Consider the following 55,507-nt stretch of genomic DNA (forward strand, 5'->3'; position numbering starts at 1 on the left):
GCGTTCGTACTCGGCCAGTTCGCGGATGAAGCGCAGCACCAGCGGCGCCTCGTCCGGGCGGGCGGGACGGATCTGAAGGGCGGAAGCGGTCATTCGGCGTCCTGGAACGGGGGATAGAGGCGAAAGCCCTCGAAGCGGCGATGGCGCAGGGCGAGGTAGAAGTCCGGCGCGCTGTCGGTGACGAGGTCGATGCGAACGCCGCCCGCCAGGCGCAGGCCGAGGTCCAGCAGGCCCCGCGCCACGCCCTGGCGGCGGAAGTCGGGATCGACCGCGATCAGGCTGAGGTGCGCCTGGATCTCGCCGTCGCTGAGCAGCTGGGCGAAGCCGGCGACGCGGCCGTCCGGCGCCGCGGCGACCACCGTGGTGACCCCCGGCGCGGTCAGGGCGCGCAGGGCGCGGCCCGGGTCCTCGGGGAACGACGGCCAGCCCTCCGCTGCGCACAGGGCGATCACGCCCGGCAGGTCGGCCGGTGCGAAGCGCCGGAACGCCAGGCTCATGCGCCGACGGTGGCCTGCGACAGGGTCCACAGGCGATCGGCGGCCTCGGGATCGAGGGCGTGGGCCATCACCCCCTCGAACGGGACCTCCGGATTGAACGGCAGCGCCTGGGCGCAGTTCTCCAGGTAGAGCCCGCCGACGCCGTCCAGCTCGGGGCCGAGCGCCGCCCAGACGCTGGTCGCCGCGCCCTGTTCGGTGGTCTTGAAGCGGTCGTTGATATTGCCCGCCTCGTCCATCCAGCCGAAGGCGATCATCTCCTCGCGCGGCAGGTGGCGCTGCAGCGGGGTCATGATGCCGCCGGGCATCACCGCGTTGGCGATGATCCCCTGGTCCTTGAAGCGCCGGTGATAGCCGACCGCGAACAGGGCGTTGGCGCTCTTGGCCTGGCCGTAGGCCTCCCACTTGTCGTAGGCGCGCGTGCGGTAGTGCGGATCGTCGAAATTGACCCCGCTGCGGCGGTGGCCGATCGACGACAGCGAGACCAGCCGGGAGGCCTGGCCCGAGGCCTGCGCCCCCGCCTGCAGCGCCGGAGCCAGCAGGGCGCCCAGCAGGTAGTGGCCGAAGTGGTTGGTGCCGATCTGCATCTCCAGGCCGTCGTCGGTGTAGCTCTGCGGGCAGGCCATCACCGCGGCGTTGTTGATCAGGATGTTCAGCGGCTGCGCGCCCCAGGCCTCGGCGAAGGCGCGCACGCTGGCCTGGTTGGCGAGGTCGATGTGGCCGACCCGCGCTCGCCCTTCGCCGGCCGTGGAATTGATGTCGGCGGCGGCCGCGGCGCCCAGGTCCGGCTTGCGCACGGCGATGGTCACCTGCGCCCCGCGCTCGGCCAGCGCCCGGGCGGTCTCGATGCCGATGCCGGTGGCCGCGCCGGTGACGATGGCGCGCCGGCCGGTCAGGTCGTGGCCGGCCGCCACCTCGCGGGCGGTGGAGCGATAGCCGAAGGGCGATGTGATGCGATCGGACACGGAGGCCTCCCTTGTTCTTGTCGTTGTCGTTGTCGTCCAGCGGGCGCGCCTGAGTTCAAGCGGCGCGGTACCAGTCCACCCCGGTGGGGTCGGTCTCGCGCACCGCGGCGCCGCGGTGCATCAGGCAGTTCAGGTGGGCCAGGCTCTCGCCGGTGGCCATCGACAGCACGTCGTTGTTGATCGTCCGCTTGAACAGCACGCCGAACACGTCGATCGCCCGCTTCGGCTCGGCGATCAGCCTTTCCAACCGCCCGAGCGCCCGCTCGTGGCCGCCGACCAGCTGGTCGATGCGCGCGTGCAGGCCGTGGAACGGCTCGTTGTGCGCGGGCAGCACCAGCACGTCGTCCGGCACCCGCGGCTTGATCGCCGACAGCGTGGTCATCCAGTCGCGCAGGGGATCGCCGTCCGGCTCGGTGGGAAACACCGAGACGTTGGAGGTGATGCGCGGCAGCACCTGGTCGCCGGAAATGATCAGCTTCAGCTCGGCGCAGTAGAGGCAGGCGTGCTCCGGCGTGTGCCCGGAGCCCACCACCACCTCCCACTCGTGCTTGCCGATGCGGATCTTCTCGCCGTCGACGATGCGGCGGAAGCTGTCGGGCAGGGCGTGCATCGCCTTGCCGAAGCCGCCGAAGCGGGTGGCGTAGGTGTCCAGCGCTTCCTGGCTCCAGCCGGCGCGCTGGTAGAAGCGCAGGCCGTCCTCCGGCGCCTCGCGGCCGGTGTCGGCGGCGAGCATGCGGCACATCATGTACTCGACGCGGGTGATCCACAGGCGGCAGTCGAACTTGCGGGTGATCCACCCGGCCATGCCGATGTGGTCGGGATGCATGTGGGTGACCAGCACCCGGGTCACCGGCGCGCCGCCAAGCACGTTCTGAAAGGCGTCGCGCCAGGCGGCGGCGGTGGCCGGGTTGCCCATGCCGGTGTCGACGATCGCCCAGCCGTCGCCGTCCTTCAGCGCCCAGCAGTTGATGAACGCCAGCGACCCGCCCAGCGGCATGCGCACCCACTTCACGCCCGGCGCGATGTCGACGGCGCCGCCGGCCTTGGGACCTTCCGCGAACGGATAGCTCAGCCGCCCGCGAACCGTCTCGGTCTCCTCGAAGCCATCCCTCACGCCGCGCACTCCCCTGTCTGCCCGACCTTGTCGCGCCCCCGGCGCCCGGCGCCAAGGCCGTTCATCGCCGAGCGACGTGTCGCGGGGCGGTGAACTTGACCCCGGGGCGCGTCGCGCGCATGGGACTTCGACGAGGAACACTTCCAGGAGTCATTGACTATGAGGCCAATCGGCATCGGTCTTGCGATCGCTCTGATCGCCGCCGTGCTGGCGCCCGCGAGCAGCTTCGCGGCAAGCGCCCCTTCAATCCCGAAAGAATCGCTCGACAAGGGCAAGAAGGACGCTCCGGGTCTGGTGACCTCCGGCGGCTTCGACTGCCAGGTGGCGAACGCCCGCTTCATCGGCGACAGCGCCGACCCGAAGACCAAGCAGAAGCAGTCGTTCTATGAACTGGCCTGCACCGGCAACGAAGGCCTGATCGTCGCCAAGACGGCGGCGGCCACCACGGCCTACACCTGCCTGGAAACCGCCGAGGGTCCGGACGGCAAGCCCACCAACCTCGCCTGCCAGCTGCCCGAGAACAAGGACCCCAAGGCGGGCCTCGCCGGCTACGTCAGCAAGGGCGGCGCCCCCACCTGCACGATCGACAAGGCCCGCGCGCTCGGCCACTCGGACACCAACACCTTCTTCGAAGTCGCCTGCCACGACGGCTCCGGCTACATCGTCAAGACCTCGGCCCCGCCGCGGCTCGACAAGGAGGTCGAGGCCAACCCGTGCGTGATGTACGACCCGGGCGGCAACGTGAACTGCAAGCTGACCGACCGCGCCGCCCAGCTGGCGGTGGCCGACAAGCTGGCTGCCGGCACGCCCACCCCCTGCACCGTCAAGGACCGCCGCTACGTCGGCATCTCGCAGTCGCATGAAGTGCTGTGGGAAGTGTCCTGCCAGCAGGGCAAGGGCTACGTGCTGGTGCAGGCGACCACCGGCGCGCTGGACAAGGCCGTCGACTGCGTCAACTCGGACCTCTGCCAGCTGACCGACGCGCGCGAGGCCAAGACCGAACAGGCCGGCCTCTATTCCAAGCTGGCCAAGAAGGCCGGCTTCGACTGCGACGTGAAGTCGTATGAGCCGTTCCCGGCCTCGGCCGGCCTCGATGTGGTGGAAATGACCTGCAACAACCGCCCCGACGGCGCGGTGGGCGTGTTCACCGCGACCGGCGGCTTCGTCTACGACTGCGCGCACTCGGAACTGGAAGGCTACCGCTGCAGCATGAGCAAGCCGGACGCCGCCATCGCCAGCCTGACCGCCGACCTGAAGAAGCTGAACAAGACCACCTGCACGGTGTCGAGCTCGCGCGCGGTCGGGGTCACCTCGGACCGCAAGGGCTACATCGAGGTGGAATGCTCCGACGGCCTTCCGGGCTTCATGATCGAGTACAACGCGCCGCTGAAGGACGCCCTGACGCCGATCAACGTGCTGCCCTGCAGCCTGGCCTCCGGCATCGCCGGCGGCTGCAAGCTGCCGCAGAACGTCAAGAAGAGCTGATCGCGCGCTTCAACGCCGAAGATTGGCCCCGCCGGTTCGCCGGCGGGGCTTTTTCTTTGGGGGGTGAGCGGCGCCCCCCCTCACCCAACCCTCTCCCCTCTTTCACTGTCATCCCGGAATCCGCGCAGCGGATGTCCGGGACCGCGGCAGGCGCCGGCGCCCATGGCCGCCAACGGACATCGGCGTTTCCGGCGGTCCCGGATAAGCCGCTCGCGCGGCTTTCCGGGATGACAGAGGAAAGGGGCTCGCGCCCCCTAGATCGCCGCCTCGATGAAGTGCGGGCCGGGTTCGGCCATGGCGCGGGCGAAGGCGGCGTCGAAGTCTTCGGCGGTCTCGCAGCGCACCGAGGGCAGGCCCAGGCCCTTGGCCAGGCTCACCCAGTCCACCGCCGGCTCGCCGAGGCTGAGCAGCTTGGAGGAGGCCGGCCCGGGGGCGCCGGCGCCCGTGCGGCCCAGCTCGATGCCGAGGATGCGGTAGCTGTGATTGGCGAACACCACCACGGTCACGTCCAGCGCCTCGCGGGCGATGGTCCACAGGCCCTGCACCGTATAGAGGGCCGAGCCGTCGCCGTTCAGCGACAGCACCTTGCGGTCCGGGCAGGCCACCGCCGCCCCGATCGCCACCGGGATGCCCTGGCCGATGGCCCCGCCGGTCAGGCCCAGCCAGTCGTGCGGCCGGGCCGTGCGGGTGACGTTGAGGATCGGCTGGCCGGAGGTGACGCTGTCGTCCGAGACGATGGCGTGGTCGGGCATGTGCCGGCCGATCGCCGCGCCGACCCCGGCCGGGGTCAGCTTGCCGGCGGCCGGATCGGGCAGCTTCAGCGGTTGCACGGCCGCCTGCGCCGGGGCGCCCAGGGCGTCGGCGAGCCGGGCCAGGGCGTCGGCGCCGTCCTGCGAGCGGTCGGCCAGGGTTACCGGCTGGCAGCCCTCGGGGACCAGTACGCTCGGCCGGTCGGGATAGGCGAAGAAGGCCGCCGGGGTGACCGTCTCGACGTAGACCATAAGGTCGACGCCCTCGAGGTCGGCCAGGGCCGCCTCGCCGTAGTACATCATCCGGTCGGGGGCGAAGCGCCCGGCGCCGCGCGGCGTGCGGGTGATGAAGGTGTCGGTCAGCACCCGGACGCCGGCGCCGGCCAGACGCCCGGCGGCGGCGAAGGCGGCGTCGTTGCAGGCGCCCGAGCCCAGCAGCAGCACCGGCTTCTTGGCCTCGCGCAGCGCCTTGGCGACGTCGGCGACGGTTCCGTCGGCGACTATGGCCTTGCCCGGCGGGTTGATGCGCGGGCCGCGGCGGTCGGTCTCCAGCCAGGCGGAGTCGGCCGGCAGGATCAGGGTCACCGGCCCGCCGGGCGCCCCGTAGCTGGCGGCCACCGCCTCGGCGGCCAGGTCGCCGACCTGGTCGGCGCTCTCGGCCGAGCGCACCCACAGCGAGTTGGGGGCGACGATGGCGGCGATGTCCGAGTTCAGCGGCGCGTCGTACTGGCGATGATAGGTGGCGTGGTCGCCCACCACGTTGACGATCGGGGTGTAGGCGCGCCGGGCGTTGTGCAGGTTGGCCAGGCCGTTGCCGTAGCCGGGGCCCAGGTGCAGCAGGGTGCAGGCGGGCTTGCCGGCCATGCGGCCGTAGCCGTCGGCCGCGCCGGTGACCACGCCCTCGAACAGGCAGAGCACCGGCCGCATCGACGGCTGGCGGTCCAGGGCGGAGACGAACTGCATCTCCGAGGTGCCGGGATTGGCGAAACAGGCGTCGACGTCGTTGTCGATCAGCGTCTCGATGAGGGCGTCGGCGCCGTTCATTCAGCTCTCCCCAAATACCAGGATATCGTTGTCCGGCGTCGGCGCGAACAGCCGCGCGACGTCCGCCGCACGACGGGTCCGGGCCAGCGCCTGGTTGATGTAGCCCTTGTCGGTGATCTCGCCGGACGCCGCATGCGGCTCGTCGGCCAGGATCAGCGCCCGCGCCACCCGCCCGCCGCCGCCCTTGGCGCCGGCGTTGTAGCGGACCAGCCCCTCGCGCACCGCGGCGATCACCGCCGGGTCGTGCGCCGGATCGTCCGAGGTCGTCAGCGTGCGGCAGAACGGCTTGCTGAGGAAGATCAGCAGGCCGACGCCCGCCTGGCCCTCGCCGCAGACCACGGCGTCGGACGCCGCCCCGCCGATCGCCGAGACCGCCGCCACGCGCAGCGCCCCGGCGATCACGAAGGTGCCGCTGGAGAGCTTGAAGTTCTCCGACAGGCGGCCGTCGAACACCAGGCCCTCGCGGATGTCGTCCGGGTCGGCGAAGCGGGCGGCGTCGCCCAGGCGATAGAAGCCTTCCTCGTCGAAGGCGGCGGCGGTGGCCTCGGGCGCGTTGAAGTAGCCCGGCGAGACCTGCGGACCCTTGACCCGGAACTCCAGCTTGCCGGTGGCGTCCGGAACCAGCTTCACCGAGGTCCCCGGCAGCGGCAGGCCCATCAGCCCCATGCGCAGGTTGGGCCAGTGCACGTTGGTGGCGGTGGGGCCGGTCTCGGTGGCGCCGTAGCCGGAGGCGAAGCTGATCGCCTCGCCGCAGGCGCGCCGGGCCACCGCCTGGATGCGGTCGCAGGTGCTCTGGCCCAGGGCCGCGCCGCCGTACTGCAGCACCCGCACGCGGCTGAAGAAGGTCCGCGCCAGGGCCTCGTCGGCCTCCAGCTCGCCGACCAGCAGGTCCCAGCCGGCCGGCACCATGTTGTGGTAGGTCGGCGCGATCTCACGCAGGTTGCGGACCGTCTCGGCGGTGCGCCCGGCCACCGGCTGGCCAGCGTCGATGTAGTGGGTCCCGCCGCGCTGCAGCACCATCTGCAGGATGGCGTTGGCCCCCAGGCTGTGGCTCCAGGGCGCCTGGTTGACCACCACCGGCGGCTCGGGGTCGTCGTAGCAGCTGGCCACCTGGGCGGCGGTGATGGCGACGTTGCGGTGCAGGCAGATCACCGCCTTGGGCCGGCCCGTGGAGCCGGAGGTCAGCAGCAGCTTGGCGATGTCGTCCGGGTGGGCGATCGAGGCCTGCGGCGCGGCCTTCAGCAGGTCGGCGAAGGCGACGTCGCCCGGCCGGGCGTTGCGCAGCGCCACCACCGGCAGGCCGGCCAGGAAGTCCGCGGCCAGGGCGCCGGCGAAGGCGGCCGCGTCGTCGGTGAACACCGAGCCCGGCTGGATCACCGCCACAGCATGCGCCAGGCGGGTGAGGTCGGCCCCGGCCAGGCCGTACTGCGGCGACACCGCGGCGACGGGAACGCCCAGGCTCATGGCGGCGAAGGCGATCAGCGCATGGTCGACGCCGTTGCGCGCCAGCACCAGCATCGGCTTGGGCCGGCCGACCCCGAGGCCCGCCAGGCCGCCCGCCAGCGCCTCGACCTGCCCCAGCGCCTCGCCGAAGGTGACGCCGCGCCAGCCGTCGCCAGAGCGCTCGGCCAGCCACATCTGCCCGGGCCTGACCGCGGCCCAGTGCTGCAGGGCGTCGAGGGCCGTGGCGCGGGGATCGCGGATCGGCGTCGGGTTGAACAGGATCAGGCCGCCGTCGTCCCGCCGCTCGACGGTCAAGTTGCGCGGCGCATAGCGCGGGTCGCGGATCGAAAGGCGGGGATCGGAACCGTCCATGCGGCCTTATCGGGCGCCGGCCGGTCGGGGGCAATCGGCTTGGCAGGCGTCGGCGTCCCGACGCCCATGCCATTGCCTGATGCCCTGATGAGCCGTGGACCGTCGGGCGTCGCGCTTGCGTGACGGTGACGGACGGTCGCCCCTCAGGCCATCCGCACGTAGCCGCCGCGGACTTCCTGGAACGACAGGCTGCACTCGAAGTCGTTGAAGATGTCCATCAGCTCCTCGACGCCGACCACCGGCAGGCGGCCCTGCGGGAAGCGGAAGTTCCAGAAGCTGACGATGTGGTTCACCGCGCCCAGCCGCTCGCCGAGGTCGGTGAACATCGCCGGGGCGCTGAGCAGGAAGTCGCGGAACGCCTGCGGCTGGCCGTCGATCAGGCTGTCGAAGGCGCGGTCGTAGAACGCCAGCGAGCGCTGCGCGGTCTCGCAGATCATGCGGATCGACCGGCGCAGGGAGTCGCGCGACTTTTCCAGGTACAGCTTGGCCTCGGCGTCCATCGGCCCGCGCGGCCGGGCCAGGGCGATGGAGTTCAGCACCCGCTCGATGTTGGGCAGGGTCTCGTTGAGGGTCCACTTGTAGTAGAGGAACCCCTTCCAGCAGAACACGCCTTCCTGGTAGTCGCGCTTGTCGAGGCGCAGGGTCAGGCGCAGCGGCTCGGTGTCCTCGTCGACGGTGATCGAGAGGATCTTCTTGACCAGACGCGATCCCGAGCCCTCGCGGCGGGTGTCGCCGCCGCTGAAGGCCAGGTCGATCAGCTTCTGGATCTCGCTCTCGACGAAGCGGATCATCCGCGCCACGTCGGCGTCGGAGACGTCGAAATAGCACCGCGCCGGGAAGCGGCCGTGCCGCTTGAGGTGCTCGCGCAGCAGGAACGGATCGAGCGAGGGCAGCTGGTCCAGCAGTTCGAGCATCAGCTGGTCGTCGGTTTCGGCAAGCCAGGTGTCGCCGAACATGGCTTCCATCTGCGCTTCGTAGCCGGTCTGGTCGACGAACACGGCGCGGCCGCCGAGCTTCAGGTCGCCGCCGTCGATCGGGATGATCACCTTGGTCGCGGTCTGCCGCCCGTCGGTGAACAGCTCCAGCTCGTCGCGGCGCAGCCGGTGCTTGAGGATGATCGCCTTGTTCAGCACCACGTTGCGGAAGAACGGATGCGCCAGATAGTCCGGCTCGTCCGAGCGCTTCTTGGCGATGCGCAGCAGGTTCAGCACGCGGGCGGTGGACGCCGAGTTCTGCAGGTGCGCGAGGTTGCGGACGCTCTTGTCGCTCACGGTGGTAACTCGCGTCCATACAGCCATGCGTTAGGCTAACGACGTTCACCCAGAACGGTTAACGAGGGGCTACTTCGGCAGTATCCGCGCCAAAACCGATATACCCAACTTGAGTGGCGTAACTCAGGTTCTACGGTAGCGCTCACCCCGCGCGAGCAGGACGCCGGCGTGCATGGCCACGCCGAGCTCCAGGCTCTCGGCGATGCGCCGGGCCTTGGCGATGAACACGGCTGCGGCCGGCGGCGGGCACAGGCGGTTGGCCGTCTCCTCGAACAGCGAAAGCCAGCGGTCGAAGTGGGCGGCGTCGATCGGCAGCGGCGTATGTTTCGGCATTGGCTGGCCGTGATAGCGGCCGGTCATCAGCATCACCGAGGACCAGAAGTCCACCATCCGCGCCAGGTGCGGTCCCCAGTCCTCGATGCGCTCGGCGAAGATCGGCCCCAGCACCGGGTCCGCGCGCACGCCGTCGTAGAAGCCATGCACAAGGCGCGCGATCATCGCCTCGTCGACACCGACGTCGGCCTGCATATGCTGGGTGAAGGCCGCGCGGCGGGCCAGTGCTTCGGGGGAGGCCATGGCGGCGATGTCGTCGCTTCGGCCCACAAGGGCAAGGCCGGCCATCAGCCCTGAGGCGATTTGCCCACCGCGCACGGCGGCGGCGCGATTCTGCGCTAACCTCGGCCGGTCGTCAGCGGCGAAACCAGGCGGGGGAAAGGCCATGCAGGTCAGGATCAACGGCAAGCCTCAGGACGGTCTGACGCCCCGGGTCGCGCGGCGCCTGATTCCCCGGCGCGGCCCGCCGGCCGTGGAGGGCGTGGTGATGGACGGCGACGCGGTGATGGCGGCGACCCGCCGCGGATCCCTGGTGCTGCTCGGCGTGATCGGCGCCCTGGCGGCGGCGATCAACATCGCGGTGCTGGTTGGCGTGGCGACGCATGAGCCGCGCACCCTGACCTTTGTCGCGCCTGTTGTGGTCGCGGTGCTGGTGGGCCTGGCGGTCCTGCTCCCGATCGCCTTCCGGCGCCGCCTGGCGCGCATGGAGCAGCGGCTGGCGACCCTGCTGCCGCAGATTCCGCCCGCGGGCGCGACCGTGCTCGCCAGCGACCAGGGCCTGAGCGTCAACGGCCGTCTGACCGCCTGGGACCAGCTGACGGTGGACGCCGTCGACATCGTCCGGGTGTCCTCCGGCGAGGGGGACACCAGCTGGTACATCGACACCCTGTGGCTGGCCGAGGCCGGCGCCCCGGCCCGCAGCCGCGGCATCGTCCTGGACGCCGCCGCGATCGCGGGCGGACGCAAGCTGGTGGACTACGTCTGGCGGCGCCTGGCGCCGGCGGCCTGACCGCGCGGTCCTAGAGCATGTTAGGCGAAAGTGTACGCGGTTTCGCCGCTCGAACATGCTCTAAACTTTTGAAGATAGAGCCTTTTCATACGGGTCAGATGGTTCCATCTGACCCTAAAAGGCTCTAGGCGACCTCGACCTCGGAAGACGCCGCGCCGGCGAAGCGCTGTACGGTCCAGTCGATGAACAGGCGCACGCGCGGCGACAGCTGGCGGCTGCGCGGATAGATCACAGACACCGGGGCCGTCGGCACGGGCCAGTCGGCCAGCACCTGGACCAGCCGGCCCTCGGCCAGGGCCTGTTGCACGTGGAACACCGGCATCTGCGCCAGGCCGAGGCCCAGCAGCACCCCGTCCCGGAAGCTCTCGACGCCGGTGACCGACAGGCGGGCCGGCAGGTCGAGGCTAATGACGCCGTCCGCCGTCACGAAGTCGAAGGCCGGCAGGGCCCCCGTCGTGATCGAGCGCAGGCCGACGGCGTGGTGGCCGGCCAGGTCCCGGGGGGTGCGTGGGGCGCCGTGGCGCTGCAGATAGGCCGGCGCGGCGCAGGTGACCCGCCGCAGGCTGGCGAGCCTGCGCGCCACGAGATCGCTGTCGGGCAGGGCGCCATAGCGCAGCACGCAGTCGACCCCCTCGCGCACCACGTCCACCCAGCGGTCGCTCTCGCTCATCGCCAGGTCGATGTCCGGATAACGCTCCAGGAACGCGGGCAGACCGGGCAGCAGGAAGTGTCGCGCCAGGGCCCCCTGCACCTCGACCCGCAGCATCCCCTTCGGCGTCGCGCCGCGGAACGCCCCCTCGGCGTCCTCCACATCGTCGAGGATCGCCAGGCAGCGTCGGTAGTAGGCCTCGCCGTCCAGGGTCGGGCGCACGGCGCGGGTGGTGCGCAGCAGCAGCCGCACGCCCAGCCGCGCCTCCAGCTGCTGGATCACCTGGGTCGCCGTGGAGCGTGGCAGGTCGAGGTCGTGCGCCGCCTGGGTGAAGCTGCGGCGGTCGACCACCCGGGTGAACAGGCGCATGGCGTCCAGTCGATCCATGCCGCAGCATTGTTCGATTTTTGCAAATAGTCTTGCCAATTTCGCGGCGATTATCGGCTCGCAAGCAACGGGCATCTCTGTCCCACCGCCCACGACGGGCGGCGGAAATGCGAACGGAGACTCCCATGACCCAGGCTCAGGACCACAAGGTCGCCATCGTCACCGGCGCCTCGCGCGGCATCGGCGCGGCGATCGCCGAGCGGCTGGCCGCCGACGGCTTCACGGTGGTGGTCAACTATGCCGGCCGCGCCGCCGAGGCCGAGGCCCTGGCGGCGAAGATCGAGGCCGCCGGCGGCCGCGCCATCACCGCCCAGGCCGACGTGTCCGACCCCGCCGCGGTGGCGCACATGTTCGACTCCGCCCAGGCCGCGTTCGGCGGCGTCGACGTGCTGGTCAACAACGCCGGCGTGATGCGCCTGGCGACGCTGGCCGACAGCGACGACGGCCTGTTCGACGACCTGATGGCCGTGAATCTGAAGGGCGTCTTCAACACCCTGCGCGAGGCGGCCCGGCGAATGCGCGAGGGCGGCCGGATCATCAACCTGTCTTCCAGCGTGGTTGGCCTCTATCCGCCCACCTATGGCGTCTATGCCGCCACCAAGGCCGCCATCGAGGCCATGACCCATGTGATGGCCGGCGAGCTGCGCGGCCGCTCGATCACCGTCAACGCCGTGGCGCCCGGCCCGACCGCCACGGCCCTTTTCCTGGACGGCAAGCCGCAGGCCGTGGTCGACCATCTGGCCCACCTGGCCCCGCTGGAACGGCTCGGCCGGCCGCAGGACATCGCCGGGGCGGTCGCCTTCCTGGCCGGCCCCGACGGCGGCTGGATCAACGGCCAGGTGCTGCGCGCCAACGGCGGCGTCGTCTGACGGGCTCAGCTGCCGCCCCGCGCCCGCCCCCGCGCGGCTCCCCCGAAAGTTGTGCCGCCTCGCCTTCCAGAAGTCGTCGTCCGCCCCGGCTTAACGCCTCCTTACAGGAACTTACTGGGCGCGCCGCCGACCCGGCGCGATGACTGCGGGGCCCAACGCCGCAAGGAGTAGCTCATGGTTCCCGGCGCACCCCTCAGGACGATCCCGGCCCAGACCGCGGATGGCCGGCTGATCCTGCGGCTTCTCAACGAGGCGTTGTCGCGCCTGGAGACCGACCGCTCGGGGGCGCGGGCGTGCATGGAGCAGGTGCGCGCCCTGGCCGCCGGCGAGGGGCCCGGTCCGGCGGCCCGCGGCGGCCTGGCGCCGTGGCAGGTGCGGCGGGTCTCGGCGCGGATCGAGCGCGACCTGGCCCTGCCGCTGCGGCTCAGCGACGTCGCCGCGGAAGCGCGGCTCAGCCCGAGCTATTTCTCGCGGGCGTTCCGCATCAGCTTCGGCTCGCCGTTCTCGGACTATCTGATCGCCCGGCGGATCGAACAGGCCCAGGTGCTGCTGCTGACCAGCGACGAGCCGATCTCGCGCATCGCCCTGGCCTGCGGCCTGGCCGACCAGTCGCACCTGACCCGCCTGTTCTCGCGGCGCATCGGCGCGCCGCCCAGCGTCTGGCGCCGCCAGCACCGGCAAGGACTGCAGGGCAGCCCGGCGACGCCTCAGCCCAGCCTCTGAACGCACGCTCGCGCGCGCCTCAATCCGGCGGCTCCGCCTGGATCGCGGCCAGCGCCAGCGCCCCAACGATGGCCCCCGTGGCCGCCACCACCAGCAGGTCGTGCACCGGGCCCAGGGTGGGCAGGCTCCAGATCGGCGTGCCAGCGACCGCGGCGGCGGCGGTGACCGCGCCCAGCAGGACCGCGCCCAGCCAGGTCAGCCGGCGCGAGACCAGCAGCAGGGCGCCGGTGGCCTGGGCCAGGATCGCCACCCCGACGGCCAGAGGCGCGGCCGGCACGCCTGCGGCCGAGGCCTCCGCCACCGCGCCGCGCCAGTCGTCGAGCCGTGCGCAGGCGCCGACGAAGAAGGGGGCGGCCAGCAAGAGGCGGGCGAGCAGCGGGCTGAAGCGCCAGCGCAGCAGCGCCACGAAGCCGTCCGGCGGCGAGAGGCGCATGGCTTCCCTCAGCGCCCGGGAACCTTCGTCGCGCTGGCGGCGGTCGTCGGCATGGATGGTCCTCCCTGCGGCAAGGGTGGAGGCCTAGATCGGCCGATCCGCCGCCGGTGTCCTTGCTGGGGGAGCCGCGTTTTGGCGCTGGGCGCCGTCGCGGAACCCGCGGCCGCCCGGTTCGCCTCAGGCCGGCTTGGCCAGGCCTCGGCCGGCCTTGCGCGGCCGGCGGGGCGTCGGGGCGTAGGCGATGCGCGCCGGCAGGCTGAGGGTGATCTTGGCGCCGGCGCCCGGCGCGGTCTCGAACGCCAGCGAGCCGTCGAGGCGGCGCGCGCGCTCGCGCATCCCCACCAGGCCGAAGTGTCCCTTGCGCCCCGCCGCCTGGGCGGCCCGGGCGTCCGCGCCCACCCCGTCGTCCTCGAACGACACCACCAGCTTCTGGACCCCATAGATGATGCTGATCTTGACCTCGTCCGCCTGCGCGTGAAGCGCGGCGTTGAACAGGGCTTCGCCGGAGATGCGCACCACCTCGTCGAGCACGTGCGGCTCCAGCGGGCGAGGCTCGCCCTGGCTGACGACGCTGAGCCGCGTGTCGGGCGGGAAGTCCTGATCCATCGCCAGTTCACGCAGGACCGACTCCAGGTCGCGGGCGTCGGCGCGGCGCAGGTCGTGCAGCCGGTCACGGCCTTCCATCAGCATCAGCTCGGCGCGGTCGAGCGCCCGGTCCATGGCCTGCCGGGCCGGATCCTCCTCCGGCAGGCGGTTGGCCACCGCCTGGAAGCGCATGATCAGCCCCTGCACCCCCTGCAGCAGGGTGTCGTGCAGTTCGCGGGCGATGCGCTGCCGCTCGCCCAGGCGTGTCTCCCACTGGTCGCGCAGCCGGGCGGTCGCCTGGCGCAGGCGGATCGACAGCGCCGCCCAGAAGGCCAGGATCACGGCCATGGCGCACAGCGCCCGGAACAGCCAGGTCTGGTAGAAGGTCGGCGGGATCACGAAGCTCACGGTGGCGCCGGCCGGGTTCCAGACCCCGTCGTTGTTGGCCGCGACCACGTGAAACCGGTACTCGCCAGGGCCCAGGTCGCTGTAGACCGCGGCGCGTCGGTCGCCGGCCTCGACCCAGTCCTTGTCGACGCCATCCAGCCGGTAGCGGAACCTCACCCGGTTGGGCACCGAAAGGCTCAGCGCGGTGTAGCCGATGACCAGGCTGCTGGAGCCGGCGCGCAGGGTGACGTTGGCCGGGTCGGCGTAGCTTTCGGCGCCGGCCGTCAGGGTGCGGATCAGCACCGGTGGCGGCAGCATGTTGGTGGCCAGCTGCGACGGATCGATGCGCACCACGTTGCGGCGGGTCAGGAACCAGACGCGGCCGTCCCCCGTCACCGCGGCCTGGGGGCCCGGCGCCTTCTGCGGGAAGCTGTTCAGCCCGTCGCGGAAGTCGAACAGGCGATAAGGCAGGGCCTGGCCGGGATCGTCGAACGCGTGGGCCAGGGCGTCCGACGAGACCCGCACGATGCCGGCGTCGCCAATGGTCCAGGTGTCCCCCGCCGGGGTCTGCACCAGGCCGTTGATCGAGGCGAGCCAGGGGCGCGTGTCGGCCGGCAGCACCTGCGCCGCCCCGCCGCGCAGGCGGGCCAAGCCGTCGCGGCCGGCGACGAACAGGGCGTCGCGGCCGGCGAAGATCCCCTCGATGCCGCCGATCGGCAGCGCGCCGTTGAACAGCGGCGTGAAAGGAGCGTCAGCCAGCGCCGGCGGCCGGGTGCGGAACAGGATCGCCGCCCGGCCATCCGGACCGGTCACCGCATTGGCCGGCAGGCCGACGGTGGGCGTGAGCCCGGGCCAGCGGCGCCAGCGACCGTCCTGCAGCCAGAACAGCCCTTTCTCCAGCGCCGGCGCCCACAGCCGGCCCTGGCGGTCCTCGGCGCAGCCATAGGCCATGAACGGCTCCGGCTTGTCGAAGCGCTGCACGGCGGCGCCCCGGATGCGCAGCATGCGGTCCTCAAGCGCCAGCCAGACGCCGCCGCCGGTCGCCGGGCAAAGCGATTCCGCCGCCGAGGGCAGGCGCATCACCGCCCGCAGCGGCCGCCCCGGGACCGCGGCGTAGAGGGCGCTGGCGTCGGCCACATAGACCACGCCCTCGCTGGCGCTGGCCATCCGGTAGCTGGACGGCGGGTTCGGGGCGATGCGCGGCTCGATGGCCATCGCCGCCGGCCGGAACATGTCCAGGCCCAGCTCCGTGCCGATCCAGAGATTGCCCTCGCGGTCCTGGAACAGGGCGTGCGTCTGGTCGGAGGTGAGGCCGTCGGCGGAGTCGAACGCCGAGACCGCCGGATCGGCGTCGCCGGCCGCGCCCGCCGGCTCGCCCGGCCGCGGGATGACGAACACGCCCTCGTTCCAGGTGGTGCCCCACAGCCGGCCGGCGCGGTCGAACAGCATGCGGATGCCGCCGACCTTGCGTGGATGGGGATAGGCCCTGGCCGCGGCGTTGGCCGGCGCGCCGGCGGACAGGCGCACGATGCGGGTGCCGACGGCGTCGGAGATCCACAGCCGCCCCGCGGCGTCCTCGGCGAGGCCCGCGCGGGGGGTGACGTGCTCGCCGGTGGCCTCGAACCGCCGGGCCCCGGGACGGCGCACCACCAGGGCGTCCGACAGCACCACCCACAGCGACCCGTCGCGCGTGAACCGGATCTGCCAGACCGGCCCCTCCGGCAGGTTCCACGACGGCCCGATCTCCTCCCAGCGACCCTGGTGGTAGCGGGCCAGGGCGCCCGTGCTGCGCCCGCCGCGGGCGACCCAGATGTCGCCGTCAGGGCCTTGCGCCAGGTCGTTCACCTCGCGCGAGGGATTGGGCATGCCGGCGTCGACCAGTCGGCCGTTGCGATACACCGCCACCCCGTCGCCACGGGCCAGCCCCGCCCACACCTCGCCCGAGCGCGCCGCCAGCACCTGCGAGACTACCGGCCGCTGCAGGCGCGGATCGCTGGCCGCGATGCGCTCGAAGCTGACCCCGTCGAAGCGGAACAGGCCGTCGACGCTGGCGATCCACAGATAGCCGTCCGCGGACTGGGTGATGGCGTTGACCCGGCTGGGGGCGCCGGCCTCCATCGACCAGGCCACGTGCTTGAAGCCGGGCAGCGGCCGCGAGGCGGCCAGGAGCGCGGCAGGGGCGGCCACGGCCAGCCAGAGCATCGCCAGCAGCAGCGCCAGGGCGCCCGGGCGCGCGCCTGCGGCTCTACAGGTCAATGATGCCCCGCTTGGCCGCCTTGGTGACGGCGTGGGTGCGATCGTTGACGTAGAGCTTGGCGAAGATGCTCTTGATGTGCGCCTTCACCGTGTCCTCGGAGACGTCCAGCTTGCGGGCGATCTGCTTGTTGGCGTTGCCGGTGGCGATCAGCTGCAGCACGTCGATCTCGCGCCCGGTCAGGGCGTCGTCGATGGCGTGCAGGGCGATGTCCGTGGCCACTTCGGGCTGCAGATGCCGCTGGCCGGCGTGCACGCTGCGGATGGCGTCCAGCAGGTCGCGGCGCAGGCTGCTCTTCAGCAGATAGCCCGCCGCCCCCGCCTTCAGCGCCTGCAGCGCCTGGGCGTCGCCCGAATAGGTGGTCAGCACGATGATCCGCGCGGCGGGATGCTCGCCGCGGATGGCCTTGATCGCCGTGACGCCCGAGCCGCCCGGCATGCGCAGGTCCATCAGGGTGATGTCGGGCGTCAGCTCGCGATAGGCGCGCACCGCCTCGGCCGCATCGCCCGCCTCGCCGACGATGGCCATGTCGTCCTGCATCTCGATCACCGCGGCCACGCCTTCGCGCAGCATCGGATGGTCGTCGACGATCAGAATCCGGATGGGCGCATCGGGCCGGTCCGTCACAGCTGCCCTCCTGGTGGTCCGCCCCCATGCTACGACCCGGCAAACCGCAGGAGAAGGCATCGCCCACGTCGGGGCGCCGGGGCCAGCCCCATCTGGGTGAGCCGGGCTTCGCCACGCCGGGTGATACGTTCAAATCAGGGCGCGCGCATTCTGTCGGCACAATGGAGCCCGACCCATGCCCAGCCGCCTCGCGCAGACCGATATGCAAAGCCCCGAAACGTCTGATCCAGATCCGTCTGGCGAGGCGGTGTTCCAGTTCGGCGGCTTCGAGCTGGACGTCGGCCGTCGCACCCTGACCTTCGAGGGCGAGGCGCAGACCATCGGCTCGCGCGCCTTCGACGTGCTCGTGGCCCTGGCCCGGCGCGGCGGCGACTTCGTCTCCAACCGCGAGCTGGTGACCACCGTGTGGGACCGCACGGCCCTGGCCGAGGCCGCCGTGCGCGTGCAGATCCGCGCTACCCGCCAGGCGCTGCGGGCCGACCCCGACGTGCGCATCATCAACGCCACCTCGCGCGGCTATCGCCTCTGGCCGACCCCGCAGCCCAAGGGCGCGGCGGCGCCGCCGCCCGCCGCCGAACCGGCCAGCTTCCAGGCCGCGGGCCTGGGAGAGCTGCTGGTGCTGCGCGACGCCTCCGGCGCGGAGATCCAGTTCCAGCCCCTCTACGCCGGCGCTCCCAGCCACGAGATTCTGGGCCTGCGCGCGGGCGAGTGGCCGGAACACCTCTCCCCCGCCGCCGTCCCGTTCGGCGCCCGTCTGATGCTGGTGCTGGGCATCGCCCGCGACGCCGACCCCCGGGGCGCCAGCGCCAGGGCCGAGCCCCCGGGCGGCTTCGAGGCGGCGTCCGCGGCCTAGGGTTCGCTCACGGCGGGGCGTCGCGGTGCGTGGGTCAGCGCCGACACCGGGTGGCGGAGACGCTTCGTTGCGCTATGTCGGGGCCTGCGACTGACAGGATGGATCGTCCGGGGTGACCAGCGATTTCGGGATGTCCGCGGCGCGCACCGACGTGCTGTCCCAGGTGCTCACCCTGATCAGGCTGCGCGGCGAGCTCGTCTACACGACGCAGTTGCGCCAGCCGTGGGGCCTGCGGTTCCCGCCCGGCCCCTCGCACTTCCACTTCGCCGAGGCCGGCGGCGCCTGGGTGACGCCCTCCGGCCAGGCCCGCCAATGGATCGCGGCCGGGGACCTGGTGCTCCTGCCACTCGGCCAGGGGCACGTGATCGCCGACGCGACCGACTCGCCGATCAAGGACGTCGACGCCATCGCCCCCGACAACTTCGACCGCGACAGGCTGGTGCTCCGTCATGGCGGCGAGGGCCCGGCGACCCAGCTGGTCAGCGGCTTCTTCAGCTTCGAGGGCAGCCCGCTTCCGGCGGTGATGTCGGCGCTGCCGGCCCTGATCCACATTCCCAGAGGCGACGCGGGCGCGCCCGCCTGGCTCGCCGCGATCTCGCACTTCCTGGTCGACGAAGCGCAGCAGCCCGATCCGGGATCGTCGCTGATGATCTCCCGGCTGATCGACCTGCTGGTGATCCGCACGCTGCGCAGCTGGGCGGCCAGCGAAGCGCATCGCATGGGCTGGCTGGGGGGCCTGGCGGAAGAACGGATCGGCCGCGTCCTGGCGGCGATGCACGCCGATCCCTTCCGGCGCTGGACGGTCGAGGCGCTCGCGGCGGTGGGCTCGATGTCGCGCTCGATCTTCGCCGAGCGATTCACCGCCGCCGTCGGCGAGCCCCCGCTGCGCTATCTGTCGCGCTGGCGCCTGACGATCGCGGCGGACATGCTGCGCAGCGGCGGGCTGAAGGTCACGGAAGCTGCGTACAAGACCGGCTACGCCTCGGACGCCGCCTTCAGTCGCGCCTTCAAGGCCCACTTCGGCTATGCGCCCAGCGAGGCGAAGACGATCTGAGGACGGCCGCCCTGCCCGCCCGGCGCCGGAAAACGGCGCAGGCGGGGCGATTGTCATCGCCCCGCCGTCACCGACATCGATCATCGACGAAGCCTTTAGCGGGACGCCGCCGCTTCGATGTCCGCGGCCAATCCGTCCGGGTCGGTGAGGAACGGCGTGTGGCCGGTGGCCAGGGTGAACTCGCGACGGACCGGCGTGCTGGCGACCATCCGGGCCTGGAAGGCCGGGCTGATCACTTGGTCGGCGGCGGTGTGGATGTACACCTTGTCGACCCGGCCGAAGCCGCCGGCGGTGACGTGCACGGGCGTGGCCAGCGGGGCCAGCGGCTCGTCCAGGATCAGGTCCGGGATCGCCTTGCGCAGGCCTTCGGAGCCGCCGTTGGCGAACAGGTCGGCGCGGGCGGCGTAGTCGATGGAGGCCAGCCCCTGTTCCTTGTTGATCTGCAGGTGCGGGCCGACCTTGGCGTCGGGATCGCGGTTGGCCAGAGACACCAGCGAGTCGCCGTCGTGCGGCAGGTAGGCGGCGGTAAACACCAGGGTCCTCACCTTGGCGGGCGCCTTTTCCGCCGCATCGGCGATGACGATGCCGCCGAAGCTGTGCCCGACCACCACGGCGGGGCGGTCGAGTTTCGCCAGGGCGGCGACCACCGTGTCGCCGTACAGGCTCAGGCTGACCTTGTCGGGCGCGGCGGGATTGCCCGGCCGCCCCGGCAGATCCACGGCGACCACCGTGTAGCCGTCCGCCTCGAGCCTGGCGGTCACATGACCCCAGACCGAGGCATTCTCGAAGGCGCCATGCACCAGGACGATCGGCGGCTTTTCTGCAGCCATGGCGTTGGAGCCAAAAGCGACGGCGGACGCGGCGAAAACACCAGCAATCGATTTCATTTTCGGAATTCCCTCTAGGTCTTGAAGCATCAAGAGCGATGCGATGCCGAGAGAATTACGGATTGGGCGAAAATGCGGATATGCCGCGGCCTCCGGATTGCATGATGGATCGTCCGGGTTTTCACGTCGTCGATCGCCAGCGCCCTCGCCGCGTTCTCAGCGGGCGCGACCTTCGGGGGCGGCGGCCAGGGAGGGCGCAGCCGCCCTGATGTGAGCGGCGGCCTCACGCCCGGCGATCCAGACGCCTCGGCGGCCTGAAACGCGCCGGACTGCTAGCGCCGGACCGTCAGCCTTCCCGGACATGCACCACGGCGAACCGGTCCGCGTAGAGCCGCCGCCAACCCGGCGCCCGGTCCATCTCCGCGGCCAGCGGCGTGCCCGGCTGCAACAGGCTCCAGCGGATCCTGCGATCGGCGAGCGCCGCCGCCAGCTGGGTCGGGTCCCCGGCGGCGAGGCGGCCGTAGGCCTGCAGAAAGTCGCCGCCATAGACCTCGGCCCGGCTGTCCACATACGGCGCGCCGCCGGCCAGGATCAGGTAGCCGCCGAAGGCGTAGTCGTTCAGCACCGGCTGGCGGCGCAGCGCTGGCGGGACGTGCCGCAGCGCGGCGAACGGCGCCGTCGGGCTTTCGGCGATACGCACCGGGACCGCCAGCCGGGGCGCGGCGACGATGATCGCCAGCGCCCCCGCGCCGAGACCCCGAGCCCAGAGGGGCCGGCGCCGGGGCGGCGCCACCGCCGGCCGCGCCAGCGCCTCACCGAGCGGCTGCGCGATCAGCAGCGGCGCGACGACACCGAACAGCAGCACATGCCGCGCCTGGCCGAGCGCCATCCAGACCAGCAGCAGCAGCAGGCCGAGCGACAGCAGGGTAAACCTGGCCCGGACCCGGATCAGCACGAAGGCGCCGGCCAGCAGGGCGGCCTCGAATGCCGGCTGGGCCGCCGGCGTCATCGCCCGCCATTCGTCGATGTGGGGCAGCGCCGCCAGGCTCATGATCCGCAACGGGAACAGCAGGGTGTCCAGGCCGTGCGGCCCGAGGCAAGCGGCCAGGGCCGAGACGCCGGCAAGGCCGGTCCAGCGCAGCAGGGTCCTCGCGTCGCCACGCTCGCGGATCACGGCGTCGAAGCCGCACGCCCCCAGCAGGGCCAGGCCGAACAGGAAGCTGGCGTGAACATTGGCCCAGAGAAGCATGAGCAGCGCGAGCCGGCGAACGTCCGGCATTCGGCCCTCCACCCGCGCGACCACCAGCTCGGCGCACCACATCTCCAGCAGCGGCAGAGCCAGCATGTGCGGCCGGGCCAGCAGCGACGGCGCGAGGCTGGCCAGACCCACCACCACCGTGGCGGCCAGGGGCGGCCCGGCCAGCCAGCGCCCTGCGTGCCGGATCAGCAGTCCGGCCGTGGCGCCGAACGCCGTGGCCGTCAGCAGCGCCACGGCGCTCCAGCCACCCAGCCGGAAGGCGAGCGCCATCAGCACCTCCGACAGCCATTCATGCGTCTGCCACGGGCGGCCGCCGAAGGTGAAGGAGAAGGGGTCTGTGGTCAGGACGGCGCGGGCCGCCAGCATGCGCTCGCCGGCGGCGACGTGCATGAAGGTGTCGCCGTCGTTGAAGATCTGCGGCGCCCACGCCGCCGCCAGCGCGGCCAGCCCCGCCATCACCAGGACGAGCCATCCCGGCGCTCTGGCGGTCGGCGCCGGGGCGGGAGTCGGGGCCGGAGTGGACGCGGCGGGCTCGCCGTACAGTTCAGGCGAGGCGGCGGCGTCCGAAGGTCCAAGCCGGGAACGCGGAAGGCGCGCGACGGTCGTAGTACTCACGACGAGCGCTCCTCACTGCCTGCGCCAACCGATCGCCCGTTACAACCTGGACTCGATAAACAACTCCCTAAGCTGCAACAGAAAAGGCCGCTCAACTCCGGCGCGGGCGCCTTGCCAACGCGCCGGCAAGATTTTCGCGAGAGGGAGGAAGGGGGGGGTGCCGCCTAGGTGACTCGAACACCTGACCTACGCATTACGAATCGACCCAGGGCCCTTTTCCGGCAGTATCCGATCGCCGCCAAAGGCACGCCTTAAGCTCTGAATAACTTGACCTTTTTGCCGCCGAGAGCACGCTAGGCCGAACCAGGAATTTTCCCCTGTTCTGCTTACCCCGTGCTTACCGCGACCGCTCGCGATTTGCGGTAAGCAATACCAAAGTAATAGGAATTGGGCGGCCCAATGCCAAAGCTCACCAAAACGTGCACCTGGACAAGGCGCTTGTGGTAGCCGCCGATGATGTGAGCAGTCACATCCTCGGCCTGCTGCTGAAGGTTCCCAAGCACGCCTCGCTGGCTGCGTAGGGGCTGCGCCGTTTGAATCGCTTCGGGCGCGCCTCCGATGAACTACGCCACGGCGTCCGACGCCACGACACGACAAGCGTAGGTAAGGCGGCGGCCCCATGACCGGCATTGAAGCTTTCCTAGCGCTCGAAAGATCCGCTCGCGGGTGAGCACACCGAGAAGGCGAGTTCCGTGCTCGCGGCGGGGTCGCGGTTCTCGCTATCCGGGGAAGCTATCGCCGAACATTGGCAAGCCGCTCGCGGACTCTGCCTGCGTCGCTTCGTCCTGGAGCACGTCCCAATGTTCGGCGAGCTTGCCGTTCTCAAGTCGGATGATATCGGCCGCGATCCAAGCAACGCGTCGGCCGTTGCCGCTGAAACGCCCGTGCGCGATCACGTGGTCGCCCTCGGCCATGATGAGCTGGTTCTCGTAACGTAGCCCCGGAGGTGCAGCGCAGACCAGGTCGAACAGCCCCTCGCGCCCCGGCGCGATATGGGCGCTGTGCTGGATGTAGCGGTCGGACCAGAAGCGCTCCGCGGCGACGTAATCTCGCTTGTTGAACAACGTGTCGAAGGCTTCGAGGACAATGGCCTTGTTCTTTTCGGGCGTAGTGTTGGGCATGCCAGGTTCTCCAGGGTTGTCGAAGAGACACTGCGGCGTAAGATCGCGCGGTCCGGCGTCGCCGGGGACCCCCTGCCGCAATGATCGCTTCGGGCTTTCAGCTGACTCCGTGACAACCAGGTTGAGCTCCTTGCGCACGGATCGCGGGAATTTGGGCGCTCGCTTTGAAAGACGCGGAGCCGACCCTAAGGCCGGCTCCCGTCGCCTTATTCTGCGGCCTTCTCGATCAGGCCTGCGACCTCGGCCGGGTGGGAGATGTAGACCGCATGGCTGGCGGGCAATTCGATCGTCTGGGCGTGGGAGCGTCGGTACATGAAACGCTCCAGATCCGGGTTGATCGAGCGATCCTCGGTGGCGACCACGGCATAGACCGGCTTGGTCTTCCAGGGCGCCACGGTTGCGGGCGCGGTAGCGGCTTTGATCGAGAGGCCGACCTGGGAGCGCGCCATGAGGTCCGCCTGCGCTGCCGGGAGGTCGGCGCAGAAGGCGTCATGAAAGGCGGCCCGCTCGATATAGAGGAAGCCATCGGGGGACGGCTTCACCGCAGCGGCGCCCGCCGCTGGCATCTTCGCGCCGAGGGACCCCAGGCTTTCGCCGACGTCTGGCTGGAACGCCGCCACGTAAACGAGCGCTTTGACATGAGGATTTACCCCGGCGCCGGTGATGATCGCGCCGCCGTAGCTATGGCCGACCAGGATCGCGGCGCCGTCTTGCGTGTCCAGCACGCGGTTGACCGACGCCACATCGTCTTCCAGCGAGGTTTCGGGGGGCTGGGCGATACTGACATTGAAGCCATCGCGCTCAAGGATGGCGGCCACCGCATTCCAGCCCGATCCGTCGGCGAACGCGCCGTGGACGAGGACGACGTTCTTGACGGTGGCGGCGGGCGCCGACGCAGCGGGATGCGCGGCGACCAACAGCGCCGACAGGGCAAGGCCGGCGCATAGTCGAGAGGGAGTGAACATCTGAGTTTCCTTCTGAGTGGCGTGGAGAGGGAGTCTGGTCTCAGCCCAGCGGGGCGCCGCCGAGCACAAGGTCGTTAAATTGAGCCACCCAGGCATGCTCATCGGGCCCGGGGTTGGATCGCATCTGCCGCGCTTCGCCGACCAGGATTTCGTCCGTGTCTGTGGCCAATTGGGCCATGACGTCGGCGATGAAGTCGGTCAGGGGCATGGCGCGCTCTTCCTCGGTGCTATTCAGAAGCTCGGTGCGCACCCAGGGTGGGGCCAGTTCGATGACCTTCACTCCGGCAGCGCGCAGGCTGTAGCGCTGCGACAGCGTGTAGGAGTGCAGGGCCGCCTTGGTGGCCGAATAGGCGGCCGTTGCCGACAGCGGCACGAAGCCGAGCACGGACGTCACATTGATGATGACGGCGTCCGGACGGGTCTTCAGGTGGTCGATCAGGGCGCCGCTCATTCGGACCGCGCCGCCGATATTCGTCGTGACCGTCGTGACGAGAAGCGCCTCGTCGACCGGCCCAGCCACGTTGTCCAGGAGCATGACGCCGGCATTGTTGATCAGGACGTTCAGGTCCGGATGCTCGGCGATCAGCCGCCGGCCGACCCGCAAGATCGCCTCGGGCTGGGTGACGTCCAGTTCGATCGCCAGCATGCCGGGATTGGCGTCGATCGTCGCCTGTAACCGCGCCATCCGCCGACTGGCGATGATCACCTGGTTTCCGCGCTGGTGAAACGCCTCGGCCAAAGCGCGCCCGATCCCGGATCCGCCGCCGGTAATGAGGATTGTGTTGCCGCTCATGCGCATGATGGTCTGCCTGCAAAGGTTGTGAGCTGAATTTCCGCGCCGGCAGCCGGCGCCGGCAGAGCCGGTCGAATGCGGCGCTTCAACTCGACGGAGAAGCTGAAGACCGGCCCGCTGAGATCGTGTTTCAGTCCAATCCGCTCGATCAGGCCTTGATCGTCGAAGCGGAAGGTTGTCACGCCGCTCAACGGGAGCCCTTGAAACTGGCCTTGCCATGCCAGACAGTTGCGTTGCGGAGAGCCAGTTTCCGCGGTGAACGCGATGCGTTCGTACATGCCGCGCGTGGCCTGAAAGACATCGCGGATGGGGCCGGGTCCGCACACCGGCGCCCCCAGGATCCAGGCGTCGAGCCGGGGGGCTGCGGTAAAAGCCATCGCGAAGGCTTTAAGCGTGGGTCGGGACAAGATTTCGACCCAGGTCCGGCCAGGCGCATGTCCGGTCGGGTCCACCTCAAGCCTCCGCGGCGACGAGGAATGGATAGTCGGTGTAGCCGTGAGCGCCGCCGCCGTAGGCCGTGGAGCGATCGAAGGCGTTCAGGTTTGCCCCCCGTAGGAGGCGTTCAGGCAGGTCGGGATTGGCCGCGAACAGCCGCCCGAAGGCGACCGCGTCCGCCAGTCCGGCTTGCACGGCTTCGGAGCCCATGGCGGGCGTGTAGCCGCCGGCCGTGATCACCGGTCCCGCGAAGAGGCGGCGGAAGAGCTGGGCATTGTTGGCGCTGTCGACGCTCGCATCGTCGCCGATGCCGGCAGAGGAGGCCCGCGGCTCGATGAGGTGCATATAGGCCAGGCCGCGCAGGCTCAACTGGGCGATGACGTAGCTGAAGTCGCTGACGGGGTCGGTATCGGTCAGACCGCCGAGGTTGCCGTGGGGCGACAGTCGCACGCCGAGCCGCTGGCGGCCGATCTCGGCGATGGCAGTATCGACCACCTCGAACAGCAGGCGAGCGCGATTGGCGATCGAGCCCCCATAGGCGTCCGTCCGCCGATTACTCCCGTCCTGCAGGAATTGATCGAGCAGGAAGCCGTTGGCGCCGTGGATCTCCACGGCGTCGAAGCCGGCGTCCATGGCGTTGCGCGCCGCCACCTGGAACGCGGATACAATCTCAGGAAGTTCGGCAGCCTCAAGCGCGCGCGGGGTCTCGAAGGGAACCTGAGTAAAGGTCGGCGTATAGATCATGCCCGGCGCGCCGATGGCGGAAGGCGCGACGGGAAGGCCGCCCTCAGGGTTGTAGAGCGAGTGAGACCAGCGGCCGTGATGGACCAACTGGATCGCGATGCGGCCGCCCCGCGCATGCACGGCTTTAACGACCCTTCGCCAGCCCTCGACCTGCTTTGAAGAGTGGATGCCGGGCATTTGGGGATAGCCGCGCGCCGGAAAGCTGATCGCCGTGGCTTCGGCGACGATGAGCCCCGCCGACGCGCGCTGGGCATAGTATTGCGCGGTGATCGGGCCTGGCGTTCCTTCGCTATCGGCCCTCATCCGCGTCAAGGGTGGCATCACGATGCGATTGGGAATCGTCAACGCGCCAAGCGCCAAGGGCTCGAACAGGTTCTGGAAGGGCATGGCGGTCACGCGAACCGGAATTCGGAAAAATCGAGCGACACCAGGAGGGGGTCGGGGACCATCCGCCCGGCTTCGTCATAGGCGTGGATGCGCCGGCGGGCGGGCATCATCAGGCCCTGGACCTCGACGTAGTCGCTTGGGTAGTTGGCGCCGGTGGCGCCGCCCAAAATGTCGACCGTGTAGTCGTGGCGCCGCATCAATCCGTCGGGGCCGAAATAGGTGATCTGGGTGCGCGTGTGGCTGAGAATAGCCTTCGGAAACGTGACCTTAAGCCGACGCCAGGTCTCGCCGGCCTCCTGCCAAGGCGCGATTTCCTCCGTTTCGAACCCTGGGCCGGCATAGAGGAACGGCGAGTTCAGGTAGGTCCACAGGGCCTCGCTGGCGAAGTAGGCCACGTGAAGCCGATCCCAGGGCGTCTCACGCTGCTGGCCCGCGAAGCTCGCTTCCGGATCTTCCCGGCCTTCGACCATGCCGCCGTCCGTGTCGCGGATCGACAGCTTGCCATCGATCAGGACGCTCCGCCGGCCTTCGCCGCCAAATGGCGCGATCGCCAGGCACTGGGTCCGGAGGTTGAGGACAACCGCTTTGTCGGTCAGCAGCCCGGGCTGCTGCTTCACGTCCCAGATGGCGCCAGCGATCGAAGCCTGGACGCTGAGCTGGTTGAAGCCTTGCCAGCGGTCCAGCCCGCCATGAGCATCGAGCGCCAGTTTGAGGAGGTCGTTCATGTTGCGGCTCCGAAGACGCAGCCCTGGATGGACGCGGCGGCTGGATAGAGAAGGCCGACGCCGCTGGGCAGCTCGATTTGCACCAGCATCCTGACGCGTCCGGAAATCGAAGCCGTGGATTGTCCTTCTCAAAATTGTACAGAATGGCCCAACTCAAAAAAGATGCTGTGTTTAAACCGAGATCGATACTCCAGAGTCTGGCAAGAGTGTTCCAAAAAGTCAGCCTGAGCCGGCGTTCTAGGCCTGAAGGTGGCTTTCAGTTGCGCGAAAGCCGGACCGATTGCGGTGTAAAGACTTGTAAATCGGGCAGACATTTACTCGCGCTGGAGACCGGGCGGCGGGAGGTTGCGTCAACACCACGCAGCTTCAGGAGCAAGACGATGCCATCCTCCACGGAAATGACGACGCGGGCGCCGAAGATGCCGGTTTGGACCTCGACCGGCCCCTCGCTGTACGAAGCCAGGCTCATCGCGCGCCGCCGGCTTGAGCCGGTGGCGTACGAACCGGAATTCCAGATCGTTAGCCAGGAGTCCCGCAGTTGGACCTGCGCCAAGGCGAGCCAACGGAACCTGCGGTGCACAGGCTCCTTCGATGAGCGCGTGCGCTCAAATCATCCCCGCCTGCGCGTGCTCTTGGAGCAGGTTGGTGGCGATGTTTCTGTAGAGTCCGAGGACGCCAGCCCATCGGCGGTCGATGCGCGGGGCGCCCATGCCAGCCTCATCCCAGCAGACCTGGTGACGCGTCAACGGTCGGAGAATGTCCGGTTCCTCCGTGACTTGACGGTTGATTTCGAGCCGTCCCGCATCGAGGCGGCGGCGGGCCGGCCGGTGGACATATCGGCGGCTTTCGAGCCCAGGCTTATGTTTCGCGACGACGACGTCCTGCATCTCAGCCGGTTGATGGCGGCGGAGTGCCATGCCGGCCATCCCGCTGAGCAGCTTTACGGCGACAGCCTCTCCCTGGCCTTAGTTCTTCGGCTTACCCAGCTGAACCGATCCACGCCCACTGCGTCCGCCCGCGGCGGGCTCGCCCCTTGGCAGTTGCGTAAGGTGATCGATTGCCTGCAATCGCATCTGAGCGACGGGGTCGATATCCAAACGCTGGCCAATATGGCGCGGCTTTCACAATCCTATTTCGTCCGCGCGTTTAAGGCGTCCATCGGCCAGACGCCTTCGGCTTGGCTGCGAGGAGCGCGGATCAAGCGCGCACAGGAGCTGCTGGTGGATAGGCGCTGGCCTTTGGCGCAAATCGCCGTGGAAACCGGCTTTGCGGACCAGGCTCATTTGAGCCGCGTCTTCCGTGTCGCGACTGGCGAAAGCCCCGGCGCATGGCGTCGCGCTCGGCTCGGCATGCCAGCCTAGCCGGGATCCGCCCCAGTTCTGGTCGGCCTCCGCCAGCGCCATCCGGCGTCGCGCCCGGCGCGGGAGGCAGCAAGACGGCCCCGAGAGACGGAGAACGATACGCAATGGCGCGTTACCCGCCTCAGCGCACAGGTGTGCTGCTGATCAACCCGCACAACGAGTTCCTCAGCGAGGGGGGTGTCTACTGGGACGCTCTGGCGCCCGTCGCGCACGACGTCGGCCTTTTGATCAACCTCGCGGCCTTGCTGCAAGGCGCGCGAAGGGCGGGGGTGCAGATCTTTCATTGTCCGCATCACCGCTTTCACGAGGGGGACTTCGACACATGGCTGCACCCAACGCCGGCGCAGCTCCGGATTCAGCGAACCGGGGCTCTGACGGCTGGATCGTGGGGCGGTGAATGGCGTGCGGAATTCGCGCCCGTGACGGGTGACACAGTGTGCGCCGATCACTGGGGTCACAGCAGTTTCGCGAACACCGACCTGGACTTTCAGCTGAAACAGAGGGCCGTCGATCGTGTGATCGTCGTTGGGGTCGACGCCAATTCGGCTATCGAGACAACCGGCCGATACGCTGTCGAACTGGGCTACCATGTGACGCTGGTGACCGACGCCACGGCGGCGGAAACCTGGGCCGCCATGACCGCGGCCCACCAGATCAACGGTCCGACCTATGCCCACGCCATCCTGGACACGGACGCGGTCCTTAAGGCGATGGCGGCAGGCTAGAGCGTGACAGCGAACCCACAAGCGCTCGGGCCTCGCGCAAATCCTTCGTGTCGAAGCCCTCGGTGAAACGCCCCAGAACCTCGCCCAGCAACAGCGCGCCGCGACTTGGTTTTTCGCGCGACGCCATCAGCCTGGCCAAGCTTGTGGCGGCCCGCAGTTCCCATGACAAGGCGCCTTGGGACCGCGCCGTCTCCAGGGCGCTGAAAAAAGCCGCCTCAGCCATGTGTTCGGAATCAACGCCGCCCATCCGCAGATGGAGTTCGCCCTGAACGCGCTGCAGTTCGGCAAGGCACCACTTCTCTCCGGTGCTCTCCGCCAGCGCGAGGCCCTGGGTGATCCGCGCCAGCCCCTGGCCGGCGTTGCCGGCCTGGCCGAAACAGTCCCCCATCGCGGCGACAAACCCCAGATAGCGATTGAACTGGACGCCGTGGAACTGGTCGAAGGTGTCCCGGAACCGTCGCAGGCCCTCGCTGATCGCTCCTTGACCGACCGAGGCGATGCCCTTGTAGCAGCGTCCGTAAGCCTCGAATAATATGATCCGCTGGCGCGCCGCCCGCTCGATCAGCATGTCGGCGTGGCCCTCCGCCTTCGCGAACTCGCCGCAATAGAGCGCGATCGGACAAGAGGCGAACGCCAGGGCGCTCCGGATCGATGGTTCGTGTCGCGACGCCATCGCGGTCTCCAGACAGCGTATGGCGCTGGCCGTGGCCTGATCCGGATAGCCCAGCAGCCATTGCGCATGGGCCAGAACCGTCCGGCCCAGGACTTCCTGGTCGAAATCGGGCCGGACGACAAAGGATGGAAAAGCAGGGGCCACGTAGTGGTCGAGCATATGCTCGATGTGTCGCCTGGCGCCGTGCTGGTCGCCCAGATGCTGGAGGGAAAATCCGATCATGCGGTCGCCGATGAGCTGGTAGTGCTCATTGCCGACAGCCACGGCCAGCGCATGGAAACGCTGCGCCAGTCCGAAAGCAGCGCGATGGCCGCCGCGGCTGGATTCGGCCAGCCAATCCACCCACATCGCGGCCAACTCACCATCGTCGTGGCTTAGTCCCTCGGCCAGAACCGTGGCGCGGGACGCCGCCGCGCAAGCTTCGGCCGCCGTGCCGCGGTTGGTGAGCAGAATGCTCCAGCCCAGCGCAATGAGGAGCTTCATTTCATCCGCCGGCTGATCAGCGAGCGCGGCTCCATGGTTCTCCAGAGCTTGAAGCACCCGCACGCGGCATTCCTCATAGTGTGAAAGCCGCATCCAAAGCGACGTCGCGGGCGCGGCGATGCCTATCCCGAGCGCGGCATCGCCGCCGGGCGAGAAGGCCCAGTCAAGGGCGATCCGCACGTTGTCTATGTCGCCGCCATAGGCGGACAGCCAGTCGGACGCCGTGCGGGAGCTCCATTCCACCTCTGCCCGCTGGAACACGGCGCGGTAGTGAACCGCATGCCGGTGGGCGAACTCAACAACTTCCGACGTGGCGTTCAGTTTCTCCTTCGCATAGGCGCGCGTGGTGTCGAGCAGGCGGTAGCGCACGGCTTCGTCGCTGGCGTCCGCGCTGAGCAGCGACTTCGAAAACAGATTCGCGACGTGGCCGGTGACTTCCGGCTTGCCCAATTCGGAGGAAGAGACGACGGCGCAGGCGTCGTCCAGTTCAAACCCGCCCGCGAAGACAGACAGGCGCCGGAGTATGACCCGTTCGGCGTCCGACAGGGCGTCGTAGCTCCAGTCCAGCGTCGCGCTCAACGTCTGATGCCGGGGCAAGGCTGTCCGGCGTCCCCGCATCAGGAGACGGAACCGATCCTCCAGAACGTCGGCGATCGCACGAGGATTGAACGCTTCCAACTGTCCAGCCGCGAGTTCGATCGCCAGCGGAATGCCGTCCAGCTTGCGACAAATATCCGCGACGATGGGGGCGTTCGCGTCCGTCAGCGCGAAGGATTCGACACTCTGACTTGCTCGCTCCACGAAGAGCTGCACGGCCGGATAGGTCAGCGCCTCCACGGCGGATAGCGGGGGCGAAGCCATTGGGACGTCGAGCGGCAGAAGACGCGCAACGCGCTCCCCCGCGGTCCTCAGCGGTTCGCGGCTAGTCGCCAGCAGAGAGACCTCGGGCGCGCGTTCCAGGATCGCTTCGACCAGGGTCGCCGCGGCGTCGATGACGTGCTCGCAATTATCCAGAACCAACAGCATCTGCTTCGACGCCAGGCCGAGGACGACGCCAGTCAGGGCGTCGGCGGAAGCGATTGGCATGCGCAGGACCCGCGCCAACGCGCTGGTCACGAGGTCGGGGTCCACCAACGGAGCCAGATCGATCAGCCAGATGCCGTCACGATAGTTCCGGAGCTGAGCCTCCGCGACATTCAACGCCATCGCGGTCTTACCGATGCCGCCCGGCCCGACAATGGTAACGAAGCGCCTCTCGCTCAGCTGACGTTCGATCGTCGCCGCGAAGGCGCCGCGGCCAACAAGGCGCGGCAATGCACGGGGCAGGTTGTGCAGGAGCTCTGATGGCGCGTCGCCGAGCGCAGCTATTGTGACGTTGCCCCCCGTGGCGACGGGCGCGACGAACTTGTAGCCCTGGCCTGCCACGTTGACGATGTAGCGAGCGCCCTCGGCGTCGATGCTGAGCACCTTACGAAGATTGGAAATGTGAACGCGGAGATTGGCGTCCTCGACATACAGCTTGCCCCAGACTTCCGCGATGAGCTCATGCTGCGGGACAAGCTCGCCGGCTCGTCCCACGAGCGCCACGAGAATATCGAAGGCTCGGTCGCCCAATCGGACCGGACGCTCACCCTCCAACAGGCGGCGCTGGCTGGGTATCAGGGTGAATCCGCCAAATTGATACGATGGCTGAACGTCGCGGGTTGAATCGGGCATCGCGGTTCTTGGCACCAAGGCGGCAAACAGCTGACGCGCCTCAAGATCATCGCAGCCCGACGCCGCCGGCGGCAATAGAAGATCGTCCATGTCGAACGATGCTCGACGGGGGCGATGCGGGGCGGGGCGCCAGGGCTCGCCGAAGGTCAAGGCCTTCATCGATTTCATGGCGAAGTATCTGTTTCCCGACCAGGATTAGCCGCTTCCGGGCCAAAAGGTTCAAAGCGCGGCGAAACACAGCCAGCCTCCCAAGCGCTCCGAGCCGACGTTCGGGTTCGACCGCGCGAAGTGTCGCCCGCGAGCTTGCTGCCCAAGAGGAGCGTGACGTCATCCGCCGGCCCGATCGATTGCGGACCTGGCGGTCCGGACTGTTGTGATCGGCCATCGGATTATCTCACCGCGCTCCTCGCCCCACCTCTGAGTCCGACGCCTGCGCGATCAGGCCCGAAAGGCCACGGGTCGCTCGGACGCCGAGCGACAGACAACTGATCCTATGGAGCCCATGATGCCAAACCTGTTTTCTCCTATCGAAGTCGCCGGAGTACGCCTGTCGCACCGCGTGGTGATGGCGCCGTTGACCCGCTCCCGTTCTCAGCAGCCAGGCGATGTTCCCGGCCCGCTTATGCGCGAATACTATGCTCAGCGCGCCTCGCCGGGCGGACTGATCATCTCCGAAGCCACCACGATATCGCCGTCGGCCCGGGGATGGTTCGGCGCGCCCGGCCTCTATTCCGACGCCCAGGTCGAGGGATGGAAGGCGATCACCGCTGCGGTGCACGCCAAAGGCGGGTATATCTTCTCCCAGCTCTGGCACACTGGACGTTCATCGCACATCGACGTGACGGGCGGTCCGGTTCCGGTGTCCGCCTCGGTCAATCCTTCCTACTGGAACGACCCTGCGCGTCTGACCTCCACGCCCAGCGGGTGGGTGCAGCCCTCGCCGCACAGGGCGCTCGAGATCCCGGAAATCGCCGCCATCGTCGACGACTATCGCAGGGCGGCCGAACGGGCGAAGGCAGCGGGCTTCGACGGCGTCGAACTGCACGGCGCCAACGGCTATCTGATGGATCAATTCCTGCAGGATGGCAGCAACCACCGCACCGACGCCTATGGCGGATCGATCGAAAATCGCGCCAGATTCATGATCGAAGTTGTCGACGCTCTGGTTTCCGTCTGGGGCCCCGACCGCGTAGGGGTCCGCATCGGCCCGGACGGTCGATGGAACGACATGTCCGACAGCGAACCCAACGCCCTGTTCAGCTACGTCGCCGAGCAACTGAACCGGTTTGACCTGGCCTATCTCCACATCGTCGAGCCGCGGGTGGAGGGCAATGTCGTCGTCACCGAAGGCCAGGCCCCGATCGCGGCCGAGCAGTTGCGGAAGATTTTCAAGGGCAGGATCATCTCCGCTGGGGGCTTCGAGCCGGAGACCGCCGAGGCGGTCGTGGCCAAGGGCGACGCCGATCTGGTCGCCTTTGGACGTCACTTCATCTCAAATCCCGACCTGCCGGCGCGAATCAAAGGCGGCCGCCCGCTCACCGCCTATGATCGCAACACCTTCTATACTTTCGACGCCAAGGGCTATGTCGACTATCCGGCCTATGAAGACGCCGAGGCGGTCGCTTGATGCGTCCCGGCGCGCGCGACCGACGCGCGCCGGGCCCCCAGGCGGATGGCCGCAGCGCCAGCATCACATCACCCCTTAGGCCTAGGAAGAACTTGGTGGATCGAAGCGGAGTGCGCTCAGCGCGCGTCTGAGGGCGATTGGAAGACGCGTGATTGCTTGTGCGACCCCGCAATCCTGAAGTGGAAATGTGCGCTCGCCACCTAAGCGGGACTGAGCACGTACGAGTGCATAGACCACCAAGATCGACTTTTCGCGTTGTGGCGCGCATTGTCGTGGTCTCTACTGTTGAAAGTCATCAACGCGCAGGAGACTAGGTATAGAAACCGGCTCCCGAGCTCGATCGGCCGCCTACGCCAAATCCCTACTCACACGGCAGCGGGACAGGGTGCGACAATCTGTCCAAAAGCCTGCTTACCGCGTGCTTACCGGACACTTTTTGGAGGCGCGGTAAGCACCGAAAAACCAGCTAAGTCATTGAAATGGTGGTGCCGCCTAGGTGACTCGAACACCTGACCTACGCATTACGAATGCGCCGCTCTACCGGCTGAGCTAAGGCGGCCCGTGGGCTGGCCGTCGGATTCGGGCCTGCCGCAAGGTTGCGCCTCTTTAGCGGGCCTTGGCCCTGGCGCCAAGGGCGGGCGGCGCGGCATCGCCGCGCGCCGTTGTTTTCAGGGCTTGGCGGGCGCCGCGGCGGGAACGGGGGCGGGCGGCGGAGGCGCGCCGTGGCCGGTGAGCCAGGGGCCCAGCAGCACCACCATCACCCCGCCGACCACGCAGAGGAAACAGAACCCCAGCATGATCCAGAAGGCCGGCGATATCAGCGGTCGGGGCGGCTCGTCGTCGGGGGGCGGGAGCTGGGTCATGCGGTGGGAGTGGCGCAAGGTGGGGGGCGTGGCAATGGGCAAGGGGCGTGCGGCGGCGCGGGCCCCCTCACCCAACCCTCTCCCCCAAAGGGGGCGAGGGCTCGCGGGGGCGGGGCTCGTGCGAAATGGCCCTCGCCCCGTCTACGGGGAGAGGGCTGGGTGAGGGGTCAGGCGGCGTCGGACGCCGCCAGGCGGCGCTGCAGCAGGGCCAGCAGGGCCGGCTCGTTCGGCTCGGGCGCGGCGGCGCGTTCGGCCAGTTCGGTGCGCTGCAGCGGGCGGATCACCGCCTTGGAGAGGCCGAACACCTTCAGCGACGGGGTGGGGTGGGCCTTGAGCAGGTCCTTCAGCACGCGCGCCGCCTTGGGCGAATGCAACAGCGCCGCGGCAAAGCCCGGCAAGGCCTCCACGAAGCCCTCCGGCAGCGGCGCCTCGACGGTCTCGTAGAGCGCGACGGCGCGGACGGCCAGGCCCTGCGCCTCCAGCTCGCCGGCCAGGTCGCCGGCCGGCTCGGCCGCGCCCGGGTGCAGGATCACGCCGGTCAGCTCGCGCCGGCGCGAGGCCAGGGCGCGGGCCAGGGCGGCGACGTCGCCGTCGGTGGAGAGCACGGTGGAGAAGCGCGCCTTGCGGGCCGCCTCGGCGGTGGCGGCGCCCACGGCGAACACCTTGAAGCCGCGCTCCGGCGCGCGCTCGGCAAAGGCGCGCACGCCGTTGGCGCTGGTGAAGGCGATGGCGCAGACGTCGGTGAGGTCGAGCCGGGCGTCCGCGATCGGCCGCACCTGCAGCAGCGGCGCGACCACCGGCTGCAGGCCGAGGGCGGTCAGCCGCGCGGCGGTCGCCTCGGCGCCCGGCGACGCCCGCGTGACCCAGATGCGTTTGCGCGCGTCAGCCATGGCGTTCCCCGTACCCGCCGGCCTTGTCGCGGAAAACGGTTAAGGTCCCCTATTCGGGGGCCAGCAGGGCGTCGCCGCCCTCGGCCTGGACCGCTTCGCCCAGCCGCAGGCCGAGCGCGCGGGCCAGAGCGTCGCCGTCCGCACCGGCCACCGAGGTCTCGCCCTGGCGGCGGAAGCGGCGGGCGCCGTCGGGGGTCAGGGCCTCGACGATCAGGCTCAGGGTGTCGCCGTCGATGCGGGCGTAGGCGCCGATCGCCGTGCGGCACGAGCCCTCCAGCGCCGCCATCGCGCCGCGCTCGGCGGCCACGGCCAGGGTGGTGGGGGCGTGGCGCAGGGCCGCCAGCCAGGGCTGGTCGAGATCCTCAATGCGGGTCTCGATGGCCAGGGCGCCCTGGCCCGGCGCGGGCGGGCACTCGACCGGGTCGAGCAGCATCTTCGGCAGGTGGCCGAGGCCGAGGCGTTTGAGGCCGGACATCGCCAGCAGGATGGCGTCGGCTTCGCCGGCTTCCAGCTTGGCCAGGCGGGTGTCGACATTGCCGCGCAGCATGCTGACCTTGAGGTCCGGGCGGCGGTGCAGCGCCTGGGCCTGGCGGCGCAGGCTGGCGGTGCCCAGGGTGGCGCCCTGGGGCAGGGCGTCGAAGCCGGCGACCGAGACGCTGAGGAAGGCGTCGCGCACGTCCTCGCGCTCGGGGTTGGCGGCGATCGCCAGGCCCGGCGGCAGGACGGCCGGCATGTCCTTCAGCGAGTGGATGGCGCAGTCGATGCGCCCGTCCAGCATCGCCTCCTCGATCTCCTTGGTGAACAGGCCCTTGCCGCCCACCTCCATCAGCCGGCGGTCCTGGATGCGGTCGCCGGAGGTGGTGATGCGCACAAGGGGGGCGACCTCGTCGACGGCCGCCTGGGGCGAGCCTTCGGGAACGCCCAGGGCGGCGGCGATGCGCCGCTGCATCATCCCGGACTGGGCCAGCGCGAGCTTGGACGCGCGCGTGCCGATGCGGACCTGTTGCCTCGTCACGGGAGAACGACTACCTCGCGCAGTGGATAGGCCGCCTTCGAGCGGCCTTGAGATGTAGCCCAGCTACCCCAGCGGGCCCGCCCCGGCAACCGAATGACCCGCGCCTCTCCCGCCGACCCGAGACCGCTGACCGTCCTGGGCATCGAAACCAGCTGCGACGAGACCGCCGCTGCGGTGGTGCGCCTGCCCGCTGAGGGCGCGGCGCAGGTGCTGTCGTCGGAGGTGGCCAGCCAGATCGCCGACCACGCCCCGTTCGGCGGGGTGGTGCCGGAGATCGCCGCGCGGGCGCACGTCGAGGTGATCGAGGCCATCGTCCGCCGCGCCCTGGCCAGCGCCGGCGTCGGCCTGGACGGGATCGACGGGATCGCCGCCACGGCCGGGCCGGGCCTGGTGGGCGGGGTGATGGTGGGGCTGTCGTTCGGCAAGGCCATCGCGCTGGCCCGCGACCTGCCGCTGGTGGCGGTCAATCACCTGGAAGGCCACGCCGTCTCGGCCCGGCTGGGCGCGGAGATCCCCTATCCGTTCCTGCTGCTGCTGGTCAGCGGCGGGCACTGCCAGCTGCTGGAGGTGGCCGGGGTCGGCGCCTGCCGCCGGCTGGGCTCGACCATCGACGACGCCGCCGGGGAGGCCTTCGACAAGATCGCCAAGAGCCTGGGCCTGCCCTATCCCGGCGGGCCGGCGCTGGAGAGACTGGCGGCGGGGGGCGATCCCGCCCGCTTTGCCCTGCCCCGCGCCCTGCTGGGCCGCGACGGCTTCGACTTCTCGTTCTCCGGGCTGAAGACCGCCGCCGCGCGGCTGGCCGAAGGGCTGACGGCGGAGGAAGACCGCCGCGACCTGGCCGCCGCGGTGCAGGGCGCCATCGCCCGGCAGCTCTCCGAACGCACCGCCCGGGCCATGCGCGCCTACGCCGGCGAGCATCGGGGCGAGGCCCTGCGCTTCGTGGTGGCCGGCGGGGTGGCCGCCAACGGCGCCGTGCGCGCGGCGCTGCAGGCGGTGTGCGCGGCCGAGGGGTTTGCCTTCGCCGCCCCGCCGCTGGCCTATTGCACCGACAATGCGGCGATGATCGCCCTGGCCGGGGCCGAGCGGCTGGCCGCGGGCCTGACCGACGACCTGGACGCGGTGGCGCGCCCGCGCTGGCCGCTGGACGAGGCGGCGGCCCTGGCCAACCCCGTGCACCTGCCGGGCCGCAAGGGAGCGAAGGCGTGAGCGAAACCTTCCAGACCGTGGGCGTGATCGGCGGCGGGGCGTGGGGCACCGCCCTGGCCCAGGTCTGCGCCCGCGCCGGCATGGGCGTGACCTTGTGGGCGCGCGAGGCGGAGGTGGCCGAGAGCATCCGCCAGGACCAGGAGAACCGGCTGTTCCTGCCCGGCGTGGCGCTGGACGCCTCGATCGCCGCGACCACCGAACTGGCGGACCTGGCCACCCGCGACCTGATCCTGGCCGTGGCGCCGGCGCAGCACATGCGCGCCACCCTGGCCGAGTTCGCGCCCGCCGCGCCGTCCGGCCTGCCGGTGGTGCTGTGCGCCAAGGGGGTGGAGCAGGGCACGCTGAAGCTGATGAACGAGGTGCTGGCCGAGACCCTGCCCACCGCCCGCGCGGCGGTGCTGTCCGGCCCCAGCTTCGCCGCCGAGGTGGCCCGCGGCCTGCCCACCGCCGTCACCCTGGCGGCCGAGGACCTGGAGCTGGCCCAGGACATCGCCGCCGCCCTGGCGACCCCGGCGTTTCGCCCCTATGCGGCGGCCGACATGATCGGCGCCGAGGCCGGCGGGGCGGTGAAGAACGTGCTGGCCATCGCCACCGGCGTGGTCGAGGGGCGTGGCCTGGGCTCCAGCGCCCACGCCGCCCTGATCACCCGCGGCTTTGCCGAGCTCACCCGGCTGGCCGTGGCGCTGGGGGGCAGGGCCGAGACGGTGGCGGGCCTGTGCGGCCTGGGCGACCTGGTGCTGACCTGTTCCTCCAGCCAGTCGCGCAACAACAGCGTCGGCCTGGCGCTGGGCCGCGGCGAGAGCCTGCAGACGGCGCTGGCCGGCAAGTTGTCGGTGGCCGAGGGCGTCGCCTCCGCCCCCGCCGTGGTCGCCCTGGCCCGCAGCCTGGACGTGGAGACCCCCATCTGCGATGCGGTGGACGCCATCCTGGCGGGCCGCCTGGACGTGGACGCCGCCATCACGGGCCTGCTGGCCCGGCCGCTGAAGACCGAGACCTGAAGCGCTTTTCCGGAGCCGAGATGCCCACCTTCCTGCTGATGAACGTCGACAAGCCGGACAGCCTGGCCCTGCGCATGGCCAACCGCGAGGCGCACCTGGACTATTGCCGCGCCAACGCCGGGATCATCCGCCTGGGCGGACCGCTGCTGAGCGACGGCGGCGACATGGCCGGCTCGATGCTGGTGCTGGAGACCGCCGACGCGGCCCAGGCGCAGGCGTTCAGCGACAACGACCCCTATACCCTGGCGGGCCTGTTCGAGCGGCGCGAGGTGCGGCCGTTCAAGGTCACCCTCGGCGCCCTGGGCTGAGCCTCGGGGCTTGCGCGACAACCCCGCCCAGCCGGCCGCCGGGCACCGGCTCTGCGCCCTGGCCGAGATCGCCGACCCGGGCGCCAAGGGCTTTTCCTTCCGCGAGGGCGACAAGCTGTTCATGGGCTTCCTGGTGCGCCAGGGGGACCAGGTGTTCGGCTACATCGACCGCTGCCCGCACGCCGGCCTGCCCCTGGCCACCTTCGGCGAACGCTTCCTGACCCGGGAGGGCGACCTGATCCTGTGCTCCTCGCACGGCGCCCTCTTCCGCCCCCGAGACGGCCTCTGCATCGGCGGCCCCTGCGCCGGCAAGGCGCTGTGGCCCTGGCGGGTGCGGGTGGAGGATGGGGCGGTGGTGGCGGGGTAGGGGTTCTCTTGAACCACGAACACACGAACACTCCCACAATCTGCTCATCCCGGCGAAGGCCGGGACCCAGGCAAAAGCCTCAGCCCACTGGATCTGAACCGAGCCTGGACGGGGCAAACCTCCTGCCGGAGGCGAGTCTTTCCTGGGTCCCGGCCTTCGCCGGGATGATGTGTGGGGGGGGTGAGCAGATGTTGGGAGTGAACCGTTCGTGTGGTTCGTGTGGTTCGTGGTTCCGAAGGGCAGCGATCTACTCCGCCGCGAGCGGCGCAGCCTCCGCGCCGAAGTCGCGGACTTCTTCGAGCAGGCCCTGCACCGCCAGCTTGACCAGTTCGCCGCCCTTTTCCGGGGTGGCCTGGGCGGGGTTGGAGCCCATGCGGCCGTCGGCGAAGCGGGCGCGGAAGTCGGAGGCTTCGCGGATCGGGCCGGTGGGGGCGATCTGCGGGGCGTAGTTGGCGGTCTTGATGGCGTCCGGATAGGCCCACTGGGTGACGGCGATCTCGGACGGGGTGGCGTGGCTGCCGTGGCCGGTGGGGAACTGCTGGTAGGCCAGCTTCTGCACCCCCTTGAGGTCCCACCAGTTCTTCAGCTTCAGGGCGAAGCCGGCCTTGCCGCCCCGGTAGCTGGCGTCGGCGTAGAGCTCCGAGAACGCCGCCTCGATGGTGGCGACGTTGCCGCCGTGGCCGTTGAGGAAATAGATCTTCGTGAAGCCGTGGTGCGCCAGCGAGCGCACCCAGTCGCCGATCGCCAGCATGAAGGTCGAGGGCCGCAGCGCGATGGTGCCGGGAAAGTCCAGATGGTGCTGGGCCATGCCGACGTTGAAGGTGGGCGCCACCAGGATGTCGCCGGCCTTGTGCGCCTCGTGGGCGATGATCTCCGGGCACAGCCAGTCGGTGCCCAGCAGGCCCGTGGGGCCGTGCTGCTCGTTGGAGCCGATCGGCACCACCACGGTCCTCGACCGCTGCAGATAGGCCTCGATCTCCGCCCAGGTGGAAAGGTGCAGCAGCATGATCGGCCTCCGAAAGGTTGATCCTGCCGGTTTAGCACCCCGGCGCGGGAGGCAGATAGGTCGGTTCTCCGCTGGAGCCCCCATCCCGGCCTTCAGCCGGACTTCTCCCAGAGGGGGAAGAGAACGGAAGCTGCAGCGCAATCTCTCTTCCCCCTCAGGGGGAAGTACCGGCGAAGCCGGGGATGGGGGCTCCAGCCGGACAGAGGTTTGCGCCACGTCACGCTTTCCAACCGGCGGCTTTGGGCGTTTCATCCGGCAAAACATGCGGGAGACGCGGCGGATGCGCACCAATGGCATCAACCACCTGGCCCTGGTCTGCCGGGACATGGAAGAGACGGTGAAGTTCTACACCGAGGTGCTGGACATGCCCCTGGTGAAGACGGTGGCCCTGCCGGACGGCGGGCAGCACTTCTTCTTCGACTGCGGCGGCGGCAACCTGCTGGCCTTCTTCTGGTGGGAGAACGCGCCGGAGGCGGCGCCCGGGATCGCCTCGGTGGCGCACTTCCCGTCCAAGCCGATGACCGCGCACGGCTCGATGAACCACGTCGCCTTCACCGTCGACGAGGACGAGCTGGAGGCCAACATGCAGCGGCTGAAGGCGCTGGGCGTGCCGCTGCTGCCGGTGGTGGTGAACCACGACGACAGCCCGCAGGGGGTGGCGGAAAAGATGCATCCCGGGGTTTTCGTGCGCTCGGTCTATTTCACCGATCCCAACGGCATCATGCTGGAGTTCGCCGCCTTCACCCGCGAGCTCGGCCCCGACGACGTGCGCCATGCGCCGGCCAAAGCCAAGGTGAAAGCCCGGGCGAAGGTGAAGGAGGGCGTCTGAGCCCATGCCCCGCCTGCGCGAAGTTCCGCGCGCGGAGGTGACCGACAAGGTCATCGAGCGCACCTACAACCTGCTGTTCGGCGACCGCGACCCGGTGGCCGAGCCGGGCACCGACACCGGCACCCGCGGCGACTGGTGGACGGTGTTCGCCCTGGTGCCGGACGTGTTCGACCACGCCGTGCGCGGCTTCGGCCTCTACCGCAACCCGGCGCGCAAGCTGGACCCGGTGCTGCGCGAGCTGGGCCAGACCCGGGTGGGCTGGTGCAAGGCCAGCCAGTTCGTGTTCTCGCAGCACTGCAAGTCGCTGCGCGGCCTGGGGGTCTCCGAGGAAAAGATCGCCGGCGTGCCGGCCTGGCAGGTGGCCGGCTGCTACGACGCGAAGGAGCGGGCGGTGCTGGCCTACGCCGACTGCCTGGCGCTGCAGGGCGGGCGCACGCCGCAGCCGGTGATCGACGCGCTCAAGAGCTTCCTCTCCGACGAGGAGATCCTGGAATTCACCTACATCACCGCCCTCTACGACATGCATGCGGTGATGGTGAAGGCGCTGCGCCTGGAGTTCGACGACCGCGACGACCCGATCGTCGAGGTGGCCGCGCCGGAAGGCTTCTCGGCGCGGGACTTCCTGGACACAGGGCGCCGATAGGGCGGCGCTCCGCTGGAGCCCCCTACCCGGCCTTCGGCCGGACTTCCCCCAGAGGGGGAAGAGAACGGACGCTGCAGCGCAATCGCTCTTCCCCCTCTGGGGGAAGCACCCGCGAAGCGGGGGAAGGGGGCTTCAGCGGAGAACCCTTCCTTGCGCTCATCCCTGACCTTTGCTTAGTCCCCTGCAAGCAAGGTCTGGGCAGACCAGGGAGAAGCGGCGTGAGCGACGGCCAGGTGTTTCCGGTTCCGCAGGCGTGGGCGAAGCGCGCCCACATGGACGCCGCCGGCTATGACGCCGCGGTGGCGCGGGTTGAGGCCGATCCGGAAGGCTATTGGCGGGGCGTCGCCAGCCGGCTGGACTGGATCAAGCCGTTCAGCGTGGTCAAGGACGTGTCGTACAACCGCGACGACTTCCGCATCCGCTGGTTCGCCGACGGGGTGCTGAACGTCTCGGCCAACTGCCTGGACCGCCACCTGCCGCACCGGGCGAACGACGTGGCGATCATCTGGGAAGGCGACGACCCGAAGGACAGCCGCAAGATCACTTATGCCGAGGCGCACGCCGAGGTCTGCCGCATGGCCAACGTGCTGAAGGCCAACGGCGTGGCCAAGGGCGACCGGGTGACGATCTATCTGCCGATGATCCCGGAGGCGGCCTTCGCCATGCTGGCCTGCAGCCGGATCGGCGCGATCCACTCGGTGATCTTCGGCGGCTTCTCGCCCGACTCGATCGCCGGGCGCATCCAGGACTGCGACAGCCGCATCGTCATCACCGCCGACGAGGGCCTGCGCGGCGGGCGGATCGTGCCGCTGAAGAAGAACGTCGACGAGGCGCTGGAACACTGCCCGGACGTGCACTCGGTGATCGTCGTCACCCGCACCGGCGCGGCGGTCAACATGCAGTCCGGCCGCGACGTGCGCTACGAGACCGCGCGCGAAAAGGTCTCCGCCGACTGCCCGCCCGAGCCGATGGGGGCCGAGGACCCGCTGTTCATCCTCTACACCTCCGGCTCGACCGGAAAGCCCAAGGGGGTGCTGCACACCACCGGCGGCTACCTGACCTGGGCGGCGCACACCCACGAGCTGGTGTTCGACTATCGCCCCGGCGAGATCTTCTGGTGCACCGCCGACGTGGGCTGGGTCACCGGCCACAGCTACATCGTCTACGGCCCGCTGGCGAACGGGGCCACCACCCTGATCTTCGAGGGCGTGCCCAACTATCCCACCGTCTCGCGGTTCTGGGAGGTGATCGACAAGCACCAGGTGGAGATCTTCTACACCGCCCCCACCGCCCTGCGCGCGCTGATGCGCGACGGCGAGGAGCCGGTGAAGAAGACCTCGCGCAAGTCGCTGCGCCTGCTGGGCAGCGTCGGCGAACCGATCAATCCGGAGGCCTGGCTCTGGTACCACCGGGTGGTGGGCGAGGAGCGCTGCCCGATCGTCGACACCTGGTGGCAGACCGAGACCGGCGCCTGCCTGGTGTCCCCCCTGCCCGGCGCCACGGCGCTGAAGCCCGGCTCGGCCACCAAGCCCCTGCCCGGGGTGAAGCTGCAGATCGTCGACGCCGACGGCAAGGTGCTGGACGGCGCGGTCAGCGGCAACCTGTGCATCACCGACTCATGGCCGGGGCAGATGCGCACCGTCTATGGCGACCACGAGCGCTTCATCACCACCTATTTCACCACCTATCCCGGCAAGTACTTCACCGGCGACGGCTGCCGCCGCGACGAGGACGGCTACTACTGGATCACCGGGCGGGTGGACGACGTGATCAACGTCTCCGGCCACCGGCTGGGCACCGCCGAGATCGAGAGCGCCCTGGTGGCGCACCAGGACGTGGCCGAGGCGGCGGTGGTCGGCTATCCGCACGATATCAAGGGCCAGGGCATCTACGCCTACGTGACGCTGAACGCCGACGTTCAGCCCACGGAGGACCTGCGCAAGGGTCTGGTGCAGTGGGTGCGCCACGAGATCGGCCCGTTCGCCGCGCCCGACGTGATCCAGTGGGCCCCCGGCCTGCCCAAGACCCGCTCGGGCAAGATCATGCGCCGCATCCTGCGCAAGGTGGCCGAGAACGACGTCTCCAACCTGGGCGACACCACCACCCTGGCCGACCCCTCGGTGGTCGACGACCTGGTGAAGAACCGCGCGGGGGCGTGAGGTTTGAGCTGGCCGCCCCCCGTCGATGCGGCGGCCAGCCTCCGGGGGATCGTCGAGGCCTTCCAGCCGCTGCTCGGGCGGCGCCTGAAGGCGATGACCTGGCTGGCCACCTCGGCGGACACGCCGGACTTGGTGTCCGATAGCTTGCCGGACGCCGTATCGTTCTCCGGCGGCGTGCAGCTCGTGTTTGAGGGCAACGAGCCTCTGTTCCTCACCTGGACGAGACGCTACCCCTATCTGCTGCGACCAGGGCGGGAGGCCGACGACTGGAGCCCGCACGTGCTCGATCGGGTGCAGGCGTTGACCCGTTCGCCATGGGGCGGCCTGGAAGACTGCCGTCTCGTGGCTGCAGATATCTTCTCGGGCTCGCCCCTGTCCGACGCCGGCCGCGGCGTGGTTGGCGTGCGCTGCGCTCTCGTCGCCGACGACGGCGCGCCAGCACGGTTGTGGATCGGCGTGGGCGGCGACGACGGGTTGCGCGAAGGCGACGACCTGTGGGTCGGCCTGGTCGATCCGCCGAACGTCGCCGAGTTGGAACACCTGACGCGCCTGGACGACGGATGAAAAGCCCGCGGAAACATCCCCTCGTCACCCCGGCCGGAGCGCAGCGAAGAGCCGGGGCCAGCCGTACAGACGCTCAGAGAGCGGAGATTGACCGCCGGCGGGCAGCACCCATTGAAGTTCGTCTCGGTTGCGGGACGGCTGGCCCCGGGTCGACGCGCTTCGCGCTTGCCCGGGGTGACGAGGTTTTAGAGAGTGGCGAGTCGGGAAATTGACTCCCTACTGCGCCGCCCCCGTCTCCACGTACGCCTTGAGGCGGCCGATGTTCTCGCCCATCACGCCGTCGACCGGGGCGGAGAGCTGGCCGATGCCGCCCTTGACGTAGCCGCCGGCCTCGAAGGTCCAGGTGACCGTGGTGTGGCCGTCCTTTTCCGTCAGTTTCCAGTCGAGGGTGTTGACCGCGCCGGTGAACTGGAACGGCCCCTGCTGGCCGAACAGGCGGAGCTCGTGGTTCGGGACGATGTAGGTCACCGTCAGGTGCAGCGCGCCGCCGCCGCCCGGCAGGGTCTCGCACCAGCAGCCGCCGGCGCGGGGCTCGAAGGTGAAGTTGTCCGCCTTGCCCGACCAGCTGTGCTCGCTGCTCCACCAGCGGGCGGGCGTGATCATGGCCGCCCAGACCTTGGCGGCCGGCGCGGCGATCTCGACGCTGCGACGCACCTCGAAGCCAGCCGGCGAGGTGTCCGTCACCTCCGCCCGCGCCGCGCCGGCCAGCAGCGCCGCGGCCAGCACGCCCAATCCGATGCGCTTCATCTTCGCCCCCTGTATGCAAACAAGAGTGAACGCCGCCGGGCGGCCATGGGCAAGCGCGCGTTGCGGACAGCGCCTGAGCCCCTCACCTTCCCATGGCTGCGCCATGGGCCCCTCCCTCTCCCTATGGGAGAGGTGAATTGTTGTGTGATATCCGCAAATTAGTCATCCCGTGACGGCTGTCCTTCCCCTCTCCCATAGGGAGAGGGAGGGGCCCGCGGGGCTTGCGTAGCAAGGCGCGTGGGAAGGTGAGGGGTTCCGCCCTCGCCCCTAGGCCGTGGTGTGCGTCCGGCAGCCGCCGCCGGCGTGGTCGTCCGGGGTGTCGCAGTTGACCGCGGCGCAGCCAGAGAGCAGCAGGGCGGTCAGGGCGAGGATGGCGAAGCGCGGCAGCATGGGGCGACCTCCGGAGCGGGCGAGGCGAGCCTCGCCTCAGGCCGCCTCGAAGTCCAGCGGACCGCCCCAGAAGGTCGAGACCAGGCCATTCTGCCGCCCGGGGGTTCCGGTGGTCAGGAAGCGGCGCAGACCCGACTGGCCGGCGCGGTACTCCGGGTGCCGCTCCAGGTAGCGCTCGATGGCGTCGGCGGTGGCGTCCGGCTGGTGGATCAGCGGCGTGCCCGGCGGCAGGGCCGCCCGGAACAGCTCGGCGGTGATCTCGTAATGGGTGCAGCCCAGGATCGCGCGGTCGGGCGGGCGGCCGATGCGGGTGGCCAGCGCCCGGGCGTGGCCGGCGATCTCGGCCTTCAGGGCGGCCTCGTCGGCGCCGGTCTCGATCATCCGCGCGAGGTTCGGGCAGGGCTCGGAGAACACCGCCACGTCCTGGCGGCGCTTGTCGATCTCGATCTCGTAGACGCGCGAGGCGGTGGTGGCCGGGGTGGAGAACACGCCGAGGACCTCCAGGTGCTCGACCTTTTCGCCGCGCCGCTCGGCCTCATGCTCCCAGGGCAGGCCCGTGGCCGCCTCGATGGTGGGCACGATGATCCCCAGCACGTTGACCGGCCGGCCGAGCGCCTTGCGGTAGCCCGGCAGCCAGGTCTGCTGCAGCCGCCGCAGGGCCACCGAGGCCGCCGTGTTGCACGCCAGCACCACCAGGTCGCAGCCGGCGTCGAACAGGCGCTCGCAGCCGGCGCGGGTCAGATCGACGATCTCCTCGCCCGGGCGACCGCCGTAGGGGGTGTTGGCCTGGTCGGCCAGGTAGACGAAGTCGGCGGCGGGCAGCCGGTCCACCAGCGCCTTGTGCACGGAGAGCCCGCCGATCCCGGAATCGAAGACGCCTATGGCCATGTCCGCCCTTTAGAGCATGTCCGCCTGGCTTGGCAGCCCCTGCGGACCGCGCCGGCGAATCGCCGAACATTAACTCCCTGTCACATGACGGCCGCATTGTGACGCCCTAGGGTCCGCGGCAAGTTTTGCTTCAACGGACCCCTTCCTTGCAACGACGCACCTTTCTGACGGCCTCGGCCGCCACAGCCGCCCTCGCCTCCCTCGGGTCCAACGCCAAGGCCGCCCCCGACATGCCCATGCTCGCGCCCTGGACGGGCCCGCACGGCGGCGCGCCCGCCTTCGACAAGGTGCGGGTGGCCGACTTCAAGGCGGCGCTGCAGGCCGGGATCGACGACCAGCGCGCCCGGGTCGGGACGATCGTCGCCAGCCAGGCGCCGCCCAGCTTCGAGAACACCATCGCCGCGCTGGAGGAATGCAGCCGGCCGCTGGACCGGGTGATGGCCTACTACGGCGTCTGGACCTCGACGCTGAACGATCCGGCGATGCAGGCCGTGGAGTCCGAGATGGCCCCGGTGCTGGCGGCCTCCGCCGACGAGGTGATCCAGAACGGGCCGCTGTTCGCCCGGGTGCAGGCGGTCTACGAGGCGCGCGAGCACGCCGGCCTGACGCCGGAACAGCAGCGGCTGACCTGGGTCTACTACCGCCGCTTCGCCCGGCAGGGGGCGGCGCTGGACACCGCCGGCAAGAAGCGCATGGGCGAGATCAACCAGCGCCTGGCCAGCCTGTACACCGCCTTCAGCCAGAACGAGCTGAAGGACGAGGAGGCGTGGACCCTGCCGCTGACCAGCCAGGCCGACCTCGCCGGCCTGCCCGACAGCGTGGTCACCGCCGCCGCCCAGGCGGCCGAGGCCAAGGGTCTGAAGGGCCAGTGGCTGATCACCAACACCCGCTCGTCGATGGAGCCGTTCCTGACCTATTCCTCGCGCCGCGACCTGCGCGAGAAGGGCTTCCGCATGTGGACGATGCGGGGCGACAACGGCGACGCCAACGACAACAACGCCAACATCACCGAGATCCTGAAGCTGCGCGCCGAGCGGGCGAAGCTGCTGGGCTTTGCCACCCACGCCCACTGGATCACCGACGACCAGATGGCCAAGACGCCGGATGCGGCGATGGACCTGATGCTGAAGGTCTGGGCGCCGGCGGTGGCGCGGGTGCGCGAGGAAGTCGCCGACATGCAGCAGATCGCCGACGCGGAGGCGGCGGCGGGCGGGGCGAAGATCACCATCGCCCCCTGGGACTACCGCTACTACGCCGAGAAGGTGCGCAAGGCGAAGTACGACCTCGACGAGGCCGAGATCAAACCCTACCTGCAGCTGGAGAAGCTGCGCGAGGGCATGTTCTGGGCCGCCGGCCAGCTGTACGGCTTCGAGTTCGCGCAGGTCACCGACCTGCCGGTGGCGCGGCCGGACATCCGCACCTTCGAGGTCCGCAAGAACGGCCAGCGCGTCGGCCTGTGGTACTTCGACCCCTACGCCCGGGCCGGCAAGAACTCCGGCGCCTGGATGAACGAGTACCGCAGCCAGGAGCGGTTCCGCGGCGAGGTGACGCCGATCGTCTCCAACAACGCCAACTTCGTGAAGGCCGCGCCGGGCGAGCCGATCCTGGTGTCGTGGGACGACGCCACCACCATGTTCCACGAATTCGGCCACGCCCTGCACGGGCTGAATTCGAACGTCACCTATCCGTCGCTGGCAGGCACCTCGGTGGTGCGCGACTTCGTGGAGTTCCCCAGCCAGCTGAACGAGCACTGGCTGCCGACGCACGAGGTGCTGACCCGCTTCGCCACCCACTACAAGACCGGCGCGCCGATGCCCGACGCCCTGGCGGCGAAGATCCGCAAGGCGCACACCTTCAACCAGGGCTTCTCGACCGTGGAGTACCTGGCCAGCGCCATCGTCGACATGAAGGCGCACCTGGCCGGCTCCACGCCGATCGAGCCGCGGGCCTTCGAGAAGGCGACCCTGGCGGAGATCGGCATGCCCAAGGAGATCGTCATGCGCCACCGCATGCCGCACTTCGGGCACATCTTCTCCGGCGACGGCTATTCGGCCGGCTACTACGACTACATCTGGGCCGACACCCTGACCGCCGACGCGGCCGAGGCGTTCCAGGAGGCGCCGGGCGGCTTCTACGACAAGGCCACGGCCCAGCGGCTGCACGACTGCATCATGAGCGTCGGCAACACCATCGACGCCGGCGAGGCGTTCCGCCGCTTCCGCGGCCGCGACGTGACCATCGACGCCCTGATGCGCGACCGCGGCTTCCCGGCGCCGGCGAAGACCTGAGGCAGGCGGCGCTCGCGGGCCTCTTCCCCCGCTCGCGGCTAGGCGATTCACACATCTCGATGCCGGGTTCTGAAAGCCTTCTCCCCTTGCGGGAGAAGGTGTCTTGCGTAGCAAGACGGATGAGGGGTCGCCAGGGCTCTCCGGTTAGCGCAGCGCCGCAGCCGAGATAGTCACGACGGCTCCATCAACCCCTCATCCGACCCGCTGGCGCGGGCCACCTTCTCCCGCAAGGGGAGAAGGAAGGGAAACCGAGCCGCTTTACCAATGTGTGCACCCCCTAGCCGCTCGCGGGGGAAGAGGGGGGGGAACGAGGTTGGCCCGGCCGCCGTGGCCGGGGGCGGCGCGATGCGCTAGTCTTGGGCCTTCAGTCGGCGGAGTGAGCGATGGCGGAGGATCCGGGCCCCTGGGGGCGGGCGCAGGCGGAGGCGCGGGCGCGGGCCGAAAGCCAGCCGCAGCCGGCGCAGGCCGAGCCGCAGGGCCTGCCGATCGGCCTGTTCATCTGGCTGGGCCTGCTGGCCGCGGCCGGGCTGGGTTTCTTCGCCATGGCCTACCTGATGCCGAACCGGCTGGGGAGCAGCGGCTGGGGCGACGCCCTGGCCGACTTCGGCATGCTGGCCCTGGTGTCGGCCGGCCTGGTGCGGCTGCGCGGCATCGACGCCGGGCGGGTCGCCCGGAACGCCACCATCTGGGTGGCGATCGTCGGCGTGCTGGCCCTGGGCTACGCCTATCGCGGCGAGCTGCAGGACGTCGGCCAGCGGCTGCAGACCGAGGTGTTCCCTGACACGGCGGCGGCCGCGGCCCCCCGCGCCCTGGTGATCATGGCCGACGCCGACGGCCAGTTCGCGGTCAATGGCGTGGTCAACGGCCACAGGGTGCGCTTCGTGGTCGACACCGGCTCCAGCGACATCGTGCTGAGCCCTCAGGACGCCCAGGCGGTGGGGGTCGACATCTCGTCGCTGAACTTCCACCGCATGTTCGCCACCGCCAACGGCGGCGGAGCCGGCGCGGACTACGTGGCCCCGACCCTGGAGATCGGCGCGATCCGGCTGAGCAACGTACACGCCTCGATCAACCGGGCGCCGATGGGGGAATCCCTGCTGGGCATGAGCTTTCTGCGGCGCATGGACTCCGTCGAGATCAAGGGCGACCGGATGACCCTGCGCTGGAAGGGCTGAGCGCCCTCCCGCCTATTGCCAGGTCGCCTCCGGGCGCGGCTGGACGTCGACCACGAACCGCGCCGGCTCGTCGACGGTGCGGCGCAGGAAGCCAGACACCAGGGTCATCAGCATCGGCCGCAGCTCCGGCTGGTTCATGAAGCCGTGCGGCAGGCCGGCGAAGATGTGGCTGTCGACGCGCAGCCCCCGCGCGCGCAGCGCCTCCTGGAAGCGCAGCGAGGCGCTGACCGGCACCACCTTGTCGGCGTCGCCGTGCAGCAGCATCACCGGCGGGAAGTCCGCCCCCACGTGGTTGATCGGGCTGGCCAGGGCGGCCGCCTCGTCGGACACGTCGGCCCCCTTCAGCGCCGCGGCCTGGTTGCCGCCCGAGGGGCGCGTCGCCCCGCGATACAGCAGCACCGGCGGATAGACCGCGATCACCGCCGCAGCGTGCGCCGGGATCGACGGGTCGGCGTCCGCCGGATCGAACCGGGGGTCGTCGGCCGTGCCGGCCGCCAGCAGCACCAGGTGCGCGCCGGCCGAATGCCCCTCCAGGGCGATGCGGTCGGGATCGAAGCCGTAGTCGCCGGCCTTCGAGCGCACCCAGCGGATCGCCCGCTTCACGTCGTGGATCTGCGCCGGCCACACCGCCTCGCCGGTCAGGCGGTATTCGGGGGCGAACACGGTGAAGCCGTCGTCGGCCAGCTGGCGGGCGTGCGCGTCCAGCATCGCCTTCGAGCCGCCGACCCAGCCGCCGCCATGCACCATGATCAGCGCCGTCGACCGTCGCCGGTCCGGGTCCGGCTGGTAGAGGTCCAGCTTCAGCGGACGCCCGCCGGCGTCGCCATAGACCACGTCCCTGCTGACCGTGACCTTGTCCATCGCCGAGACACTCATCGGCGGCCTCCCGCTGTCGTTGTTCCTTTTCGGCCATGGGCCTACGATCGATGCGGCATTGCAAGCGGGCCCGTTAGAGCCCGCGCGCCAGATCCTGATTTCAAGCCATTCAGAGGGAGCGATTTCGCATGGACTATCGTCGATTGGGGACGAGCGGCCTGAAGGTCAGCCAGGTGGGGCTGGGCTGCAACAACTTCGGCATGCGGCTGGACCAGGAAGGGACCAACGCGGTGGTGAACGCCTGCCTGGAGCATGGCGTGACCTTCTTCGACACCGCCGACGTCTACGGCGGCTCCAAGTCCGAGACCATGCTGGGCGAGGCGCTGAAGGGCCATCGCCACGAGGTGGTGCTGGCCACCAAGTTCGCCAGCCCGATGGGCCAGGGCCCCGACCAGCGCGGCGGCTCGCGGCGCTATGTGATGGCCGCGGTGGAGGCCAGCCTGAAGCGGCTGAACACCGACTACATCGACCTCTACCAGATGCACCGCCCCGATCCCGACACGCCGATCGAGGAGACCCTGAGCGCCCTCGACGACCTGGTGACCCAGGGCAAGGTCCGCTACATCGGCAACTCCAACTTCACCGGCTGGCAGGTGGCCGACGCCGACTGGATCGCCCGCACCGAGCACCTCAGCCGCTTCGTCTCGGCGCAGAACAACTATTCGATCCTGGAGCGGAAGGTGGAGTTCGAGGTGATCCCCGCCTGCGACCGCTTTGGCCTGGGCATGCTGCCGTTCTTCCCGCTGGCCTCGGGCATGCTGACCGGCAAGTACAAGCGCGGCGAGGCCCCGCCGGAAGGCACCCGCCTGGCCGCCTGGGGCCCGCGCGGCGCCGCGGCGCTGAACGACAAGGCCTTCGACAAGGTCGAGAAGCTGGAAGCCTGGGCCGCCGAGCGCGGCCACACCATCCTGGAGCTGGCCTTCGCCTGGCTGCTCGGCAACCCGGTGGTCTCCTCGGTGATCGCCGGCGCCACCAGACCCGAACAGGTCAAGGCCAACGCCGAGGCGGGCGGCTGGGTGCTGACGCCGGCCGAGGTCGAGGAGGTTTCCAAGCTGGCGGCGTAGGGGGGCGGCGCCTCTGCCCCTTCGACTGTCATCCCGGAAAGCCGCGCCAGCGGTTTATCCGGACCGCCGGAAGCCCTGTTGTCGGCAAACCGTAGCGGGCGCCGGCGCTTGCCGCGGTCCCGGATATTCGCTGCGCGAATTCCGGGATGACAGAGTTGGGGTGGCTTCGCGCCCCCTCACCCCTCCAGCAGAAACGCCACCATCGCCGGGATCGCGGCGCGGTCCTGGATCATGAACATGTGGCCGCCGTCGAACATCGCCAGCCGGGCGCCGGGGATGCGGGCGGCCAGGCGTTCCTGGGTCTGCGGCAGGGCGATGCCGTCGAAGCGGCCGCCGGCCACCAGCACCGGACAGGCGATCTGCGGCAGGCGGTCCCAGGTGTCGTGGTGGCGGCGGGCCTCCAGCTGGCGGCGCGCGCCCATGGCGTGGCCCGGCTCGTCGGCGAACGGGTCGGCGACGCCCATCTGCACCAGCTGGTCGTAGAAATCCCTGTGCCCCGCGGCCCAGGCGGCGTCGCGTCGGGTGTCGGAGATCGGGATCAGGTGCTTCGCCCGCTCGGTGCGTTCCATGTGCTCGATCTCGTGGAACGGGAACGAGGCGCCGCCCGCGCCGCCCGGCGAGGTGCAGGCCAGCACCAGGCGCTTCACCCGCGACGGATGACGCAGCACAAGCTCCTGGGCGACCATGCCGCCGAACGAGACGCCGACCACCAGCGCCTGGTCCCAGCCGACATGATCCAGCAGCCGCGCCGCATCGTCGGCGTAGTCGGCCATCGTATAGGCGACGTCCGGCTTGGAGGTCTGGCCGAGGCCCCGCTGGTCGTAGGCCAGCAGGTCGAAGGTCTTGGCCAGCGGTCCGTCGAACACGTTCGGCTTGACCCGCAGGTCGCCGCCGGTGCCGGAGATGAACAGCAGCGGCGGGCCCTCGCCCTGCCGCTCGAACCAGATCTCGATGTCGCCGGCCTGAGCCTTCGGCATGCCGCCCTCCGCCAATGCTTGCCCGTCTCAACTGTCGGATCGGGCCGCGCGCGGCAAGCGAAAGCTGGGCGCCGTCAGTTGCCGGACTTGCAGCTGTCGCCGCCCGGGTGGCGGGCGCAGTCGACCACCTTCATGAAGGCCGGCAGCACCGCGTCCCAGGTGTCGATGTTGTTGTCCACCGCTTCTGTGGTGAAGCCGTGCTCCACGTCGAGGTCCATCTCGACGTACGGGTCCTTCTCGTCGTCCAGATAGGCCCGGCCGAAGCGGCTGGAGCGGTTCCAGGCGTTGATCCGCTCGAAGGTCATGCCCCCGTCCACGTGGAAGGCGGTGGAGAACTGGATGCTCGAGCAGCGGGGACCCTTGTGGCAGCCGTAGAAGTAGATCTCGTAGCTGACCCCGTCGGTGCTCGACTGGATCTTCGGGTCGCCCTCGCGGTCCTTGTCGATCTTGGCCTGGTAGCCCTTGGCCTGCAGCACCTCGGCCACCTCCTGGGCGGTGACGCCGCCATCGGCCAGCGGCCGGGCGATCGCCGGCGGCCCGGCCAGCAGCAGGCTCGCCCCGAACAGGGCCGGAAGGACGGAAGCGGGCAGGACGCGCGACATGGCGGCTCCGGTGCAAACGGGTCGCGACCCTAGCCCGCCCCTGCCGCGACCGCATACTGACAAAGCCTGTAAGACTTCGCGGGCGACCCGCCGACCCCCGGGGGCGGCAGGCTCAGCGCGGCCGCGCCTTGGCGGCGTTGCCAAGGCTGGGCAGGGCGCGCGGCAGGCTGAACACCATCGGGAAGGCCCCCTTGGCGGCGCCGTGATTGGACACCGTCAGCGCGTAGCGGCCCGTCTCGGTGATGTGCAGCATGCAGGCCTCCAGCGCGGCCTGGCAGACCACGACGGCGCCCGGGCCGGTGACCGTCATGTGCCCTTCGCCGTCGCCGTAGCGGTCCGGCTCCAGGTGCACGATCAGCTCGCCGGCGGCGATCACCACCATCTGGGTCTGGGAGGACTTCGGGCCGACCTCGAAGTCGAGGGTTGTGGGCGCCTGCAGCTGCTTGGCGGTCTCGGTCCGGCGGCCGACGACCTCAGGAGCGGTGGGGGCGCTGCGCGGCAGGCGCGCCGGCAGCGGCTGGGCGACCGGCCGGCCGGCCGAGCCGCTGACCTTGTCGCCGCCGGTCCTGGCCGGCGTCGCCGCGGCGGCCGGCCAGGCGGCGGCCAGGGCGGCGACGGCCGCCGTCAGGACCCGAGCTGCGTTTTCGGCCGTCAACCGCCTGACCTCCGCGCCGATCGCCGACGCCGTTCCGGGGAGCCGCTTGCCAATCCCCCGCACCGCTGCAATCTAGGCCACGCCCGGCCTGCGTCCAGGCCGTCCGTGGCGCGGCGAACACCTTTCGGGAGCCCGGTTTGCGCATCCTGCTGCTGGAGGACGACCCCGACGCCGCCGAGCGGGTGCTGAGCGCCCTCGCCGCCCTGCCGGAGGCCGAGCCGCACCATGTCACCCGCGGCGACGAGGCGCTGCGGCGCGCCTCCAGCGAGGCGTTCGACGTGCTGATCCTGGACCGCATGGTCGAGGGCATGGACGGGCTGCAGGCGCTGGAGCGGCTGCGGGCGCTGGACGTGCGCACCCCGGCGCTAGTGCTGTCGAACCTGGGGGCCACGCGCAACCGCATCGAAGGCCTCGACGCCGGGGCCGACGACTACCTGGCCAAGCCGTTCGACGCCGAGGAGCTGGTGGCGCGCCTGCGGGCGCTGGTGCGGCGGGCCAGCGCCGAGGCCAACCCCGACGCCCTGATCCTGGGCCAGCTGGACCTGCGGCTGCGCGCACGCACGGTGCACTGGAGCGGGCGGCACGTGGACGTCTCGCCCAAGGAGTTCGAGATCCTGAAGTTCCTGGCCGAGAACCACGACGTGGTGGTCTCGCGCGAGATGATCTGGAACGCCGCCTGGCCGGAGTACCGCATCCCGCCGCAGGTCAACGTCATCGACGTGAACCTGTCGCGGCTGCGCGGCAAGCTGGAGGCGGTGGCCGGCCGCCAGCTGGTGGAGACGGTGAGGAAGCAGGGCTTTGTCCTCCGCTCCAACCTCTTTGGCTGATCTGGCCCCCCGCGCCGGCGCCGTCCGGCCCGCCGGTTCGGCGGTGTGGCGCCTGACGCTGGCCTTCGCCGCGCCCCTGATCCTGGGGGCCGTGGTGCTGGTGCTGGGCGCCTATGCGGTGATGGTGCAGGCCGACGTGGCGGCGCTGCGCCCGGCGATCCTCAGCGACGCGGCGGTGCTGCGCAGCCGCATCCTGGACTCCGAGAAGGCGCTGGCCGCCCCGACCGTGGGCGCCAGCTTCGACGCCCCGGCCAGCATCACCCAGGCCATGCTCAGCGGCCGGCTCGCCCGGCAGCAGACCGACCGGCAGGCCGGCCTGCCGGTGACCAGCTTCTACCTCTACGCCTACCAGGGCCAGGTTGTGGACGGGGACAAGGGCTTCGGCGAGCCGCGGCCGCTGGCCTGCGGACTCGCGCCGGGCGACTGGGTGCAGTGCCTGGAGGCGGCGGGCCTCGGCGGCGCGGGCGGCTGGTACCGGGTGACGGACGCCGACGGCGACGCCTGGGGCCTGGCCCGGCGGATCGACGTCAGCCCCGGGCAGGACGGCGCGCACGGCCATCTCTACGTCGGCCGGCAGTTCGCCATGGCCGAGGTGGAGCGGCGGCTGCTCAACGT

At 70.2% G+C, this 55,507-nt stretch carries 54 protein-coding genes and 1 tRNA gene (2 of these 55 running past the window's edge); 22 read left to right on the plus strand and 33 right to left on the minus strand.

The window, feature by feature from the left end:
* The 4 genes in view from ACO2Q3_RS22235 to ACO2Q3_RS22250 are tightly spaced (at most 55 nt apart) and all read right to left on the minus strand, a layout consistent with a single transcriptional unit that may run on beyond the window.
* Positions 1-93, minus strand: the beginning of a protein-coding gene (locus tag ACO2Q3_RS22235; RefSeq protein WP_423310628.1) for a GNAT family N-acetyltransferase. It extends 399 nt beyond the left edge of the window; the window shows 93 of its 492 coding nt (coding positions 1-93); it begins with the start codon at positions 91-93; its stop codon lies off the left edge, out of view.
* Positions 90-497, minus strand: coding sequence for a GNAT family N-acetyltransferase (locus tag ACO2Q3_RS22240; RefSeq protein WP_423310630.1), 408 nt, complete (start codon positions 495-497; stop codon positions 90-92). Before ACO2Q3_RS22240 ends, ACO2Q3_RS22235 begins: the two co-directional genes overlap by 4 nt.
* Positions 494-1,459, minus strand: a complete 966-nt coding sequence (locus ACO2Q3_RS22245; RefSeq protein ID WP_423310631.1) for an oxidoreductase — start codon at positions 1,457-1,459, stop codon at positions 494-496. Before ACO2Q3_RS22245 ends, ACO2Q3_RS22240 begins: the two co-directional genes overlap by 4 nt.
* Positions 1,460-1,514: 55 nt before the next feature.
* Positions 1,515-2,573: an MBL fold metallo-hydrolase gene (locus ACO2Q3_RS22250; protein WP_423310633.1), complete on the minus strand. Its 1,059-nt coding sequence runs from the start codon at positions 2,571-2,573 to the stop codon at positions 1,515-1,517.
* Positions 2,574-2,732: 159 nt separating this feature from the next.
* Here ACO2Q3_RS22250 and ACO2Q3_RS22255 point away from each other — a divergent pair, with 159 nt between their 5' ends.
* Positions 2,733-4,058, plus strand: a complete 1,326-nt coding sequence (locus ACO2Q3_RS22255; protein ID WP_423310635.1) for a hypothetical protein — start codon at positions 2,733-2,735, stop codon at positions 4,056-4,058.
* A gap of 254 nt (positions 4,059-4,312) precedes the next feature.
* On the opposite strand, the gene ACO2Q3_RS22260 is transcribed toward ACO2Q3_RS22255, so the two are convergent.
* From ACO2Q3_RS22260 to ACO2Q3_RS22275, 4 genes are all read right to left on the minus strand, one after another.
* Entirely contained in the window at positions 4,313-5,851 is a 1,539-nt protein-coding gene (locus ACO2Q3_RS22260) for an acetolactate synthase large subunit (RefSeq protein ID WP_423310637.1), read from the minus strand.
* A complete protein-coding gene (locus ACO2Q3_RS22265; RefSeq protein ID WP_423310639.1) occupies positions 5,852-7,666 on the minus strand; it encodes a feruloyl-CoA synthase in 1,815 nt (604 codons plus the stop codon).
* A gap of 143 nt (positions 7,667-7,809) precedes the next feature.
* Positions 7,810-8,937, minus strand: coding sequence for a hypothetical protein (locus tag ACO2Q3_RS22270; protein WP_423310641.1), 1,128 nt, complete (start codon positions 8,935-8,937; stop codon positions 7,810-7,812).
* A gap of 123 nt (positions 8,938-9,060) precedes the next feature.
* Positions 9,061-9,588, minus strand: coding sequence for a group III truncated hemoglobin (locus tag ACO2Q3_RS22275; RefSeq protein WP_423310643.1), 528 nt, complete (start codon positions 9,586-9,588; stop codon positions 9,061-9,063).
* A 67-nt stretch (positions 9,589-9,655) separates the two neighbouring features.
* Here ACO2Q3_RS22275 and ACO2Q3_RS22280 point away from each other — a divergent pair, with 67 nt between their 5' ends.
* Positions 9,656-10,279, plus strand: coding sequence for a hypothetical protein (locus ACO2Q3_RS22280; protein WP_423310645.1), 624 nt, complete (start codon positions 9,656-9,658; stop codon positions 10,277-10,279).
* Positions 10,280-10,403: 124 nt separating this feature from the next.
* Here the strand turns inward: ACO2Q3_RS22280 and ACO2Q3_RS22285 are convergent, their stop codons facing one another.
* Entirely contained in the window at positions 10,404-11,315 is a 912-nt protein-coding gene (locus tag ACO2Q3_RS22285) for a LysR family transcriptional regulator (RefSeq protein ID WP_423310647.1), read from the minus strand.
* Positions 11,316-11,440: 125 nt separating this feature from the next.
* On the opposite strand from ACO2Q3_RS22285, the gene ACO2Q3_RS22290 reads away from it, so the two are divergent.
* Both ACO2Q3_RS22290 and ACO2Q3_RS22295 read left to right on the plus strand, forming a co-directional pair.
* On the plus strand, positions 11,441-12,184 hold the full coding sequence (locus ACO2Q3_RS22290; protein ID WP_423310649.1) for an SDR family oxidoreductase: 744 nt from the start codon (positions 11,441-11,443) through the stop codon (positions 12,182-12,184).
* Between the two features lie 174 nt (positions 12,185-12,358).
* Positions 12,359-12,907 (plus strand): helix-turn-helix transcriptional regulator, encoded by a 549-nt coding sequence (locus ACO2Q3_RS22295; RefSeq protein WP_423310651.1) that lies wholly within the window; start codon positions 12,359-12,361, stop codon positions 12,905-12,907.
* A 19-nt stretch (positions 12,908-12,926) separates the two neighbouring features.
* Here ACO2Q3_RS22295 and ACO2Q3_RS22300 read toward each other — a convergent pair whose 3' ends face one another.
* From ACO2Q3_RS22300 to ACO2Q3_RS22310, 3 genes are all read right to left on the minus strand, one after another.
* The gene (locus ACO2Q3_RS22300; RefSeq protein ID WP_423310653.1) at positions 12,927-13,340 is read right to left on the minus strand and encodes a DoxX family membrane protein; all 414 of its coding nucleotides are present in this window, start codon (positions 13,338-13,340) and stop codon (positions 12,927-12,929) included.
* A gap of 177 nt (positions 13,341-13,517) precedes the next feature.
* Positions 13,518-16,568, minus strand: a complete 3,051-nt coding sequence (locus ACO2Q3_RS22305) for a sensor histidine kinase (protein WP_423310655.1) — start codon at positions 16,566-16,568, stop codon at positions 13,518-13,520.
* Positions 16,558-17,193 carry a response regulator gene (locus tag ACO2Q3_RS22310; protein WP_423310657.1) on the minus strand — a complete coding sequence of 212 codons (636 nt, stop codon included), beginning with the start codon at positions 17,191-17,193 and terminating at the stop codon, positions 16,558-16,560. Before ACO2Q3_RS22310 ends, ACO2Q3_RS22305 begins: the two co-directional genes overlap by 11 nt.
* Positions 17,194-17,368: 175 nt before the next feature.
* On the opposite strand from ACO2Q3_RS22310, the gene ACO2Q3_RS22315 reads away from it, so the two are divergent.
* Complete coding sequence (locus tag ACO2Q3_RS22315) at positions 17,369-18,046, plus strand: winged helix-turn-helix domain-containing protein (RefSeq protein WP_423310659.1); 678 nt, start codon at positions 17,369-17,371, stop codon at positions 18,044-18,046.
* A 112-nt stretch (positions 18,047-18,158) separates the two neighbouring features.
* Entirely contained in the window at positions 18,159-19,100 is a 942-nt protein-coding gene (locus ACO2Q3_RS22320) for an AraC family transcriptional regulator (RefSeq protein WP_423310661.1), read from the plus strand.
* Between the two features lie 95 nt (positions 19,101-19,195).
* Here ACO2Q3_RS22320 and ACO2Q3_RS22325 read toward each other — a convergent pair whose 3' ends face one another.
* The 8 genes from ACO2Q3_RS22325 to ACO2Q3_RS22360 form a co-directional block, all read right to left on the minus strand.
* On the minus strand, positions 19,196-19,987 hold the full coding sequence (locus ACO2Q3_RS22325) for an alpha/beta fold hydrolase (protein WP_423310663.1): 792 nt from the start codon (positions 19,985-19,987) through the stop codon (positions 19,196-19,198).
* A gap of 286 nt (positions 19,988-20,273) precedes the next feature.
* Positions 20,274-21,641 carry a hypothetical protein gene (locus ACO2Q3_RS22330; protein WP_423310665.1) on the minus strand — a complete coding sequence of 456 codons (1,368 nt, stop codon included), beginning with the start codon at positions 21,639-21,641 and terminating at the stop codon, positions 20,274-20,276.
* Between the two features lie 878 nt (positions 21,642-22,519).
* Positions 22,520-22,921: a nuclear transport factor 2 family protein gene (locus tag ACO2Q3_RS22335; RefSeq protein WP_423310667.1), complete on the minus strand. Its 402-nt coding sequence runs from the start codon at positions 22,919-22,921 to the stop codon at positions 22,520-22,522.
* A gap of 206 nt (positions 22,922-23,127) precedes the next feature.
* Positions 23,128-23,886, minus strand: coding sequence for an alpha/beta fold hydrolase (locus tag ACO2Q3_RS22340; RefSeq protein ID WP_423310669.1), 759 nt, complete (start codon positions 23,884-23,886; stop codon positions 23,128-23,130).
* Between the two features lie 40 nt (positions 23,887-23,926).
* On the minus strand, positions 23,927-24,685 hold the full coding sequence (locus tag ACO2Q3_RS22345; RefSeq protein WP_423310671.1) for an SDR family oxidoreductase: 759 nt from the start codon (positions 24,683-24,685) through the stop codon (positions 23,927-23,929).
* Positions 24,676-25,131 carry a hypothetical protein gene (locus ACO2Q3_RS22350; protein WP_423310673.1) on the minus strand — a complete coding sequence of 152 codons (456 nt, stop codon included), beginning with the start codon at positions 25,129-25,131 and terminating at the stop codon, positions 24,676-24,678. Before ACO2Q3_RS22350 ends, ACO2Q3_RS22345 begins: the two co-directional genes overlap by 10 nt.
* 1 nt (position 25,132) lies before the next feature.
* Positions 25,133-26,245: an alkene reductase gene (locus ACO2Q3_RS22355; protein WP_423311181.1), complete on the minus strand. Its 1,113-nt coding sequence runs from the start codon at positions 26,243-26,245 to the stop codon at positions 25,133-25,135.
* Between the two features lie 5 nt (positions 26,246-26,250).
* Positions 26,251-26,970 carry a hypothetical protein gene (locus ACO2Q3_RS22360; protein ID WP_423310675.1) on the minus strand — a complete coding sequence of 240 codons (720 nt, stop codon included), beginning with the start codon at positions 26,968-26,970 and terminating at the stop codon, positions 26,251-26,253.
* Between the two features lie 380 nt (positions 26,971-27,350).
* Here ACO2Q3_RS22360 and ACO2Q3_RS22365 point away from each other — a divergent pair, with 380 nt between their 5' ends.
* Positions 27,351-28,331 (plus strand): helix-turn-helix domain-containing protein, encoded by a 981-nt coding sequence (locus ACO2Q3_RS22365; protein WP_423310677.1) that lies wholly within the window; start codon positions 27,351-27,353, stop codon positions 28,329-28,331.
* A 104-nt stretch (positions 28,332-28,435) separates the two neighbouring features.
* The gene (locus ACO2Q3_RS22370; RefSeq protein ID WP_423310678.1) at positions 28,436-29,056 is read left to right on the plus strand and encodes a cysteine hydrolase; all 621 of its coding nucleotides are present in this window, start codon (positions 28,436-28,438) and stop codon (positions 29,054-29,056) included.
* On the opposite strand, the gene ACO2Q3_RS22375 is transcribed toward ACO2Q3_RS22370, so the two are convergent.
* Complete coding sequence (locus ACO2Q3_RS22375) at positions 29,034-32,096, minus strand: ATP-binding protein (RefSeq protein WP_423310679.1); 3,063 nt, start codon at positions 32,094-32,096, stop codon at positions 29,034-29,036. The genes ACO2Q3_RS22370 and ACO2Q3_RS22375 overlap by 23 nt on opposite strands.
* A gap of 337 nt (positions 32,097-32,433) precedes the next feature.
* Here ACO2Q3_RS22375 and ACO2Q3_RS22380 point away from each other — a divergent pair, with 337 nt between their 5' ends.
* On the plus strand, positions 32,434-33,555 hold the full coding sequence (locus ACO2Q3_RS22380) for an alkene reductase (RefSeq protein WP_423310681.1): 1,122 nt from the start codon (positions 32,434-32,436) through the stop codon (positions 33,553-33,555).
* Between the two features lie 483 nt (positions 33,556-34,038).
* Here the strand turns inward: ACO2Q3_RS22380 and ACO2Q3_RS22385 are convergent.
* The 4 genes from ACO2Q3_RS22385 to hemC form a co-directional block, all read right to left on the minus strand.
* Positions 34,039-34,114 (minus strand) — tRNA-Thr (locus ACO2Q3_RS22385).
* Between the two features lie 109 nt (positions 34,115-34,223).
* On the minus strand, positions 34,224-34,418 hold the full coding sequence (locus ACO2Q3_RS22390) for a hypothetical protein (protein ID WP_423310682.1): 195 nt from the start codon (positions 34,416-34,418) through the stop codon (positions 34,224-34,226).
* Positions 34,419-34,585: 167 nt separating this feature from the next.
* On the minus strand, positions 34,586-35,308 hold the full coding sequence (locus tag ACO2Q3_RS22395) for a uroporphyrinogen-III synthase (protein WP_423310684.1): 723 nt from the start codon (positions 35,306-35,308) through the stop codon (positions 34,586-34,588).
* 49 nt (positions 35,309-35,357) lie between these two features.
* Positions 35,358-36,323 carry a hydroxymethylbilane synthase gene (hemC, locus tag ACO2Q3_RS22400; protein WP_423310686.1) on the minus strand — a complete coding sequence of 322 codons (966 nt, stop codon included), beginning with the start codon at positions 36,321-36,323 and terminating at the stop codon, positions 35,358-35,360.
* Between the two features lie 93 nt (positions 36,324-36,416).
* Between hemC and tsaD the strand changes: the two genes are divergently transcribed.
* Genes tsaD through ACO2Q3_RS22420 form a run of 4 tightly spaced genes read left to right on the plus strand, consistent with a single transcriptional unit; the run spans position 36,417 to position 39,202 of the window.
* Positions 36,417-37,529: a tRNA (adenosine(37)-N6)-threonylcarbamoyltransferase complex transferase subunit TsaD gene (gene tsaD / locus ACO2Q3_RS22405; RefSeq protein WP_423310688.1), complete on the plus strand. Its 1,113-nt coding sequence runs from the start codon at positions 36,417-36,419 to the stop codon at positions 37,527-37,529.
* Positions 37,526-38,527 carry an NAD(P)H-dependent glycerol-3-phosphate dehydrogenase gene (locus ACO2Q3_RS22410; protein WP_423310690.1) on the plus strand — a complete coding sequence of 334 codons (1,002 nt, stop codon included), beginning with the start codon at positions 37,526-37,528 and terminating at the stop codon, positions 38,525-38,527. The genes tsaD and ACO2Q3_RS22410 overlap by 4 nt, the downstream gene beginning before the upstream one ends.
* A gap of 20 nt (positions 38,528-38,547) precedes the next feature.
* The gene (locus tag ACO2Q3_RS22415) at positions 38,548-38,835 is read left to right on the plus strand and encodes a YciI family protein (protein ID WP_423310692.1); all 288 of its coding nucleotides are present in this window, start codon (positions 38,548-38,550) and stop codon (positions 38,833-38,835) included.
* A gap of 10 nt (positions 38,836-38,845) precedes the next feature.
* The gene (locus ACO2Q3_RS22420) at positions 38,846-39,202 is read left to right on the plus strand and encodes a Rieske (2Fe-2S) protein (RefSeq protein ID WP_423310694.1); all 357 of its coding nucleotides are present in this window, start codon (positions 38,846-38,848) and stop codon (positions 39,200-39,202) included.
* 247 nt (positions 39,203-39,449) lie between these two features.
* On the opposite strand, the gene ACO2Q3_RS22425 is transcribed toward ACO2Q3_RS22420, so the two are convergent.
* Complete coding sequence (locus ACO2Q3_RS22425; RefSeq protein WP_423310696.1) at positions 39,450-40,208, minus strand: creatininase family protein; 759 nt, start codon at positions 40,206-40,208, stop codon at positions 39,450-39,452.
* Between the two features lie 280 nt (positions 40,209-40,488).
* On the opposite strand from ACO2Q3_RS22425, the gene ACO2Q3_RS22430 reads away from it, so the two are divergent.
* From ACO2Q3_RS22430 to ACO2Q3_RS22445, 4 genes are all read left to right on the plus strand, one after another.
* A complete protein-coding gene (locus ACO2Q3_RS22430; protein ID WP_423310698.1) occupies positions 40,489-41,037 on the plus strand; it encodes a VOC family protein in 549 nt (182 codons plus the stop codon).
* A 4-nt stretch (positions 41,038-41,041) separates the two neighbouring features.
* Positions 41,042-41,680, plus strand: a complete 639-nt coding sequence (locus tag ACO2Q3_RS22435) for a carboxymuconolactone decarboxylase family protein (RefSeq protein ID WP_423310700.1) — start codon at positions 41,042-41,044, stop codon at positions 41,678-41,680.
* A gap of 218 nt (positions 41,681-41,898) precedes the next feature.
* Positions 41,899-43,839, plus strand: a complete 1,941-nt coding sequence (acs, locus tag ACO2Q3_RS22440) for an acetate--CoA ligase (RefSeq protein WP_423310702.1) — start codon at positions 41,899-41,901, stop codon at positions 43,837-43,839.
* Positions 43,840-43,842: 3 nt separating this feature from the next.
* Entirely contained in the window at positions 43,843-44,403 is a 561-nt protein-coding gene (locus ACO2Q3_RS22445) for a hypothetical protein (protein ID WP_423310704.1), read from the plus strand.
* Positions 44,404-44,619: 216 nt separating this feature from the next.
* On the opposite strand, the gene ACO2Q3_RS22450 is transcribed toward ACO2Q3_RS22445, so the two are convergent.
* From ACO2Q3_RS22450 to ACO2Q3_RS22460, 3 genes are all read right to left on the minus strand, one after another.
* Entirely contained in the window at positions 44,620-45,150 is a 531-nt protein-coding gene (locus ACO2Q3_RS22450; RefSeq protein WP_423310706.1) for an SRPBCC family protein, read from the minus strand.
* 267 nt (positions 45,151-45,417) lie between these two features.
* The gene (locus tag ACO2Q3_RS22455; RefSeq protein ID WP_423310708.1) at positions 45,418-45,540 is read right to left on the minus strand and encodes a hypothetical protein; all 123 of its coding nucleotides are present in this window, start codon (positions 45,538-45,540) and stop codon (positions 45,418-45,420) included.
* Positions 45,541-45,576: 36 nt separating this feature from the next.
* The gene (locus ACO2Q3_RS22460) at positions 45,577-46,428 is read right to left on the minus strand and encodes a glutamate racemase (RefSeq protein WP_423310710.1); all 852 of its coding nucleotides are present in this window, start codon (positions 46,426-46,428) and stop codon (positions 45,577-45,579) included.
* A 146-nt stretch (positions 46,429-46,574) separates the two neighbouring features.
* On the opposite strand from ACO2Q3_RS22460, the gene ACO2Q3_RS22465 reads away from it, so the two are divergent.
* Positions 46,575-48,716 carry a M3 family metallopeptidase gene (locus tag ACO2Q3_RS22465; protein ID WP_423310711.1) on the plus strand — a complete coding sequence of 714 codons (2,142 nt, stop codon included), beginning with the start codon at positions 46,575-46,577 and terminating at the stop codon, positions 48,714-48,716.
* A gap of 383 nt (positions 48,717-49,099) precedes the next feature.
* The gene (locus ACO2Q3_RS22470; protein WP_423310713.1) at positions 49,100-49,891 is read left to right on the plus strand and encodes a retropepsin-like aspartic protease family protein; all 792 of its coding nucleotides are present in this window, start codon (positions 49,100-49,102) and stop codon (positions 49,889-49,891) included.
* Positions 49,892-49,903: 12 nt separating this feature from the next.
* On the opposite strand, the gene ACO2Q3_RS22475 is transcribed toward ACO2Q3_RS22470, so the two are convergent.
* Positions 49,904-50,767, minus strand: a complete 864-nt coding sequence (locus tag ACO2Q3_RS22475) for an alpha/beta hydrolase fold domain-containing protein (protein ID WP_423310715.1) — start codon at positions 50,765-50,767, stop codon at positions 49,904-49,906.
* Positions 50,768-50,895: 128 nt separating this feature from the next.
* Here ACO2Q3_RS22475 and ACO2Q3_RS22480 point away from each other — a divergent pair, with 128 nt between their 5' ends.
* Positions 50,896-51,831, plus strand: a complete 936-nt coding sequence (locus ACO2Q3_RS22480) for an aldo/keto reductase (RefSeq protein ID WP_423310717.1) — start codon at positions 50,896-50,898, stop codon at positions 51,829-51,831.
* A gap of 176 nt (positions 51,832-52,007) precedes the next feature.
* Here the strand turns inward: ACO2Q3_RS22480 and ACO2Q3_RS22485 are convergent, their stop codons facing one another.
* The 3 genes from ACO2Q3_RS22485 to ACO2Q3_RS22495 form a co-directional block, all read right to left on the minus strand.
* Positions 52,008-52,808 carry an alpha/beta fold hydrolase gene (locus ACO2Q3_RS22485; RefSeq protein WP_423310719.1) on the minus strand — a complete coding sequence of 267 codons (801 nt, stop codon included), beginning with the start codon at positions 52,806-52,808 and terminating at the stop codon, positions 52,008-52,010.
* A gap of 74 nt (positions 52,809-52,882) precedes the next feature.
* Entirely contained in the window at positions 52,883-53,410 is a 528-nt protein-coding gene (locus tag ACO2Q3_RS22490) for a YbjN domain-containing protein (protein ID WP_423310721.1), read from the minus strand.
* Between the two features lie 112 nt (positions 53,411-53,522).
* The gene (locus ACO2Q3_RS22495; protein WP_423310723.1) at positions 53,523-54,065 is read right to left on the minus strand and encodes a hypothetical protein; all 543 of its coding nucleotides are present in this window, start codon (positions 54,063-54,065) and stop codon (positions 53,523-53,525) included.
* A 137-nt stretch (positions 54,066-54,202) separates the two neighbouring features.
* Between ACO2Q3_RS22495 and ACO2Q3_RS22500 the strand changes: the two genes are divergently transcribed.
* Positions 54,203-54,892: a response regulator transcription factor gene (locus tag ACO2Q3_RS22500; protein ID WP_423310725.1), complete on the plus strand. Its 690-nt coding sequence runs from the start codon at positions 54,203-54,205 to the stop codon at positions 54,890-54,892.
* Positions 54,885-55,507: the start of an ATP-binding protein gene (locus ACO2Q3_RS22505; RefSeq protein ID WP_423310727.1), read on the plus strand. It continues 883 nt past the right edge of the window; 623 of the gene's 1,506 nt are visible here — the first part of the coding sequence; its start codon is at positions 54,885-54,887; its stop codon lies off the right edge, out of view. Before ACO2Q3_RS22500 ends, ACO2Q3_RS22505 begins: the two co-directional genes overlap by 8 nt.

This window comes from Caulobacter sp. KR2-114 (assembly GCF_049446115.1).
Classification (GTDB): domain Bacteria; phylum Pseudomonadota; class Alphaproteobacteria; order Caulobacterales; family Caulobacteraceae; genus Acaudatibacter.

Coding starts and splice junctions, on each gene's coding strand:
- ACO2Q3_RS22470 (WP_423310713.1), top strand. CDS start 49,100: ATGGCGGAGGATCCGGGCCCCTGGGGGCGGGCGCAGGCGGAGGCGCGG.
- ACO2Q3_RS22360 (WP_423310675.1), bottom strand. CDS start 26,970: ATGAACGACCTCCTCAAACTGGCGCTCGATGCTCATGGCGGGCTGGAC.
- ACO2Q3_RS22280 (WP_423310645.1), top strand. CDS start 9,656: ATGCAGGTCAGGATCAACGGCAAGCCTCAGGACGGTCTGACGCCCCGG.
- ACO2Q3_RS22345 (WP_423310671.1), bottom strand. CDS start 24,685: ATGCGCATGAGCGGCAACACAATCCTCATTACCGGCGGCGGATCCGGG.
- ACO2Q3_RS22375 (WP_423310679.1), bottom strand. CDS start 32,096: ATGAAATCGATGAAGGCCTTGACCTTCGGCGAGCCCTGGCGCCCCGCC.
- ACO2Q3_RS22460 (WP_423310710.1), bottom strand. CDS start 46,428: ATGGCCATAGGCGTCTTCGATTCCGGGATCGGCGGGCTCTCCGTGCAC.
- ACO2Q3_RS22260 (WP_423310637.1), bottom strand. CDS start 5,851: ATGAACGGCGCCGACGCCCTCATCGAGACGCTGATCGACAACGACGTC.
- ACO2Q3_RS22415 (WP_423310692.1), top strand. CDS start 38,548: ATGCCCACCTTCCTGCTGATGAACGTCGACAAGCCGGACAGCCTGGCC.
- ACO2Q3_RS22340 (WP_423310669.1), bottom strand. CDS start 23,886: ATGTTCACTCCCTCTCGACTATGCGCCGGCCTTGCCCTGTCGGCGCTG.
- ACO2Q3_RS22480 (WP_423310717.1), top strand. CDS start 50,896: ATGGACTATCGTCGATTGGGGACGAGCGGCCTGAAGGTCAGCCAGGTG.
- ACO2Q3_RS22370 (WP_423310678.1), top strand. CDS start 28,436: ATGGCGCGTTACCCGCCTCAGCGCACAGGTGTGCTGCTGATCAACCCG.
- ACO2Q3_RS22335 (WP_423310667.1), bottom strand. CDS start 22,921: ATGCCCAACACTACGCCCGAAAAGAACAAGGCCATTGTCCTCGAAGCC.
- ACO2Q3_RS22455 (WP_423310708.1), bottom strand. CDS start 45,540: ATGCTGCCGCGCTTCGCCATCCTCGCCCTGACCGCCCTGCTGCTCTCT.
- ACO2Q3_RS22255 (WP_423310635.1), top strand. CDS start 2,733: ATGAGGCCAATCGGCATCGGTCTTGCGATCGCTCTGATCGCCGCCGTG.
- ACO2Q3_RS22300 (WP_423310653.1), bottom strand. CDS start 13,340: ATGCGCCTCTCGCCGCCGGACGGCTTCGTGGCGCTGCTGCGCTGGCGC.
- ACO2Q3_RS22485 (WP_423310719.1), bottom strand. CDS start 52,808: ATGCCGAAGGCTCAGGCCGGCGACATCGAGATCTGGTTCGAGCGGCAG.
- ACO2Q3_RS22365 (WP_423310677.1), top strand. CDS start 27,351: ATGCCATCCTCCACGGAAATGACGACGCGGGCGCCGAAGATGCCGGTT.
- ACO2Q3_RS22240 (WP_423310630.1), bottom strand. CDS start 497: ATGAGCCTGGCGTTCCGGCGCTTCGCACCGGCCGACCTGCCGGGCGTG.
- ACO2Q3_RS22295 (WP_423310651.1), top strand. CDS start 12,359: ATGGTTCCCGGCGCACCCCTCAGGACGATCCCGGCCCAGACCGCGGAT.
- tsaD (WP_423310688.1), top strand. CDS start 36,417: ATGACCCGCGCCTCTCCCGCCGACCCGAGACCGCTGACCGTCCTGGGC.
- ACO2Q3_RS22325 (WP_423310663.1), bottom strand. CDS start 19,987: ATGAAATCGATTGCTGGTGTTTTCGCCGCGTCCGCCGTCGCTTTTGGC.
- ACO2Q3_RS22395 (WP_423310684.1), bottom strand. CDS start 35,308: ATGGCTGACGCGCGCAAACGCATCTGGGTCACGCGGGCGTCGCCGGGC.
- ACO2Q3_RS22265 (WP_423310639.1), bottom strand. CDS start 7,666: ATGGACGGTTCCGATCCCCGCCTTTCGATCCGCGACCCGCGCTATGCG.
- ACO2Q3_RS22425 (WP_423310696.1), bottom strand. CDS start 40,208: ATGCTGCTGCACCTTTCCACCTGGGCGGAGATCGAGGCCTATCTGCAG.
- ACO2Q3_RS22330 (WP_423310665.1), bottom strand. CDS start 21,641: ATGGCGGGGCTGGCCGCGCTGGCGGCGGCGTGGGCGCCGCAGATCTTC.
- ACO2Q3_RS22390 (WP_423310682.1), bottom strand. CDS start 34,418: ATGACCCAGCTCCCGCCCCCCGACGACGAGCCGCCCCGACCGCTGATA.
- ACO2Q3_RS22380 (WP_423310681.1), top strand. CDS start 32,434: ATGCCAAACCTGTTTTCTCCTATCGAAGTCGCCGGAGTACGCCTGTCG.
- ACO2Q3_RS22290 (WP_423310649.1), top strand. CDS start 11,441: ATGACCCAGGCTCAGGACCACAAGGTCGCCATCGTCACCGGCGCCTCG.
- ACO2Q3_RS22475 (WP_423310715.1), bottom strand. CDS start 50,767: ATGAGTGTCTCGGCGATGGACAAGGTCACGGTCAGCAGGGACGTGGTC.
- ACO2Q3_RS22490 (WP_423310721.1), bottom strand. CDS start 53,410: ATGTCGCGCGTCCTGCCCGCTTCCGTCCTTCCGGCCCTGTTCGGGGCG.
- ACO2Q3_RS22315 (WP_423310659.1), top strand. CDS start 17,369: ATGCCCAGCCGCCTCGCGCAGACCGATATGCAAAGCCCCGAAACGTCT.
- ACO2Q3_RS22285 (WP_423310647.1), bottom strand. CDS start 11,315: ATGGATCGACTGGACGCCATGCGCCTGTTCACCCGGGTGGTCGACCGC.
- ACO2Q3_RS22450 (WP_423310706.1), bottom strand. CDS start 45,150: ATGAAGCGCATCGGATTGGGCGTGCTGGCCGCGGCGCTGCTGGCCGGC.
- ACO2Q3_RS22430 (WP_423310698.1), top strand. CDS start 40,489: ATGCGCACCAATGGCATCAACCACCTGGCCCTGGTCTGCCGGGACATG.
- ACO2Q3_RS22355 (WP_423311181.1), bottom strand. CDS start 26,245: ATGCCCTTCCAGAACCTGTTCGAGCCCTTGGCGCTTGGCGCGTTGACG.
- ACO2Q3_RS22435 (WP_423310700.1), top strand. CDS start 41,042: ATGCCCCGCCTGCGCGAAGTTCCGCGCGCGGAGGTGACCGACAAGGTC.